Below are 56,255 nucleotides of genomic sequence, written 5' to 3' on the forward strand. Positions count from 1 at the left end.
GGCTACGACAACAACCGCAGCCGCGACCTGCTCGCCGAACTCGGCTTCGACGCGCAGATCGCCCGCAAGGGCGTACCCGCCCCGATCCAGATCGGTAAACGCTGGGTCGTGGAACGGACGAACTCCTGGATGAACAGCTTCGGCAAGATCCGCCGCTGCACCGACCGCGACGCCAGGATCGTCGATTTCTACCTGTACCTGGCCGCCGCCATCGTCACCATCCGTCAACTCATCCAACGCGCACGCACGCACTACCGCTGGGACACCCGACCGACAACCCGCCGACTCAAGTGACACCTATTGCCGGTCGCTCTAAGCCGGTGCATGTCGGCGATCTCCATCAGGTCGTGCAGCGGTCCGATCCGGCTTGTGATGTTCCAGGCCTCCTCGAACACGAGGGTCGCGGGTGAGATCCAGAAGCTGAACGGTTCGCCGTCCCCGGCAGGCTCGACCCAGCGCACGATGTAGTCGAGATCCAGCAACAGTCGGGCAGGCGGGAGCGTAGCGTCGTCGTAGACACCGACGCTGACGGCATGCACTCGGCAGTCGTGCCAGCCCATGTGGGCAAAGTCAGCATCCGTCCAAGTGGCCTTGGACAATCCGGAGCCCTCATGCGGCAGCGCGATCACCGTGTCATCTTGCACGACGCCGCCGTCCACAGCTCGGCCAAATGGTGCCGCCACACGGTTCGGCCGCCTGGGACGGCCCCCACCGACCACAGCAAGCCGTCAGCGGCAGATCCGGAAACGTGATCAAGCGGTCGGGGCGGCCTCTGTTTGTCCGGTTGGCGTTCGAGGAGAAGGCCTCGAGACTGAGGACCATGTTGGACTGGCGCTGTCCCGGCTGCGGCGTACGTTGCCGGACAAGTCTTCCTGACCGCGTCAACACGGTGTGCAGCTTCTGTGCCGCCGCCGTGACCTGGGAGCGACTGCCGGCCAGCACGCAGACGATGATCGACGACGCCATCCGTCGCGGCAACATACCGGGCCTCCTTGCGATGCGTGCAGCCGATCCGCCCATCAAGTTGCCCCACGCGGCGGACGTACTCGCGTTCCGGCACAGAGCAGGCATCCACCACGACGCCTCACGCTGACAGCTTCGGGCTCCATGAACCGACCGGAGCGCCAGCCGCCGGGGCATGCCGCAGGTTGGACGACGAGCGCCTCGCGGCAGACCCGTACGCCAAGATCGCTTCAGCGGCGACCGGAGAGCACCCCGTCAACAGCCACGATCATGTACCTCAACAATCCGAGTTGACACTGGGCTGTAGGTCGTCGACTGGCACACGGCTGTGGATCGCGAGCATCGGCAGCGGGGCGGCATCTGTCACGATGGCGGTGTGACGGACGAGGTGGCCGCCTGGCCGGACGGTGCCGGCGAGTTCTGGGAGACGGAGCCCGGCTGGGTGCTGCTGGATGGTTGCCACGGCGGCTACGTGCCCTTCAATCAGTTGACGTCCGGGGCCATGCTCATCTGCGACGAGGACGAGTACGCCCGCGTCGTCGCGGGCATGCGGGCGTCCGGCTGTCCCGTCCTCGACATGTCCGGCGACGACGATGGGCCGTGCTTCGCCGAGATCTACGTCGACCAGGTCCCGCAGGACGCCATGAAGATCCTGGTCGAACTTCGGCGTCTGTTGGGCAAATCGTGGCCGTTCTCCGACCTCCGCGCCATGCTCGCCGCCCAGCCGATCCACGTCGCCACTCAGGATGTCGCCCAGCTGCGAACTGCGTTGACCGCCGTACCGCGCCTTCGGCCGTACCTGTTCCACGACAGCCGTGATGGACTCATCCCGGTCTGGGCCGACAACTGATACACAACCGCCCTGGCCGGCCTGCAATCCGGTCTGGCTCCGGTTGAGCAGGACGACCTTCTGACGCTCGAACTCTTCGGCCGCTGGGACGCCGGCGCCGCGGAGTCGCCCGAGCGATCTCAGCTCTTCGAACCAGTCCGTGCACTGTTGCGGTGCTTGCCGCTTGTCCGATGGCTTCTTCGGCGGTGGTCCGCAGGCCCTCGAATCGGCCTGCGCGTGGGACGGAACGTCACCGCGTTTTGTCGCGGTTGGCGTCTGCATCGTGCACTCCAACATCCGCCAACGCCAGCGAGCGGCTCGCAGCAGATGTATGTACGGGCGCCGTGTCAGGCAGCATGGGTAGGTCGTTGACAACGCAACGGCCCGGCATTCGTGATGCGAATTTAGGTTACTCATGAACTGCGGGACAGTCGCACGGCCCCTCATGACCCTTTGGCTCGCGACAGAAATACCAGTAAGCAGCTGGATCGGGTCCACCGCCCTTTGGGTGAAAGCGTTTGTTGCATGGTTCGACATCGTCGGCTTCGCCTTCGTAGAATCCCAAGCCACCGCACCCAGCGCACTCGCCACCGTTACTGGCGAACCTTTCGCCCTTGCAGTCATCGCACTCGAACCAGTACTCGTCCGGGTCGTCTCCCGGTCCATTGTTGACACGCTTGGGCACTTTGGTTCTCCTCTGGATCCAGGGCCATAACCTATCGGGCAAGCAGTAATGACGCGAATGCTCAATTTCGCCATAGTGTCCGATCTCGACGCCCCGACCAGAGCGCCGCCGTGCATACATACGAAGGTGGCAGAAGAGAATAGCGGATCGATGGCTGCCAAAATTGAGCAGAGAGCGGATCTCCTGTTGGAGCTCGACGAGGGCGGCGGTCCATCGCCGCATGCTGCTTCTGGCGGGAGAACTGCCGCAGCGTTGACGGCTCGGATAGCAGTCAGCCGTTTACAAGTTCCGTACTTACAGATATTTCTCCACATGGTCGGCGTCGTAGTCCATGTCACCGTTCATCATAAGAATCGCGCTGCCAGCGTTGAACCAAGAGTTGGCTTGTGAAATAGCGCACTCCCCGCACAATTCGCCATCGAAATGGCGGTCATAATCTGTCTCATCGCCGTACTCTGTCGTCGCGAACTCTTGACGCGCATCAGAGAGGTCGAATTCCTGCTCACATGTGCCGCACTTCGCCATGCCGCGCAGGGTACCGAACACGCAGGCCAAGAACACGCCCGGGCCAGTGTTCACAGCGCTGCCGCCTGCTCCGCCGGACGCACTCACATCGGCATGTCAGGCCACCGGTGGCGGGAAGCGCCGGAAGCCCACTGTGACGAAATCCAGCTGGCCTTCGCGCACGAGACGCGGCAGATGCGCATGTCGCAGTAGACGGCAGCGACCTCCGACAAGGCGGCCGCGGTCCGGCAGAAAGCGGGTCCGGGCCGGCATCGGCGACGACGTACGGCACCGGGAGAAGTGGCGCCTGGCGTTGAACATGCTCGACGGAATGATCGAGCAGTGGGGCCCGGCGAAGCCGCCAGCGGTCTCGGACTGCGGCTACGGCGACTGCTCCAACGGGGGCCTGGTGGCGCTCGTTGTCGCCTGCGTCATGCGGTTGAGGCGGGCGCCTCCGCAGCGGCAGGGGCAGGCCCGTGTTCGCGGAGCATGGTCAGCAGCCCGGGGAAGCGTTGTTCCACCTCGTCGTACCGGAGCGTGACCAGCCGGCGGATGCCGTCGACGCGGGTGCGGATCAGGCCGGCATCGCGCAGCACCTTGATGTGGTGCGACAGGGTGGACTTGCCGATGGTGACGCCGGTGTTTCTGAGGACGTCGCTGCCGCAGGTCCAGTCCCCGGCGGCGTCGAGCGCCCGCACGAAGGTGAGCCGTACCGGGTCGGCGAGCGCGCTGAGCACCACGTCGATCGTCACGGTCTCGAGGGCGGGTTCGATCACCTCGGTCACAAGAGGAAGCGTAGCCAATGCTTGCGGAAAGTTCGACCCGCGTCGTACTGTTCGGTCTAGATCGAACCGTACGACGCAGATCGAACATTGGATGGATCATGAAGGCGATCATCTACCGTGACAACGGCGGCCCCGACGTTCTCCAACTCGTCGAGCGTGACCGGCCCGCGCCGGGTCCCGGCGAGGTCCGCGTCCGGGTCGCCGTGTCCGGCGTCAACCCGACCGACTGGCAGGCCCGCTCCGGCATCGCCCACCGCAAGCTCTTCCCTGAGATCACCCCGCACCTCGACGGCGCCGGCGTGATCGACGCCGTCGGTGAGTGCGTCGACCCAGGCCGGGTCGGGCAACGGGTGTGGCTGTTCATGGCCGCCGCCGGGCGGCCCACCGGCACCGCCGCCGAGTTCACCGTCGTGCCCGCCGACCAGGCCGTGCCACTGCCCGACGAGGCCAGCTTCGACGTCGGCGCCTCGCTCGGCGTGCCCGCGCTCACCGCACACCGCGCACTGACCGTCGCCGAGGACGGGCCGCGCCGCCTGTACCCCGGCGCACTCGACGGCAAGATCGTGCTCGCCGCCGCCGGGGCCGGCGCGGTCGGGCACGCGGTCATCCAGCTCGCCCGATGGGCCGCCGCCACCGTGATCAGCACGGTCAGCAGCCCGGAGAAGGCGAAGCTGGCCACCGCGGCCGGCGCCCATCATGTGATCAATTATCGCGAGGGCGACCCAGCCGCCGCCATCCGTGCCATCGCCCCGGAGGGCGTCGACATCGTCGCAGAGGTGGCGCTAGGCGCGAACCTCGCACTGGACCTGGCCGCGCTGCGCACACGCGGCACGATCGCGACCTACGCCAACGAGGGCGGACAAACGGTCGAGCTGAACGTGGGGCAGAACATGGTGCTGAACACACGCTTGCAGTTCCTGGTGCTCTACACGGCGGGCCCGCAAGCGCGCGCCACAGCGGTCGAGGACGTCGCCGCAGCGGTCCGCGACGGCGCCCTGCCGGTCGGCGAGGAGCGCGGCCTGCCACTGGTCCGCTTCCCGCTGCACCGCACCGCCGACGCTCACCGGGCATTGGAGACCGGCACGGTTGGCAAGGTACTGGTGGACGTCACGCCCTGAAGTTCAGCCAGCAGCCGCACCTCTGACTCGCACCGGTGCGGGTCCGCATCTCGGCACGAGTGCATACCTGGTCCGCCGACCAGGTCGGTCGTTGCCCGCACAGAGAGTGACGACTGCCGACATGCCGCCGCGCGAGACCCGCGGCATGAGCGTGCACCGGACAGCGGTCAATGCCGACGCGACGGGCCGGTACAGCAGGTGCGAAATCCGTATGATCCGCGCTGTGGAGAGCATGCCTGGGACGACGCCCTGGGACGAGTCGATGTCCGGATGGCGGTCCAACTTTGTGCCCGGGCCAGAGCAGTTGCGTCGCCAGCGGTCCAACCTGCTCGCGCTGGTGGGTCGACGGCTCCAGGCCGGCTGGGTCGGATGGGAGCTGGCAAGGGACAGGTGGCAACCGGTCATCCCGGTGGTGCTGGTGTTCGATGGCGGTGTGCAGCTGGAGCTCGCCTGGGACGCGGCTGACCGATTGTCGGTCAGCTGGAACACGATCGATCTGGGGACGGCGTTCACCTTTGTCGGCCAGCCGCACGAGTGGGCGTGTTCGGGCTGGTCGGCCTGGACAACGGGATCATGTCGGGGCTGGCGAAGTTCGAGGCGCCCGACCCGGCGTACTGGTGCGCGCGGGGCTACGCGATCTGCAACCCCGACGTCCGGGGCGTCGCGAACTCAGAGGGCGACAGCGTCCTGTGGGACCGGCAGGAGGGCCGCGACTGCTACGACCTGATCGAGTGGCTCGCCGCCCAGGAGTGGTGCACCGGCAAGGTCGCGATGAGCGGCACCTCCTACCTCGCGGCCTCGCAGTGGTTCACCGCCGCCGAGCAGCCGCCGCACCTGGTGGCGATCAACCCGTGGGAGGGCGTCAGCGACGTGTACCGCGACCTCGTGCTGCGCGGCGGCATGCCCGACACGGGGTTCGCCCGGCAGCTGCGGGACCACAGCTTCCTCGGCCTCGGCCAGAAGGAGGACATCGTCGCCGAGGCCGAGCGGTTCCCGCTGATGAACGCCCTGTGGGAGGACAAGGTCCCGGACTTCGACCGGATCACGGTGCCGGCGTACGTCGTTGCCAGCTACTCCAACACGCTGCACACCGCGGGCACGTTCCGCGCCTGGCGGCGGATGGCCTCGGCCGACAAGTGGCTGCGCGTCCACAACACCCAGGAGTGGCCCGACTACTACGACGAGGCCAACGTCGAGGACCTGCGCCGGTTCTTCGACCACTACCTCAAGGGCGAGGACAACGGCTGGGAGCGGACGCCGCGCGTCCGATACTCGCTGCTCGACCTGCACGGCGGCGACCGGGTCGCGGTCCCCGCCGACCAGTTCCCGCCGCGGGACGTCACCCCAACGAGGTTCTACCTCGACGGCCGCTCCCGCACCCTGGTGCCGGCGGCACCGGCGGCCGGGGTGCCCGCGGCCTACGACATCGGCGCCAACCCCGACGTGGTCTCGTTCGTGACCCGGTTCGACCGGGAGACCGTGCTGGTCGGCTACCCGAAGGCGCACCTGTGGGTCGAGGCGCACGGCGCCGACGACATGGACCTGTTCGTCCTCGTCCAGAAGCTCGACGCGCACGGCACGCCGCTGCAGGCGTTCACCACCCCCAACCAGGGCGCGATGCTGCAGGACCTCACCGAGCGCGGCGCCACGATCCTGCGGTACAAGGGCTCCGACGGCCGCCTGCGCGTCTCCCTGCGCCACCTCGACGAGTCCCTGTCGACCGGCGACGTGCCCGTCCACACCTTCGACCGGGTCGAGAAGCTCACCCCCGGCGACATCGTCGACGTCGAGATCGACCTGCTCCCGATCGGCCTGCTCTTCCACCCCGGCGAGCAGCTCCGCCTCGTCATCAGCGGCCGCAACCTCCTCGGCGCGATGATGCCCCGGCTGGTCGAGTACACCCCCGCCAACAGCGGCCGGCACGTCATCCACACCGGCGGCGAGCACGCCTCCTACCTCCAGGTGCCCGTCCAGGCGCGGTAGCCCGCTTGCCGGGACCGTGTCTCAGGGGTGAAGCTGGCCGCGACGGCGAACCTCGACCAATGGTGGTGGGGCACGATGCACGGCGAAGCGACCCGCACGGCCTTCCGGACCTGCCCGCTGTGCGAGGCCGTCTGCGGGCTGGAGCTCACCGTCGCCGGGGACAGGATCGTGGCGGCGCGCGGCGACCGGGAACACGTGCTCAGCGCCGGGTTCGTGTGCCCGAAGGGGGCCACGTTCGGGCAGCTGGTGCACGACCCGGACCGGCTGCGCCGGCCCCTGGTGCGCGGCGCCGACGGCCGGCATCACGAGGTGGGCTGGGACGAGGCGTTCGCGGCGGCCGCGGCGGGGCTCGCGCAGGTGCAGGCGCGGCACGGGGCGGACGCGGTCGCCGTGTACCTCGGCAACCCCAACGTCCACACGATGGCCGGGCCGCTCTACGGCGGGCCGCTCGTCAAGGCCCTCGCCAGCCGCAACGTCTACTCCGCCAGCACCGTCGACCAGATGCCGAAGCACGTCTCGTGCGGTTACCTGTACGGCAACCCCGACGCCATCCCGGTGCCCGACATCGACCGGACCGACCTGCTCGTCCTCATCGGCGCGAACCCCCTGGAGTCCAACGGCAGCCTGTGTACGGCGCCCGACTTCCCCGGGCGGCTCGCCGCCGTCCAGGCCCGGGGCGGGCGGGTCGTCGTCGTGGACCCGCGGCGGACCAGGACCGCTGCCGTCGCCGACGAGCACGTGTTCGTCCGGCCCGGCGGGGACGCGCTGCTGCTGTTCGCGCTCGTGCACACCCTGTTCGACGAGGACCTCGTCGCGCTCGGCCGCCTGGAGGGGCACGTCCGCGACGTGGAGCGGGTCGCGGGCCTCGCGAAGGACTTCCCGCCCGAGGCCGTCGCCGCCGCGTGCGGGGTGCCGGCCGGGGACATCCGCCGGCTCGCCCGCGACCTCGCCGCCGCGCCGTCCGCCGCCGTGTACGGGCGGATCGGCACCTGCGCGGTCGAGTTCGGCACCCTGACGAGCTGGCTCGTCGACGTCGTCAACGTGCTCACCGGCAACCTCGACCGGCCCGGCGGCGTCATGTTCCCGCTCGCGCCGCACGCCCGGAAGGCCACGGAGCCGGGCGGCAAGGGCTTCCGGGTCGGGCGGTGGACCAGCCGGGTCCGCGGCCTGCCGGAGGTCAAGGGCGAGCTGCCGGTCGCGACCCTCGCCGACGAGATCACCACGCCCGGCGACGGGCAGGTGCGGGCGCTCGTCACCGTCGCCGGCAACCCGGTGCTGTCCACGCCCAACAGCGGGCAGCTCGACGCGGCCCTCGGCGGGCTCGAGTTCATGGTGAGCGTCGACCCGTACCTCAACGAGACCACCCGGCACGCCGACGTGATCCTGCCGCCGACCGACCCCGCCCGGGTCGGCCACTACGACTTCGCGTTCCTGACCCTCGTCGTGCGCAACACGGCCGCGTACTCGCCGCCCGTGCTGCCGAAGGACCCCGGCGGCATGGACGAGGCCGACATCCTCGCCCGCCTCGCCGGGATCGACCACGAGCGGCTGCTCCTGCAGCTGCTGCAGCGGGCCGTCGACGACCCAGGCTCCCCCGTCCACGGCCGGGACGTCGCCGAGCTGCGGGCCCTCGTCGGCGGCGACGGACCCGCGGAGCGGCTGCTCGACGTGCGGTTGCGGCTCAGCTCGTACGGTGAAGGCTTCGGCGCCGACGAGTCAGGGCTGACGCTGCGGAAGCTCCTCGACCACCCGCACGGCGTCGACCTGGGCCCGTTGCAGCCGCGGGTGCCGGAGGTGCTGCGGACCCCGAGCGGGCAGGTCGAGCTGTGCCCCGCACCGATCGCCGAGGACGTCGACCGGCTGCGGGTGGCCCTCGACCGGCCGAGCGACGGGCTCGTCCTCGTCGGCCGGCGGCACCTGCGGTCCAACAACAGCTGGATGCACAACGTGCCGGGGCTGATGAAGGGCAGGGACCGCTGCACGCTGCAGGTCCACCCGCACGACGCGGCCGCGCTGCGCCTCGCCGACGGCGGCAGGGCGACGGTCGCGTCCCGCGTCGGCACGCTCACCGTCGCCGTCGAGATCACCGACACGGTCATGCCTGGCGTGGTCAGCCTGCCGCACGGCTGGGGGCACGGCGCGCCCGGCACGCGGGCCGCGGTCGCCGCCGCCACACCCGGCGTCAACAGCAACATCCTCACCGACGACCACGCCATCGACCCGCTGTCGGGCAACAGCGTCCTCAACGGCATCCCGGTGACCGTCTCCCCCGCCACCTGAGCGAGCCGGCGACCACGGCCGCGGCACCGGCCGGCGGCTACGACCGCGGCGCCGGGGCGGCGGCTCGGCGCAGGAGGTACTGGCGCTCGGGTTCGGTGCGCACCAGCCGCAGCGACGCCTCCCAGGCCGCGCCGGCCTCGCCGGAACGGCCGAGGCGCTGCAGCAGCTCCGCCCGCACGGCCGGGACGAGGTGGTGGCCCGGCAGCCGCTCGGCCGCCTCCTCGGTCAGCGCCAGCGCCAGCGCGGGGTCGCCGGCCTCCGCGACCGCGACGGCCCGGTTGAGCCGCACGACCGGCGAGCCGGTGCGCGCCTCCAGCCGCTCGTACAGCCCGGCGATCCGCGCCCAGTCGGTGCCGGCCGCCGTGACTGCCTTCGCGTGCTCCGCGGCGATCAGCGCCTCCAGCGCGTACCGGCCGGAACTCCCGTCGTCGCGGACGAACGCCAGCAGCTCGAAGCCGTGCCGCAGCTCGGTCGGGTGCCAGCGGGACCGGTCCTGCTCGGCCAGCCGGACCAGGTGCCCGTCGGCGTCGACGCGGGCGTCGCGGCGGGCGTGCTGCAGCACCATCAGCGCCAGCAGCGCGACCGGCTCCGGCTCGACCGGCAGCAGGAGACCCAGCTCGTAGCCGAGCCGGATCGCCTCCTGCGCCAGCCGCGGCCGCAGCAGCGCCGACCCGCCGGTGGCCCGGTAGCCCTCGCTGAACAGCAGGTACACCGCCGTCAGCAGCCCGTCGAGGCGGCCGGCGAGGTCGGCCGGCGCCGGTGCCCGCAGCGGGATCCCCGCCTGCGCGATCTTCTTCTTCGCCCGGGTCAGGCGCGCCGCCATCGTCGGCTCCGGCACCAGGCACAGCCGCGCGATCTCGGCCGTGGTCAGGCCCGCCCCGAAACGCAGCATCAGCGCGGTCCGCGCGTCGGGCGCCAGCGCCGGGTGGCAGCAGGCGAACAGCAGCCGCAGCCGCTCGTCGCCGACCTCGTCCCCGGCACAGGCTTCGGTGACAGCTCCGGTGACGGTGCCGGGCGCGTCGACGACCAGCAGCGGCAGCCGCTCCCGGTCCGCCTCCTCCCGCCGTACCCGGTCGAGGGCCCGCCGCCACGCGGTGGTCATCAGCCAGCCCGCCGGGTGCGCCGGCACGCCGTCCCGGTCCCACCGCTCGGCCGCGGCCGCGAACGCGTCCTGCAGGCTCTCCTCGGCGAGGTCGAACCGCCGCAGCCGGGTGACCAGCAGCGCGAGCAGGCGCGGCCAGTGCTCCCGGTACGCCTGCTCGACCGCACCGCTCAGCTGGGCTCCTTCGGGCCCGGCACCATCGGCCGCACCTCGACCACCCCGGACGGCAGCTCCCGGGCCAGCTCCAGCGCCTCGTCCAGGTCCGCCGCCTCGATCAGGTAGAACCCGGCCAGCTGCTCCGCCGTCTCCGCGAACGGCCCGTCGGTGACGCTGACCGCCGCGCCGTCGCGCCGCAGCGTCGTCGCCGCCCCGGTCGGCGCCAGCTCCGCCCCGCCGACCAGCGCGCCGCGCTCCACGAGCAGCTTCATGAACCGCTCATGCCTGGCATAGATCTCCCGCCGGGCTGCCTCGTCGGCCTCCTGCCACACCCGTTCGTCCCCGTAGAGCAACAGCGCGTACTGCATGACTCCTCCTTCGTCCGTTGCCACCATGACGCGGCGACGGGCCCGAATTCGACAACCGGCCCGAAAAATCACGCGGCCGGTCCGGTTGCACGTCAGCTGCACGCGCGGGGCGGCACAGTGCCGGTATGTTCGCACCCTTCCGGCGGCACCGGACGCACGCACTGCTCCTGGCCTGCGCGGTCCTGCTCGGCACCATGGCCGCCTGCGGTGATCGCGAGGGGTCGCCGGGCTCGGGCGGCGGGGACGCCGAGCTCGTCAAGGCGCTGGGCCGCCTCGCCGACACCGAGAACATCCGCACGAGCGTCCGTTTCGCCGACGAGGCGGTCACGATGCACTTCCCACGCAAGACCGGGTCGGTGAAGTGGCGCGGGCTGATCGGTCGCGGCAGCGCCCGGCTCCAGCCGGAGGTCATCAGACTGCCCGACTACGACATCCGGCTGGACAACAGCGAATACGTCGTCACCGCCGGGGGGTCGTCTCGCGACGTGTCGCTCGTCGCCGGCGGGCAGTTCCCGGTCGAGGTCACCCGCAAGCTGGTCGCGGCGGGCTGGCGGGACGACGGCGGTGGCCTCGTCGCCCCGCCGGTCCTCACCGGCGACGGCCTGCAGTTCCTGAGCATCGCCATGCCCCGCGTCCACGGCGAGGGCGGCGACCTGTTCGTCGGCGGCGACGACGCGAACTGGGACGACGTCCGGGCCGCTCCGGAGCGCTCGCTCGCGGCGAACCCGACGTTCCGCGCGCTGGCGGGCTGCCTCGGCGATGTGGTCGCCGCGTACTTCCGGACCCGAACGCGGGACGAACGGACCTACGTGATCGCCGCCGGGGTGCTCCGGGCGGGCGCCGGCTCCAGCAAACCGGCGAAGGTCGTCGTGTGCTCGTCGTGGAGCACGGCCGAGGACATGGACCGCTCCGTAACGGAGCAGCGGCAGGAGTACGCGCACGACCGGCCGGCCGAGGTGTTCCGCGACGTCACGGTCACCGCGCTCGGCGGCGGGCTGCACATGGTCCGCGCGACGGCGGGCACCGCCGAACCCGACGCGATCCTCGCCATGGTCGACGACGGCAACGCACCCGGCATGCAGTTCGGCTGACCGCCCGGCCCGTTCACACGATGGGAACGCTCCCATTGACAGGTCGACCGGTATCGATCACCCTGCCTATCGGTATCCCCCGATGGAAGGATGTCATCGATGGTTCAAGCCATGGGTCGGCTCGCCGACCGCGTGCTCGCGCGCCTCGCCCCGACAGCCGAGGCGGACGCGGGATGCACGTACGAATGGGAGACGTGCTACTGCAAGGGCGGCCTGCGGTACCGCCGCAAGTGCATGTACGGCTGCTCCGGCGTGCCGAACCACTGCTACTCCTGCACGGTCACCGGCACGTGCTGAACCACACGACGGCCGGGCGCGCCCCGGCGGGTCACCGATGCCGGTGACCGCGTTCGCCGCCGGCTCGGCCGTCGTGTTCGCGATGGCGGTCGCCGGGAAAGTTTCATCCCGGTCGTTCACCCGGCTCCGGCGCAGCGCGGCCGCGCTGTGGCCGGGGCCGGGACGCCTGCCGGCCGCCGCCGTCCCGCTCGCCGCGGCCGACCGCCCCGGCGCCACCACCCCGTCCTTGGCCTGCGCGGTCGCCGGTGGCGCCGCCGGGCTCATCCTTGCGTCGCTGGAGGACATCGTGTCGTTGCTCAGCATCCCGCCGGTACCGGCGAAGGGAGCGGGCCGGTGACCACCGCGCTGCTCGTCGCGGTGCTGCTGCTCACCGCGCTGACCCTGTTCAACCTGGTCGTCGTCCTCGGGGTCGTGCGCCGGCTGCGCGCCTACGAGAACCGCCTCGGCGACATGGCCGAGCCGCCGCCGGTGTCGACCGCGACCCTCGGCGAACCTGTCGCCGACTTCGTGGCGTCCACTGTGGACGGCCGACGGGTCGACCGGGCCTCGCTCACCGGCCAGACCCTCATCGGGTTCTTCTCGCCCGACTGCCCCGCCTGCCATGAGCGGCTCGGCGACTTCCGCGCCGCGGCGGCCCGGCACCCCGGCGACGTCCTCGCGGTCGTCGTCGACGACGGCGGCGACCCGGCACCCGTCGTCGGCGCGCTCACCGGCACCGGCGGCGTCGCGGTCATCCTGGAGGACCCGGAGGGCCCCGTCGCGGGCGCGTTCGGCGTCCGGGGCTTCCCCGCGTTCGTGCTCGTGCGGGACGGTGGCGTGGTCGAGTCCGTCGGCTACCAGGTGCCCGTGCCGGCGTGACCGCCGTGCTGTCCCGTGCCGGCGCGGCGCTGCTGCTCGCGTGGCGGGCCCGTCCGGCGCTGCTGTGCGGGTATGTCGCCGCGCGCCTGCTGTCCGGCGCGCTGCCGGCGCTCGCCGCGTGGCTGACGAAGGTCGGCATCGACCGGGTCGTCGCGGGCGGCGCGGCCGCGGCGGTGCTCCCCGTCGCCGCCGCGCTCGCCGCCGCCGGGCTGCTCGCCGCGCTCGGCCCGCCCGTGCTGCGCTACGTCCAGGCGGAGCTCGGCCGCGCCGTCGCCGTCATCGCCAAGGACCGCCTGTACGCGGCCGTCGGCCGGTTCACGCTGCTGCAGACCCTCGAGGACCCGGAGTTCCGGGACCGGCTGCGGATGGCCGAACAGGCCGGGAACGGCGGCCCGAGCCAGGTCGTCGACAGCGTCCTCGGCGTCGCCCAGGCCGTCGTGACGATCGCCGGCATGGCCGGCGCGCTCGTCGTCGTCTCGCCGTGGCTGGCCGCCGGTCTCGCCGCCGCGGCCGTCCCGGCGCTGGTCGCGGAGCTGCGGCTGAGCCGGCGCCGGGCCGCGCTCACCTTCAGCCTCAGCCCGGCCGAGCGGCGGGAGCTGTTCTACACCGACCTGCTCACCGACCTCAGCGCCGCCAAGGAGGTGCGGCTGTTCGGCGCCGGCGACCTGCTGCGCCACCGGATGCTCACCGAGCTGCGGACCGTCAACGCCGGGCACCGCCGGATGGACCGCGCCGAGCTCGGCAGCCAGGTGTCCCTCGCGGCGTTGTCGGCCCTGTTCGCCGGCGCCGCGGTCGCCTGGACCCTCGTCGCGGCCGCCGCGGGCCGCCTCAGCGCCGGCGACGTCGGCGCCGTGATCCTCGCGGTCGCCGGCGTGCAGGCCGCGCTGTCGGGCGGCGTGCAGTATCTCGCGCTGGCCCATCATGCCGGGCTGCTGTTCGACCACTACCGCTCGCTGCTGGCCACCCCACCGGACGCCGGGGCGGCGCCGGCGGTGGGCGGACCGGTCGCCGGCGAGACCGGGATCGTCCTGGACGACGTGTGGTTCCGATACGGCGACGAGCATCCGTGGGTGCTGCGCGGCGTCAGCGTCGCCATCCCGCCCGGGTGCGCGGTCGCGGTCGTCGGCGAGAACGGCGCGGGCAAGAGCACCCTGGTGAAGCTGCTGTGCCGCCTGTACGACCCGACCCGCGGCGCGATCCGCTGGGACGGCGTCGACCTGCGCGACCTGCCCGTCGAGGACCTCCGCCGGCGGGTGGCGGCCGTCTTCCAGGACTTCATGTGCTACGAGCTGACGGCAGCGGAGAACATCGCGCTCGGCGACACCGACGGACGCACGACCCTGGACACCGACGCGTCCCGGCTCGCGGATCCGGCGACGCGGGCCGGCATCCACGACACGCTGCTGGCCCTGCCCGGCCGGTACGACACCCTGCTGTCCCGCACGTTCGTCGACTACGACCGGCCGGAAGGGGTGCTGCTGTCCGGCGGGCAGTGGCAGCGGCTGGCGCTGGCCAGGGCGTTGCTGCGCGGGCAGCGGGACCTGCTGATCCTGGACGAGCCGAGCTCCGGGCTGGACGCCGCCGCCGAGCACCGCGTCCACCGGACGATCGCCGCCCACCGCGACGGCCGCACCAGCGTGCTGGTCTCCCACCGGCTCAACACGGTCCGCGACGCCGACCGCATCGTGGTCCTCGCCGACGGGCGGATCGCCGAGACGGGGACGCACGCCTCGCTGATGGCGGCCGGCGGCACGTACGCGACGCTGTTCCGGTTGCAGGCCAGCGGCTACGACCTGGACCCGGCGGCGCCGTGACGTGGCTGCTGCGACTCTTCCTCCGGCCCTGGTGGCTGGTGGTCAGGGTGCACGGCGGCAGCATGGAACCCGCGCTGCACGACGGCGACCTCGTCCTGGCCCGGCGGCGGGCCGGCCGCACACCGCGCCGCGGCGACATCGTGGTGCTGCGGCGCCCGGCCGCCGCCGCGCCACCGCCCGGCGCCGAGGTCGTCCACGGTGGACCCACGCCGGCGGCGCCGTCGCCGTGGCTGGTCAAGCGGGTCGCCGCAGTGCCGGGCGACCCCCTCCCGCCGGACGTGCCGGCGGCGGCGCCGGGCCCGGTCCCGGCCGGCATGGTCGTCTTGCTCGGCGACCGTCCCGGCCTGGATTCCAGGCTGTTCGGCCCGGCACCGCTCGCCACCGTCCACGCCACGGTCGTGCGGACCATCGCCTCCGCACGCTGACCCACGGGCCGGCCACCACAGTCCGGCCGAACGGCTGCGGCAGGTGCCGGCGGCGACCCCGTACGATGGCGGCGGCCACACGGTGCGGGAGGTGAGGGCGACGGACCAGCGGCACGCGGGTCGCGCGCTCGTCGCCGTCTCCGCGGTCTCATCGGGCGCGCTCGGCTGGAGCACCGCGCACCTGGTCACGTCGCGGCTGCTCGCGCACCGGCACGCGGCGGCGCACGGCATGGCCGACGGTGTCTCGCACGTCCACGCGGCCGAGCTGGCCGCGGTGGTCGTGGCGCTCGCCCTCACCGCGACGTCGCTGCTCGCGGTCACCGCCGCGGCGTTCGCGTCCGGCGGGCGGCTGCCGGCGCCGCGCAAACGGCGGCTGGCCCGCACCGCCGGGCTCTGGTCGACCGGAGCGTTCCTCGCGGCCGAGACCGCCGCCTGGGCCGCCTCCGACACGCACGTGGTGCCGCCGCCGGTCGTGCTGCTGCTCGGCCTGGCGGTGCACGGCGCCGCCGGCGTGCTCGCCACGCTGCTGTGGCGCGGCGCCGTGCGGCGCACCAGCCTCGCCGCCGCCGCGGCGACCCCGCGGCGGTTCGATCCGCCGGTGCGGATGCGCGCCGTCGTGCGCGCGGCCACGGGCGGCGAGTCGGTCTGGTCCGTGCTCCGGGTGGCGGGCCGAGCCCCGCCGGCGTCGGGAACGCCCGCATAGCGCTGTTTCCCAACGTCCGTCCGGGCGTCGCTCCACCGTGCCCGGGAAACCCCGAGAGGCCTCCATGCATCGACCCGCTCTGCGCCGGGGCACCGTCGTGCCCGGCGCCGCCCTGACCCTGCTGCTGCTCCTGCCGACCGCCGCGTCGGCGCACGGCGTCGACGACGCGGCCGGCAGGTCCGTCCCCGAGTTCGTCTGGCTCGGCGTCACCCACATGCTGCTCGGCTGGGACCCCCTGCTGTTCGTCGCCGGGGTCGCGCTCATCGCCGGCACCGTCCGCCGCGCCGCCGCATACGTGTCGCTGTTCGCGCTCGGCCACAGCGTCACCCTCATCACCGCCGCGATCACCGAGTGGCGGGTCAGCCCCGCCGCGGCCGGGTCGGCATGGTTCACCGCCATCCGGTCCGAGGTCGCGGAATAGGCCCGATGCCGCCCGTACGCGCCGCCGCCAGCGCCCCCACCTCGCGGGGCGCCGGCCCGTTACGTGCGGGTGAACATGCAGCGTTGTGGCGGATCTCCGACACCGCCACGGCCCGGCGGGCTGCCATCATCCGAGGCATGGGGCGGTGGTGGATGTTGTGGCCGGCACGGGCCGGGCTGGCGTTCCTGCTCCTCCTGTCGTTACTGCTCGCGCCGCTGGCCAGCGCGCAGTCGGCGCACCTCCTGCAGGGGCACCCCGACGGCCACGCGGCATCGGCCGGGCACGGCCATCACGGCGTCACCGGTGAGCACTCCCACCAGCACCACCACAACGTGCTGCACACGGCCGGGGCACCGGCGTACCCGCAGCAGCCGAAGCTGCCCACCGGCTCCGCGACCGTCATCACGGTCCCGGCCGGCGTCGTCACCGAACCCCCACCACCAACGGCGGTCCCGGACCGGGACACCGGGCAACTTCGGCAGTCGCACCTCCAGGTATGGCGGATCTAGGCCGGCACGGCGCACGCGACGTGTCCTGACCGACGCCACACACCTGGAGCTCCCACATGCCCGCAACCGCCGACCGGCGGCCGACGAACCATGCCCCCGACACGGAAACCCACACCGAAACCCACGCCGGCGACCACGCCGACAACCACACACCGGGCGCCCCGCCGCGCGGATACCGCCTCGCCCACGGCAGCCTCGCCGGGCGGTGGGACGGGCGCGACAACGGCATCGGCGCCATCCGCCTCGGCCTCGCCGTCGCGGTCGTCCTCGCCCACGCCACCTCGCTCGGCTTCGGCTGGGAGGACCTGGGCCGGAGCCTGTTCCAGAGACAGACCAACGTCGGCACCCTCGCGGTCTTCGGCTTCTTCGTCCTGTCCGGACTGCTCATCACCCGCTCCGCCGCGCACACGAGCGTCTGGCGGTTCGCCTGGCACCGCGCGCTGCGCATCCTGCCCGGCCTGTGGGTGTGCCTGCTCGTCACCGCGTTCGTCGCCGCGCCGGTCGTCGCGCTGCACCAGCGGGGCACCCTCGCCGGGTTCTGGGACGGGCCGAAGGGTCCGCTGCAGTACGTGGCCGGCAACTGGTTCACCGGCGTGCGCCAGTACGGCATCCAGGACCTCCTCGCCGACACCCCTTGGGGCCGCGAGATCGGCGGCAACAGCGTCTTCGACGGCGCGCTGTGGTCCCTCGTCTACGAGTCCACCTGCTACGCGGTCGTCGCGGTCCTCGCGGTGACGGCCGTGCTGCGCCGGGCGCGGTGGCTCGTGCCGGTTTTCGCCGCCGGGCTGTACGGCTGCATCGTCGCCGACCAGATCCGCGGCTGGACCCTGGAAGGGCCGCCGGCGCAGCACTACGGAGCGATCGTGCCGCCGCTGGTCGGCAGCGTCTCGGTGCAGTGGCTCATCTACCTCGGCGCGCTGTTCCTCACCGGGGCCACCATCGAGCTGTACCGCGACCGCGTCCCGATCCACGACGGCCTCGCCGCCGGCTGCCTCGTGATCCTGGCCGCGTCGCTCCTGCTGGGCGGGTTCTTCGTGGCCGGCTTCCCCACCCTCGCCTACCTGCTCGTGTGGGCCGCGGTCCGGGCACCGCGGCGGCTGCGCCGCGTCGGCGCCGTCAACGACTACTCCTACGGCATCTACATCTACGGCTTCGTCGTCCAACAGCTCCTGGCCACGTTCGGCGCCAACCGCTGGGGCTACCTGCCCTACACGGCGCTGAGCCTGACGATCACCGCCGCCGTCGCCTACGCCTCATGGCATCTCGTCGAGCGCCGCGCGTTGACGCTGAAGCACTGGCGGCGGCGTCAGTCGTGCTCGGGCGCGCCGGTCAGATGATGGTCGGCCGCGTGGAACACCTCGGTCACGAGCCGGCGGACGTGTCCGCCGGCCGCCCGGTAGAGCACCCGCCGGCCGTCCCGCCGGGTGTGGACCAGGCCCGCGAGCAGCAGCTTGGCCAGGTGCTGCGACACGGCCGGGCGGGCGGCGCCGACCGCCGCCGTCAGGGTGCTGACGTCCTGCTCGCCGTCGCGCAGCACCCACAGCAGCCGCAGGCGGGTCGGGTCGGCCAGCATCCGCAGCGCGGTCACCGCGGTCGCGACCTGCGCGTCGGTCGGCGAGTCGACCGTGGTTTCGTCTGGTGCGTACATGAGCACTCACGGTACCGCGGGGGCCCGGTGGTGGTGCGCCACGGCGGCGTGCGCGTCGGCGCTGTCGGGATCGGTGTGGATGGTGGCCCCGGTGAGCCGGGGCACCGCGTGCAGCAGCCGGTGCTCGGCGTCGAGGGCGATGGCGTGCGCCTCGACGACCGTCAGCGTGTCCGCCACGACGAGATCGGTCTCCGCGTGCAGCCGGTGGCCGATCCAGCGCATCCGCAGCGCGGCGACCCTCCGCACGCCGGGCGTGCCGGCGAGGGTCGCCTCGGCGGTGTCCACGAGTGCGGGGTCGACGGCGTCCATGAGTCGGCGGTACACCTCCCGCGCCGCGTCCTTGAGCACGAACAGGATCGCGACGGTGATGGCCAGGCCGACGACCGGGTCGGCCCACCGCCAGCCGACGGCCACGCCGCCGGCGCCGAGGAGCACGGCGAGGGAGGTGAAGCCGTCGGTGCGGGCGTGCAGGCCGTCCGCGACGAGCGCCGCCGAGCCGATCCTCCGGCCGATGCGGATGCGGTACCGCGCGACGAGCTCGTTGCCCGCGAAACCGGTCACGGCCGCGACCGCCACCCACGGCAGGTGCGTCACCGCGGCCGGGTTGAACAGCCGGTCGACGGCCTCGAGCCCGGCGAGGACCGCCGACGCGGCGATGGTGAGCACGATGACGATGCCGGCGATGTCCTCCCCGCGGCCGTATCCGTAGGTGTACCGCCGATCGGCGACCCGGCGCCCGACGATGAACGCCACCCCGAGCGGCACGGCGGTCAGCGCGTCGGCGATGTTGTGCAGCGTGTCGCCGAGCAGCGCCACCGACCCGGACACCAGCACGACCACGACCTGGATCGCGGCGGTCGCCCCCAGCACCAGCAGCGAGACCCACAGCGCGCGGATCCCTTCCCGCGAGGTCTCCAGCGCACCGTCGACCCTGCCCGCGGTGTCGTGCGAGTGCGGTGCCAGCAGATGCCCGACCCGGTGCCGTGCCGCCGCCCACCGGGAGCCCGGGTGGTGCCCGTGCTCGTGTCGATCGCCCATGCCTCCACTTTATGTGCTCATGTACGCACGCGACAACGTTGCAGCTGCCACCGGTGGGCAACTGCCACCCGCCGTTGACCTTGCCGCATACGATCGGGCGCCTACCGGGGGCGGGAGGGCGCGTGCCGGATCGGATCCGCGACGAGCTGCTGGCCGAGCTGGCCGGGCGGCCGCTGGACGGGCGGGCGGTCGCCGCCCAGCTGGTCGACGTGGCCGAGCGCGGCCTGGTGACGCTGCGCTGGCACGAGCAGCCGGCCGGGTTGTGGGCGGTCGACGTGTCGCACACGCGCGGCCCCGCGACCAGGATCGGCGCGGCCGACGCCGCGCTGCTCGGTGAGCTGTTCGGCCCGGAGCGGGAGGTGTCGCTGCACCGGCACGCCGCCGCCGGCGCCGCCCGGACGCTGTACCTGCGGGCCCGGCGAAGCGGCGAGACGGCGGGGCTCTGGCAGACCGTGCCGCCCGCGTGGGACCAGCTGCGCGGCACCCTGGCCACCCTGGTGGTGGCGGTGACGGGCGTCGTCGCCGGCGCGGCGCTCGCCGAGGGCGCGGCCACGGCGGCCACCGCGGCGGCCATCGGTCTGCCCACCGCGGCCGGCCTGTACCTCGTCGTCCGCCGCCTGCTGACCGGTCCGCGGCTGACCGCGCAGGGCCGGGCCGCGGCCGCCGAGGTGCTCGACCGGGCCGAGCGGTGCCGCGCGCACGGCGGAAGCCTGGCCGACCACGTGGCCTTCGGCACGGTGCGGCACCGGCCGGCCGGCGCGCACCCACCGCCGTGGGTCGACGGCCTGCCGTGGTGCGAGCCGTCCACACCGCAACAGGACACAGCGCAGCAGGACATAGCGCAGCAGGACATGACGCACCAGGACACGGCGCAGCAGGACACGGCGAACCGCCGGGCGATCGGTGCCATGGCCGACCGGATCGCGGCGGCGTTCCGCCCGGCGTCCCGCTCCCCCGACATCGCAGGCGGTGGCGGCGGCTCCTGATGCCGGCCGGCGCGGGCCGACGGCGCGGCGGCGGATCAGTCCCGGCGCAGGGTGCTCTCGATCAGGTCGTGGCCGAGGTCGAACTGGATGCCGTCGGGGTTGCTGAGGCCGGCGTCGTCGTACCAGGACCGGTCCGCCTCCGGGTGCGGGCCGACCAGCCCGACGCGCCCGGAGCCGTAGCCGGTGACGACGGCCGCGGCGCCGCCGGTGTCGTACGTGGCCAGGACCGTCGCCGGCGTGCCCGGCTTGGGGCGGAACAGCGCGCCGTCCTGGAAGAACATGTGCCGCCGCCGGCCCCGCCAGTCGACGCCGACGACGGTGTCGTCCTGGTCGTGGACCGTCGCCTCGGCGCTGTAGATGTACCCCTCGACGCCGACCCCGGCCAGCAGGCCGAAGCCGGGGTCGGCGGCGGCGAGGTAGGCGCCCAGGCAGAAGCCGAGATAATTGCCGCCGCCGTGCACGAAGTTCCTGACTTCCTCGGCGTGCCCGCGCATGCGGCGCCACGCCTGGCGGACGTCGCCGCCGCCGGGCTGCGCGTACACGCTGGCCCCGGCGAGCGAGTCCGCGGACAGCGCCACCTGCTCGCCGGGGCCGCAGAACTCGGTCCGGAACCCGCTCGGCGCGCCGCGCAGCAGGGCCGCGACCGCCTCGGAGCAGCCCGCGCAGGCGGCCGGGCCGCGGTAGATGAGGGCGAGCGGCCGGTCACCGGACAGCTTCATGTACCCGGCGCCGGCCGCCCCGCCGAGCGCGGCGAGGACACCGGCGGCGGCGCCCGCGCCGAGCAGGAACCGCCGCCGGTTCACCGGCCGCCGCCCTGTCCGGCCCCGGGTTGCGCCCGCCGCCGGACGGTGCGGCGGCGGCCGTCGCCGGGCCCACGCGGCCGTCGCGGCGCCCGCCGCGACACCGGCCCACCTGACCCCAGGCCACCCGCCCCTGACCCACCTGACGCCGAGCCATCAGGCGCCGGTCCACCGGACCCCGACCCATCGGACGCCGTCCCAGCCGGTGCCTGCGCCGCCGACGCCGTCGTCGAATCCGTCAAGGATTCCGGGGACTTCGCCGGTGCCGGTGCCAGAGCCGGTGCCGAAGCCGCCGGCACAGCCGAGACCGGCGCCGGCGAGGCCTGGACCGGGATGGTGGCGGTAGCTGTGATGGTGGTGACGGCCCGGACCGCGCCGCGGGACGTGGTCAACCGCCGGGCGCGGGTGGCCAGCGCCGCGACGGCCGCCTCCAGCGGCCCGCGGCCGACCGTTCCCCTGACCGCGAGGCCGATGAGCAACGCGCCGACGATCTGCACGAGACAGCCGTTCCCGGCGCTGTAAGTGTCGAAATCCGAGTTGATGAACAGGATGTGCGCGGAGTAGAAGGTCAGCGTCATGCTGCCGGCCGAGGCCAGCGACACCAGGATGACCGTGCACACCGGGCCCCACACCCGGTGGGTGACGTGCGCGGCGAGCAGCATCAGGCCCAGCACCGCGACGGCGCAGCCGGCGGCGCCGAACATCTCGGGCGGCGTGCCCGTATGCGCGGTGTCGACCGCCAGCCACCACCACGTGGAGGACGGGACGTTGCCGTTGCCGCCGAACTTGAGCAGGTCGGTCGTCTGCGCCACCGTCAGGTCGCTGCGCGGCTGCGCGGCCCAGATGTGGGCCAGCCCCCCGTAGCGGTGCAGCAGCAGCGTGGAGGCCGTGTGCGCCGCGACGGCGACGACCGTGCCGACGGCCAGCAGCAGGGCGGCGAACCGTCGCCGGCTCAAGTCCTGCCGCCCGATGACGATGCCGACGCACACGTACGCCAGCCAGGTCGGCGACGGGTAGAAGCCGGTGAACGTCAGCTCGGTGAGCATCCCGATCGGGTCCTGGACGAGCCTTATGAACGACGGGTTGCCGAGCTCCGGCTCCGGCAGCCGTGGCAGCAGGAAGTAGTTGCCGACCGGGCCCGCCGTCGCCAGGAGCAGCCCCACCACGGCGACGGTCCAGGTGCGCAGGAACACCAGCGGGATCGCCAGCAGGAACACCACCGCCAGGTACGGCAGGATCACCGCCTTGAGCGTCGTGTCGGCGGCGCAGACCAGGAATCCGACCACACCGATGGCGGCAGCCCGGGCGGCCATCCCGGCGGCCACGGCGGGGCGGTCGGCCGCCGGGACCCGTCGCCGGCCGGACACGAACGCGATGCCGACGCCGGCGAGCAGCGCGAAGGCCGCCGCCGCCCGCCCGCTGAACGCCCTGTCCGACCAGGTCGGGTTGCCTGCGGCGTCGGCCTCCCACAGCGCGTGCAGGGTGATCATCCCGAGCAGCGCCACACCCCGGGCGGCGTCGATGCCGATGAGCCGTTGCCGGGTGCGTGGCGCCGCGGCTCGCGCGGGCGGCGCGGACGCCGCCAGGTCACCGGGCCGCGCCGTACTGTCCCCCGCGCCGCGTTGCACAGCGGTCATGCGGTCATCACCGCGTCCACCAGGTCGAGGCCCAGGTCGACGCCGAGCCGGTCCACGGACAGACCGGCATCGGCGTACCAGTCGCCGGTCGCCTCCGGGTGGGGGCCGACGACCCCGACCCGGCCTTCCCCGAAGCCGGCGACGAGCGCGGCGACGGTGCCGTTGGGGTAGGTGGCGACGACCGTCGCACCGGCGTCCGGCCGCACCCAGAAGTACGGGCCGTCCTGGAAGAACAGCGTCCGGGCGCGGCCCCGCCACGCGACCTCGACGAGCGTGTCGTGCGGCTCGACGACGGTGGCGGCGACCGAGGCGATGTACTGGTCGGTGTCCCCCGGCAGTAGGCCGAAGCCGGGGGTCGCGCCGGCCAGGTACCCGCCGAGGCAGAAGCCGAGGTACCGCCCGCCGTCGTGCACGAACTCGCGGATCGCGGCGCGGTGCCGGCGCAGGTGGCGGTAGCCGTGCGAGAGCAGGCCGCCGCCGGGCTGCGCGTACAGGACCGCACCGGACAGGGCGCGCGCCGACACCTGCACGTCCTCGCCGGGGCCGACGTAGCGCACGTCGAAGCCCCAGCGGCTGCGGCGCAGCAGGTCGGCCACCGCCTCGGGGCAGCCGGGCAGGGACGCGGGCCCGCGGTACACCAGCGCGACCAGCGCCCCGCCGGACCCTCCCGTGGGCTGCGCGGCCGGCATGCGGCACGTCGCGGCCATGGCGCGCCCGGCGCCGGTGCTCCGGACGCGCCGGGATGCGATCACCGCGACCCCTGCCGCGGCGGGTTGTCCAGGGTCAGGGCGGTGCACCGCACGCCGCCGCCGCCCTTGGCGAGCTGGGTCGTGTCGAGCTCGACCACGTGCAGCCTCCGCTCGCGCAGCGCGGCGGCCAGGCGCGGCACCCCGCGGGTCATCGTCACGGTGCGGCCGTCGCTGATCAGGTTGAGCGCGAGGCGGGACGCCTCGTCGAGGCCGACCTCGATCAGGTCCAGCCCCAGCGCGCGCAGGCTGCCGCGGCTCGGCTCGTCGAGCGCCAGCGGGCAGTACGCCAGGGTGTGCGGGTCGATGACGGCGATGGCCAGGTCGAGGTCGTACCAGCGCGGGCCGACGGTGCGCAGCGGGATCACGTCGTAGTCGAGCTCCTTGGCCAGGACGGCGTGCATGCGCTGGTCGGTGCGCTGCCCGTGGCCGGCGAGCAGCAGGTCGCCGCAGGCGAGGGCGTCGCCCTGGCCGCTGAACGGGAACGGCGCCTCGACCACCTCGTAGCCGCGGTCGACCAGCCACTCCTCGAAGTACGACATCTCCGCCTTGCGTTCCGGCGGCGGGAAGCCCAGCACGGCCCGCTCGCCGCGGACCACCGCGGCGTTCGCGGTGAACACCATGTCCGGGCACTCGGGTGCGGCGGGGACGTACTCGACGAGGCGGCCGGCGGCCAGGTGCGCGGCGACGATCGCGTCGTGCTCGGCGTTGGCCGCGACCGGGTCGGGTTGCACGTCGGTGTGCATGTACGGGTTGATCTCGTAGTCGATGCGGAAGTGGGTGGCGTCGGAGACGAGCAGTTCGGTGTTCATGGGGCGGTGTCCTCCTTGATGTGACGGGATCTTGCGAACGGAAGGTGCGCACGCGACCGGCAGGCACGCGGACGGCGGGCGCCGGTGCGGGCCGGACGGCGGACGGTTCAGGCGGCGATCGCCGGAAGGGTGGCGGGCGCCGGAAGGGCGGCGAGCTCCGGAAGGGTGCCGGCGCCCTGTGCGGGGATGCCACGCCATCGGCTGCCGGGCGTGAGGTGTTCGCCCTTCATCAGCAGCGACAGCGAGCCGAGCGACACCTCGTCGCCGACGACGGCGTCGTACAGCACGATCGCCCGGGTGCCGATGCTGGCGCCGGCGCCGACGGTGACGACGGACATCTTCATCACCCGGTCCTCGAACAGGTGGGTCTGCAGCGACACCTCGGCGCCGACCGCGGCGTCGTCGCCGATCTCGACCAGGTCGAACTCGGTCAGGTACGTGGTGCCGATCCAGGTGCGCCGGCCGATGCGGGCGCCGAACCAGCGCAGCACCGGCGGCAGGAACGGGGTGCCGACGAGCATGCCGAGCCCGGCCGGGATCGCCGCGGCCTCGTACAACCCGGTGACGAACTCGGTGCGCCGCACGAACGTGCTCCACAGCGGCTCGACCCTGGGCCGGTAGGCGCCGATGATGCTGCGTTTCGTGGCCGCGCAGCACCCGATCACGGCGGCGCCCGCGGCCATGACGACCAGCGGGGAGACCAGCGCCGGCACCGGCAGGTCACGGCCGCGGGCCAGCGCCGACAGCACCCACAGGTACAGGTAGACGCTCATGCCCAGCAGCGAGGCCGGCACGGTCGCGCGGGCGAACTCGACGGCGAGGCGGTGCGCCACCACCTGCCGCGGCGGGCGGAACGTCTCCTGCTCGGAGAACGTGCCGCTGCTCTGCCGCCGCGGCAGGTGCATCGCGGGCGAGCCGAGCCACGAGGTGCCGTCGGGGACGTCCTCGTCCGGCGGCAGGGTCTGCACGCCGACGAGGCTGCCGGCGCCGAGGGTGGTGCCGGCCGGCACGAACGCCGCGTTGCCGACGAACGCCCGGTGCCCGACCCTGGTCGGCAGCAGCGCCATCCGCCCGTTGGCGAACGTGGCGGCGCCGACGCTGGCCATGTCGGCCACGAAGCTGTCCGGGTCGAGGGTGAGCAGGTCCGGGTCGAGGTGCGCGGCGGTGGACACCTCGGCGCCCCGCCCGACGCGGGCGCCGAGCAGCCGCAGCCACGGCACCGTGTACAGCGTGGAGTACAGCGAGTTGGTGAACAGCAGGCTGAACTCCAGCAGCTTGTCGGCGATCCACTTGCGGACGCCGAGGCCCGAGCGGGCCGGGTGGATGCCGGCCGGGGCGTGCCGCAGCACAAGGCGTTTGCCGCCCGCGATGACCGCGCAGGTGGTCAGCACGTAGAGCGGCCCGGCCGGGACGGTGGCGACGAGACCGGCGAGCAGCCCCCACTGCAGCAGCGCCCACCAGACGAGGACCACGCTGGGTACGACGGTCGCGATGGCGCTCAGCTCGAGGCCGACGGCGCCGAGGCCGGCGGCGAGCAGGTGCTTCGGGTGCCAGTTCTGGTGGCGGCCCTTGGCCGACAGCATGACCTCCACCGTCGAGCCCAGCGCGTCGACGGGCGCCGCCGGGGAGCCCGCCCACCGCGCGCCGGGCGGCACGGTCTCGCCCTGCTCGAGCACGGACTGCTCGCCGAGCCCGGCGCCGGACCGCACCGACGCCCCCGGCTCGAGCACGGCGTTGGCGCCCACGAACGCGTGCCGCGCGACCGTGATCGGCTCGACGACGACCCAGCCGTGCTCGACCCGCCACGGCCGCATCGACACGCCGTAGCCGACGGTGGCGTCGGACTCGATCTCGATCATGGTGGGGACGCCGATCGAGCTGGTCGCGATCGTGGTCCGGGCGCCGACGCGGGCGCCGAGCAGCCGCAGGTACACCGCCATCAGCGGCGAGCCGCTGAGCACGGTCATCGGACCGAGCGCCAGCAGCAGGTCGAGCATCCACAGCCGCACGTAGGTCGGGCCCCATAGTCGGTACCGGCCGGGGCGGATGCCGGCGGCGACCGGCCGGGCGAGCAGGACCGGCACGATCCAGCGCACGCCGAGGTAGCTCACCAGGATCGCCATCATCAGCTGGGCGAGGACCTCGACGGACACGCGGCCGTTGTTCCAGGTGTACACATAGGACACCGGCAGCGTGATGAGCAGCACCAGCAGGTAGATGACGAGCGCCTGGCCGGCGCCGGCGGCCGCGATGCGGCGGCTGCCGTGGCGCAGCGGCGCCGGGCGGCGCGGCGCGGCCAGCCCGGTCGCGGGCGCGGCGAGCCGGCCGGCCAGGCCGCGCACCGTCGGGTTGCTGTACAGGTCGCGCACGGCGGGGCTCGCGCCGATGCCGCGCGTGCGCAGCAGCGACACGACCCGCGCGGCGAGCAGCGAGTGCCCGCCCAGGTCGTCGAAGAAGTGCGCCTCGACCGACAGGGCCTGCGGTTCCAGCCCGAACGCCTCGGCCCACACCGCGCGGACCTGCTCCTCGAGGTCGGTGTCGGCGGCGACGACGGTGCCGCGGGCGGGGCGCCGGTGGACCGGGGCCGGCAACCGTTTCCGGTCGACCTTGCCGCTCGGCATGGCGGGCAGCGCCTCGACCACGTCGAGGTACGCCGGCACCATGTACCCGGGCAGGCGCTCCTGCAGCTGCTCGAACAGGCGGGGCACCAGCGAGTCGTCGGGCTCCGGGCAGACGATGTAGGCGGCGAGCTCCCGGGGCGCGTCGTCACCGGTGCCGACCGGGACGAGCGCCGCGACCGCCTCGCTCACGTCGGCGTCCTCCAGCAGCACATTCTCGATCTCGCCGAGGTCGACCCGGTGGCCGCGGATCTTGACCTCGGCGTCGGCGCGGCCGAGGTACTCGACCTCGCCGTCGGCGGTGAGCCGGCCGAGGTCGCCGGTGCGGTACAGGCGCGATCCGGGCGGTGCGAGGGGGTGCTCGACGAACCGGTCGGCGGTCAGCTCGGGCCGGCCGACGTAGCCGCGGGCGACGCCGGGCCCGCCGATGCAGATCTCGCCGACCTCGCCGTCGCGGACCGGCCGGCGCTGCTCGTCCAGCAGCACGACGCTGTAGGTGGGCAGCGGCCGGCCGATGGTGACGATCCGCCCGGGCAGCAGCTCGCACCAGGTCGCGGTGACGGTCGCCTCGGTCGGCCCGTAGGTGTTGAGGATGCGCCGGCCCGGCCGGCTCCACCGCTCGACGAGCTGGCCGGGGCAGGCCTCCCCGCCGACGAGGACGCTGCGGATGCGGGGCAGCTCCCGGGGGATCGTCGCCAGCAGGGTCGGCACGCAGTACAGGACGGTGATGCCGGACGAGTCGAGGAAGTCGGCGAGCTCGGCGCCGAAGCGCCGCGAGTCGGTCGGCCCGGCGATGAGGGTGGCGCCGACGGACCACGTGGGCCAGATCTCCTCGATCGAGAAGTCGAAGGCGATCGTCATGCCCTGGTAGACCCGGTCGCCGGGGCGCACGTCGTACACCCCCGGCACGACGTCGAGGAAGTTGCAGATGCTGGACTGGGCCACCTCCACGCCCTTCGGGCGGCCGCTGGAGCCCGAGGTGTAGATGATGTAAGCGACGGGGTCGCCGGCGGCGTCCGGCTCCGGTCGGAGTGCGGGTGCCTCGGCGGCGCCGTCCCCGCCGGTCTCCGCGGTCTCCTCGGGGCCGCCGGTGCTGTCGACGCGCAGCACCGGGCAGGGCAGCCCCTCGGCGCGGTCGGCGAGCTCCGCCGACGTCAGCAGCAGCGCGATCGCCGAGTCCTCGGCGATGTAGGCGACCCGGTCGGCGGGCGACTCCGGGTCGATCGGCACGAACGCCCCGCCGGCCTTGCCGACGGCGAGCAGCGCCACGTACGTCGCGACGGAGCGCTGCAGCAGGATCGCCGTCCGGGCGCCGCCGCGGATGCCGAGGCCGCGCAGCCGGTGCGCGAGCCGGTTGGCGCGCTCGTCGAGGTCCTGGTAGGTGAGGCGGATCCCGTCGCATTCCAGCGCGACGGCGGTGGGGGTGCGGTCGCACGCGGTCTCGAACACGTGGTGCAGGCGTCGCGCCGTGAGCTCGTGCTGCCGGGACGGCGGCGCGGTCGTCCTGGTGGTTGCCTGGATCAAAATTTCAGCCCTATCTCTGCTGATGCCGCCGCGGCACAGGTGCGGGCCGGCGGCGCGGCTGCCGCCAAGGCGCAGCGGGGCACCGCGGCCGGCGTGGGGCCGGCCGCGGGTCTCAGCGACAGTCATGAACGGGGGCGCGCCGGGGGCGGACCCGGGCGTGCCGTGCCACAGCGTGACCGGGTGCGGTCCAACGGAGGCAGCGGCACCTGGGTGGGCACCGCATCCCCAGATTGCCGCCCCGGTTCAGGTCGCGGGAGCGGCGTCGGTCAGTTCTCACCACGAGACCACCCACGGCGCGGCGCCCCCACCCTCAGCGGCCGCGACGGTGGGCCGAGGCGCTCTGCGCGCGTCACACTCCGCCTCACCGGGGCACGCGGCCCGGGTTCGCGGTGCGGGGAAGCCGGCGTGCCGGGGTCGATCCCGGACGCCTTCACCAGGTGCGGCGGGTCCGTGGCGGTGAGCAGCACCAGCGCGGCGCCGATCCACTTCGGACGGAGTCGGGCGGCGTGATCCGGCCCGCCGGCGCCACGACCTTCACGTGCGGGCGGGTCGGCCGGCCGGTCGCCGGAGTCGTGCTGGTCTGTGTGCGGGACGCGCATCGCCCCTCGGCGCCGCGCATCCGCCGAGCGGGCTACCGACCCGTGCTCAGGTCCGGCGCTGCGTCGGCACCGTCGCCAGGGTCGCCCAGATCACCTTGCCCGCCGCGGTCCGCGTCGCCCCCCAGGCGCGCGCCGACCGCGCGACGATCCCGAGCCCGATGCCCCGGACGTCCAGCGGCACGTCCTCGCGCTGCACCGGCCTGATCATGCGGGGCAGCGCCGGATCGCCGTCCTCGACCGCGAGATGCAGCAGGTCCCAGCGGCGGGAGGCGGTCACGGTGAACGGCGTCCGCGCGTGCTGCACGGCGTTGGTCACGAGTTCCGAGATGATCGCCCGGGCCGGGTGCAGCAGCGCGCGCAGGTCCCAGGCCAGGACCGTGTCACCGATGAACGACCGCGCCGTCGAGGGCGCCATGGCCTCCGGCTGCAGGTCGAGCCTGACCCGGCCGAACGGTGGCGTCCTGTGGCTGAGCGCGTCCTGCGCCGCGGCCATGGTGGTGTAGATCGGGATCCGTGTCATGAGCCCGGCGCTGACCAGCTTGCGCCAGGTGGCGTCCGACGCCACGAGCACCAGCGGGACCGGCGGCTGGATGGAGCCGCTGTGCCGCTCGGCCAGGAGGACCGCGCCGACGAGCGCGGGGTTGGGCTGCTCGACCGCCGTCAGGTTCAGCAGCAGCGCCCTCGGATGCTCCGCCAGGCCCTTGCGCACCGCGGTGGCGAGGTCGGTCTTGACCCGCCCGTCGCACGGCCCGGCGACGGTGACCTCGACTGTGCCCTGCTCGATGTCGCTGCGCAGACCCACCCTTGACCCGATCACCGCCGCTCCACTTCTCTATCCATCCCGCTGGATCGGAATCCGCGCCCTCGGACCCGGAGTGTGGCCATCATCCAATAAGAATTGCGCTGCGGCAGCGAAACGGCCAATCCCGTTGGATTTGACCGGTACCGCGGCCTCATCGGATCACTGCAAATCCGTTGTTTTCCGACAATATGCCTCCGGTCACTTTTGGTCACCGCGCGGGGAACGGGACCCACAGCTCGACCTCGGTGCCGATGCCCGGGCGGCTCTTGACGGTCGCGGTGCCGCCGAGGTCGTGGATCCGGCCGCGGATCGACTGCTCCACCCCCAGGCGGCCGGCCAGGGCCGCGTCCCGCAGCCGGTGCGGCTCGAAGCCGGCACCGTCGTCGCGGACCGTCACGCGCACGCCGTCGTCCTCGTCCTCCAGAAGGATCCAGGCCCGCGCGCCCGGCCCGGCGTGCTGCCGGACGTTGTCCAGCGCCGCCTGGACCGCCGCGAACAGCTCGGCCGCCGGGGCGGCCGGCAGCATGACCGGGTCGACCGGGGCGGCGACGTCGACGGTGGGCGAGGACAGCCCGGTGAGCCTGGCCCGCAGGTCGGCCTTGGTGCCCGTGCCGGGTGGCGACGGGTTGCCGCTGAGCAGGTTCCGAAGGGCCACCTCCTGCTCGCCGGCCAGCGCCGCCAGTTGGGCGCCGGCGCCGCCGAGCTCCGAGCCCTCGCGCTGGACCATGGCGAGGACCTGCAGCACGCCGTCGTGGATCGGCCGGGCCAGCCGGTCCCGTTCCGCGGCGGCCGCCTCCTGCCGGATCAGCTCGGCCTGCTTGCGCTCCGCCCAGCGCTCGGAGAGATGGTGCGCGATGCCCAGCCCGCCGATCGCCGCGGCCGACACCAGCAGCAGGATGCCGGCGGTGTCGAGGCGGAGCGTCGTGCCGATCGACCGCGGCGCCGCGCCACCCAGGTCGATCACCGGGGCGGTCTTGACGCCGGCGACGACGAGCACGCCGGCGATCGGGCCGAGGACCGCGGGGAGCGTGCCGCGCGGGGCGAGCACCGGCGCGGTCGCCCCGGCGACCGCGGTCGCGGCCCCGGTGACCAGCACGATCATCAGCAGCGCCGGCGTCGCACCGTACTGCCCGGCGAGCTTCTGCGGGTCGCCGCTCGTGCCCGAGAACGCGATGAACAGGCACGTCGCCGCGCCCACCGTGAGCGCGACCGTGGCCGCGACCCGCCACCTGGTCGCCGCGGCGGCCACGCCGATCGCCACCCCCAGCAGCGCGGCGGACCAGCGGGCGGGGCCCGCGTCCCTGGTCGCGAGCAGCGCGATCGCCAGGGGCGCGGAGACCGCGATCTGCGCCGTCGCCGCGGTCAGCGCCCCGGCCAGCGACCACACCCCGGCCAGCGTGGCCAGGACCACCGCCGCCGCGAGGGTCATCCCGCCGAGAATGGCGGTCCTGGCGTTCGGGGAGTTGGCGAGCGTCCGCCAGCTGACGCCCAGCAGGTCCGCGAGCCGCTCGGTGGAGAGCATGGCGAACGGCAGTGCCACGAGCGCCACCAGCCCGCCGGTGACGATCGGCCGCAGCCGCTTCCAGCTCCAGGCCTTCTCGTCCGGCAGTCCGACCGCCGCCGGATCGCCGCGCCGCCACCACCAGGTCGCCGGGGCGACGGCGGCGAGGCCGGCCACGACCAGCAACCCGCGCCAGATGGGCAGCGCCGGGTCCATGAACTGGTAGATGGTGCCCGGCAGGGCCTGGCCGAAGAGGCCGAACCCGATGACGAGGCCGGCCACGGCGGCGCCCAGACCCGGCGCGCCGGTGCACAGCAACCGCTGCGCGGCGCCCAGCGCCCCGATGGCGAGAAGCGGGAACGCCGCGCTGGACAGGTGGTAGAAGATCATCGTGTCCGGATAGGGGACCAGGTCCGGCCACGCGATCGGCACGCACAGCAGCCCGCCGACCGTCAGCAGGTAGGGCCACCACCGCAGCAGGCACAGTGCCAGCACGGTCGCCGCGGTGGGGATCAGCGGCGTGTACGGGTCGGGCCCGTAGTACGCGTCGGGCCCCTGCACGCCGAGCCGCGGCGAGAATCCTCCCCCGTGCGAGGACTGCACCACCGCGACCAGCAGACCGCCGCCCAGACCCGCCAGCGCGATCCACCACCGCAACGTCCGTTCATGCATGTCGATGATCATGACCGATGGGCCGCGTGCGCGACGGCCGGGTGTGCCAGGCGGGCCGGGCGGCCTTCCGGGTGGTACTCGAAATGCCACCATTCGTTGTCATACATCCGGTACAGACCGTACCGCGCGCCGTACACCTCGAGCCAGCGCGCACCCTCCGACGGCCGCACGTCGAGGGCCAGACCCGCGACGTGCCGCGACTCGTCCGGCGGCAGCGTCCACCGCCGGGCCAGCTCCTCCGAGCCGCAGCGCTCGACCTGCGCGGCGTACAGCGCGGCCTGGGCGTCCGCGTCCCGGTGGCCGGAGGTCAGTCCGAGCAGCTCGCCGTGCCGCCACAGCGCCCGCGTGCGTGCCGCCTCGAACGCCGCCCGCGTCGCAGGGGTGAGACCGGCCAGGTCCTCGGCCGGGAAGCGCAGGGTCAGCGCCCACTGGCAGGCGGTGTGCCGCGCCCGCCCCGGCGTGACCAGCGCGGCGACCGGCGTCAGCGAGACGGCCAGCAGGCGGGTGACCGCGCGGTACAGCGGGTCACGGCGCCGGACGACGCCGTGCCGTTGGGCGACCACCATCGATCGGTTCAGGGCCATGCACAGAACATTCCGCACCGGCGGCGGCCGGGCATGAGTAGAAGTACTCAGTCGAGCCCGTGCTCGAGTGCGTAGCGCACCAGCGCGCTGCGGTTGTGCAGCTGCAGCTTCCCCAGCGTGTTCTGCACATGGTTCTGCACCGTGCGGACCGACAGCCCCAGGTCCTCCGCCACCAGCTTGTACGGCAGGCCCTTGGCGACCAGCCGCAGGACCTCGGTCTCCCGCGCGGTCAGCTCGGGCCCGCCGCTCGTGGACCGGGCCAGTTTCCGGTACTCCCCGAGCACCAGGCCGGCCAGCCCGGCGGTGAACACGGCCTCGCCCTCCGCGGTGCGGCGCACCGCCTCCAGGAACTCCTGCCGTCCCGCCGACTTCACCAGGTAGCCGGTGGCGCCCGCCTTCAGCGCGTCGAGCACGTCGCGCTGCTCCCCGCTGGCGGACAGCATGAGGACGCGCACCTCGGGCAGCGCCTCGAGCAGCCCGCCGATCACCTCGACGCCGGACAGGTCGGTCAGCTGCAGGTCGAGCACGACCACGTCGGGGCGGGCCGCCCGCGCGACCCGCAGCGCCTGGGCTCCCTCGCCGATCACGGCGGTGACCAGGTAACCGGCGTCGGTCAGATCCCGTGCCACCCCGTCCCGCCACATCGGGTGGTCGTCCACCACCATCACCCGCACAGGCACACCGATCACACCGGCCACCCTAGACGGCGGGACCCTCCGGTGGTTGCTACGGCGTCGCGGAGCACCGCCGAGGCCCTCACGACCCTGCTGCCGCTTCCCACAGCAACAGCTGCCGGTGGTGGCTGAACCCGTTGCGCGCGTAGAAGTCGACCGCCCGCCGTCCTGAGTGGACGGTCACGTGCAGCAGCCCCCGCGCCTCGGCCTCGGCCAGGATCGCCGCCATCAGCGCACCGCCGACGCCCCGGTTCCGGTGCTCCTCGCGCACCATCACCGACTGCACGTCCCCGAACCGCCGCCGCGGCGCCCCACTGCCGGGGACGCGCTCCGCGACGAACAGGAAGGCGCACCCGACCACGGCCCCGCCGGCCTCGGCGACGAATGGCAGGTGCGTCTCAGCGTGCGTGGCCACCCAGCCGGCGAACTCGTCGAACTGGTCCGGCCCGATCCCCCGCAGCTCCGCGAGCGCCGCCAGGTCCGCCGTTCCCGCCATCCGCACGATCACCGGCGGAGTCTATGCGAGCACCGGCGGCACCGGCAGCAGAGCCGGCGCCGCCGTCGCACGTGCCGTCAGCAGGGGGTGAAGAACACCTGCCTGATGCCCGACGTGACGCCCCAGCTGCCGGAGGGCTGGCCGCAGCCGGTCCACGACTGCCCGATGACCTGGGTCTTCGCGGCGTCGGCGTAGTAGGCGAAGACGATGAGAAGGTCACCGCCGGGCGGGGGTGGCGGGATCGCCCCGGCGGGGGTGGCGGCGCCGGCGATCACGGCACCGGTGACCAGCAGCGCGAGCATCGTACGACGGATCATGTCCATCCCTTCGACAATGGTCTATGTCGTGACCATCATCGGCGCTCGCGGCCGGCACCACAATGCGTCAGCGCGGGGTGGCGCCGGCGGTGCCGGTCAGCCAGAGGTCGGAGTTGCCGACGTCGTAGCCGCACCAGTCCTTCAGCACGACCCGCATGGTGTTGACGCCCGGCTCGAACAGCGTGCGAATGTTCTCGGCCGCGCGGGAGTCGACGGTGGTGTTGCAGTTCAGGCTGAAGTCGCGCTGCCAGCGCCGGGTCGAGCCGGTCGGGGTGACGACCGTGATGTCGACGATGTCGTCGACCGAGAACGGGGCGGTGCCGTCCGCGCTCGCCGACAGGTACACGGCGGCGGTGCCGGCGACGCGGACGTCCCAGGTGCGGTCGTAGAAGACCTCGCCCTCGCGGGCGGCCGGGCGGTCCAGGGCGGCGGCGAGCCGGACCGCCGTGCCGCCGCGCAGGCCCGGGACGCGCAGGGAGAGCCAGGCCGGGATCGGGCCGTCGTCGAGGCGCAGGTGGACGTTGCGGTCGTCGGCGCGGCCCCGCTTGTCCACCGTCCGCACGTTCAGGCCGACCTGGACGCTGCGGCCGACGAACGTCGCGAAGAGGGGGCCGCCGCTGTCACCGCCGACCAGGAGGCCGTACGGCGTGCCGGGGCGGGTCTGCAGGCCGTAGCCGGCGAGCAGCTCGGGCGTGCGGGCCGGGGCGACGTGCTGCATGTCGGTCTCGCCCCAGCCGGCGATCTCCAGCGGCAGCGACGGCCAGTCGACGGGGCCGGTCGGCGGCGAACGCGACCACGGCCGCCAGGATTCTGCGCAACATGGGTCCGACCCAACCGGCTCGGCCGCCCGCCGGACACCGGCGTTCTGCCTGGTCTCGCGGTCGTTCGGGCCCGCGGGACGGACCGGTCGCGGCCGACGTCGCACCGACCGGGGGACAGCGCGGCCTGCGCGGCGCCTACCGTTCGGCGGTCAGCCGGGTCTCGAAGCCGATCCGGTCGCCGCGGTACAGCGAACGGACCCGCTCGATGGGCGTGCCGGTCGGGTCACGGCTGACCCGCTGCATGAGCAGCATCGGCAGTGCTGGGTTGGTCTGCAGCAGCAGCGCCTCGCGCGGGCTGGCCAGGGCGGTCTCGATCCGCTCGGTCGCCTCGGCCCAGACGACGCCGAGCTCGTCCTGCATGCAGCGGTACAGCGAGCCGCTGGGGTCGAGCACGTCGAGCAGCGTCGGGTAGCGCTCGACCGGCAGGCAGGTGCTCTCCAGGCCGAGCGGTTCGCCGTCGGCGAGCAGCACCCGCTCCAGATGAATGACCGGTGCGGCCGGCGCGATCTCCAGGGTGGCGGCCAGCTCGTCGTCGGCCGGGATCTCGCCGATCGTGACGACGATGCGCGACGGTGTGCGGCCCATGGCCCGCAGCGCCTCGGTGTAGCTGGCCAGCGACAGCGGATGGATGAGCTTGGGCCCGGCGACGAACGTCCCGCGCCCCTGCCGCGCGCTGAGCCGGCCCTCGATGACCAGCTCCGAGATCGCCTGGCGGACCGTGGACCGGGCGACGCCGAACCGGACGGCGAGGTCACGCTCCGGCGGGAGCAGCGCCCCGACGCCGAGCTCGGCGATCTCGTCGAGGATCCGCGCCTTGACGGCGTAGTACTTCGGGACCCGGCCGTGCGCGGGGATGCCTGAGTGGTGCAGGGAGACCGACACGGGGCAACCTTACGGCGCGCCCGCTTCATAACGGAACCATAACAGGTGCGAACCTTTGTGGCTCGTTCGCTGCGAACTACGGCTCGTTGGCGGCCCGTTCACCTGTGCTCCCTACGTTGACGCCGCTGATGAGGAATCCGAACGAACGACTGAACCCGCAGGTCAAGAAGGGTTGAACATGAAGGTCTCCACCCGGGTCGCCCTCGGCGTCGCCGCCGTGGCGGTGCTGCTGGCCGGCACCACCGCGTGCTCCTCCGACGACGACACCACCTCCACCGCCGCCGGCGCGTCGGCCGCGGCCGGCAAGTTCGCCAAGGACTCCGGCACGCTCGTGTTCGGCGTCGTGCCGGACACCGCCTCCACGCAGCAGAACTACAAGCCGCTCGAGGACTACATCGCCAAGATCTCCGGGCTCAAGGTCGAGTACCGGGAGTCGTCGGACTACGCCGCCCTCATCGAGGCCGCGGTCTCCGGCAAGGTCGACATCGCGAGCTTCTCCGGCTTCACGTACGTGACGGCGAAGAACAACGGCGCCAAGATCACGCCGTTCGCCTCCATCATCACCAAGAAGGGCCAGGAGCCCGGCTACTACTCCGAGGCGATCGCCCCCGAGGGCTCCTCCATCAGCAAGATCGAGGACTTCAAGGGCAAGAAGGTCTGCTTCGTCAGCCAGACCTCGACCTCCGGCTACCTGTACCCCAGCTACAACCTGCTCAAGGCCGGCATCGACCCGACCAAGGACGTGACGCCGGTCTTCGCCGGCAAGCACGACGCGTCGGCGCTCAAGGTCTCCCAGGGCTCCGAGTGCGAGGCCGGCTTCGCCGAGGACGTCGCCGTCGAGGCCCAGAAGGGCCTGAAGGTCATCAACAAGACGTTCGTCATCGGCGCGCCGATGACCCTCGCCGACGGGCTGCCGGCCGACCTCAAGACCAAGCTGGTCTCGGGCCTGCAGAACGTCACGATCGACCAGATCCAGGCCGCCGGTGTCGCCGGCGCGGACAGCGACGCCTTCAAGAAGACCTTCTACGCCCTCGCGCCGGTCGACGACGCGAAGTACGACATCATCCGCGATCTGTGCAAGCAGACCAAGGCCGCGGCCTGCGGCAACTGAGGCAGGGACGATGACTGTCAGCGACGCGCCCGCTGTCGAGGTGCACGGGCTCAGCAAGACCTACGGGCAGGTCACCGCGCTGCGGGACGTGTCGCTGACGGTCACCCGCGGGGAGATCGTCGTCCTGCTCGGGCTCTCGGGCTCGGGCAAGACGACCCTCCTGCGCCACATGAACGGCCTCGAGACGCCGAGCGCGGGCGACCTGCGCGTCCTCGGCGAGGACCTCACCCGCCTGCGCGGCCGCGACCTGCGCCGGCTGCGCGGCCGCATCGGCATGGTCTTCCAGCAGTTCCACCTGGTCGGCCGGCTCACGGTGCTGGAGAACGTCCTCACCGGCGCCCTCGCCGGGCTGCGCGGCCCGCGGATCGGCGTCGCGTCCTACCCGCGGGAGCAGCGCCGGCGGGCACTGACCCAGCTCGACCGGGTCGGCCTGCTCGACAAGGCCTACCAGCGGGCCGACACGCTCTCCGGCGGCCAGCAGCAGCGCGTCGCCATCGCCCGGGCGCTGATGCAGCGGCCTGAGATCCTGCTCGCCGACGAGCCGGTCGCGTCGCTGGACCCCGAGTCCAGCGACCAGGTGATGGCCCTGCTGCGCGACATCGCCGCCGAGGACAAGCTGACCGTGATCTGCAGCCTGCACCAGGTGGAGCTCGCGCTCGCCTGGGGGCAGCGCGTCGTCGGCATGCGCAGCGGCAGCGTCGTGCTCGACACGCCCGCCGCCGGTCTCACCCGCGAGACGGCGATGCGCATCTACGGCCGGATGACGGCGTCGCTGGCGGAGGTCCAGTGAGCGCCACCGATCTGCCCGAGATGCCGGTGCTGGACCTGGACCGGGTCGTGAAGCGCCCCGCACCGGCCCCGTCCACGATCGTCGCGGCCGGCCTGCTCGTCGCGCTGCTGGGGTTCGCGGTCTGGTCGCTGAACGAGATCGGCTTCACGGCCGAGACGTTCACCGAGAGCGCCGACAAGGTCGGGCCGTTCCTCGACCGGATGCTGCCGCTGCGCTTCCCGCCGGTCCAGGAGCTGCTGCGCTCGATCGGCGTCACCCTCGGCGTCGTGCTGTGCGGGACCGCGATCTCCGCGCTGCTGTCGGTGCCGGTCGCGTACATCTCGGCCCGCAACACCAGCCCGCTGCCGTGGCTGGTCCCGATCGGCCGGGCGATCGGCGTCGTGGCCCGCGCCGTGCCGGACGTCGTGCTGGCCATGCTGTTCGTGCTGCTCTTCACGCTGGGCTCGCTGCCCGGCATCCTCGCGATCGCGCTGCACTCGATCGGCATGATCTCGAAGCTCTTCGCCGACGCCATCGAGCAGATCGACGAGGGCCCGCGCCAGGCGATCCGGGCGACCGGCGCCTCCCGGGCCCAGGAGTTCTGGTCCGGCATCTTCCCGCAGGTGCTGCCCTCCTGGATCGCCACGACGCTGCACCGCAGCGACATCAACCTGCGAGGGTCGGTCCTGCTCGGCTACGCCGGCATCATCGGCCTCGGCTACGACCTGCGCCTGTCCCTGGAGTCGCTGAACTACCACAAGGCGATGGCGTTCGCCCTCGTCATCTTCGGCCTGTGCGTGCTGTTCGAGATCGTCTCGACCGTGATCCGGGCCCAGCTGCTCGGCGCGGCGCCGACCGGCCGCAGCCTCGGCTCCCGGCTGGCCCGCCGGCTGCCGACGCCGGACCTCCCCGTCACCGCCGCCGTCCCCGCGACCCATGACCGGGACGCGGCGGTGGCGGCCGCGATGCGCCGCCCGTGGAACGCGGACCGCGTCAGGTCCACGGCGGCCGTCGCCGGCGCGGTGGCCGTCATCGTGGCGGCCGTCATCGGGTCCGAGGCGAAGTGGCTGGACCTGTTCCGCTTCTGGGGGCAGATCCCGTTCCTCCTCGACCGGACCTGGCCACCCTCGATCGAGCCGCGCACCTGGGCGGACGTCTTCGACGCGCTGCTGGTGACGCTGGAGATCGCGGCGGCGGCCACGCTGCTGAGCGTCGTGCTGTCGCTGCTCGTCGGCCCCCTCGCGGCCCGCAACGCCGCCCCGAACGGCCCGACGCGGGCGGCCGCCCGGCTGCTGCTGCTGGTGGTCCGCTCGGTCCCGGAGCTCATCCTGGCCATCGTGCTGATCATCGTCACCGGGCTCGGCCCGCAGGCCGGCACCCTCGCCCTCGGCTTCGTCGGCGTCGGCCTGCTCGGCAAGCTCATCGCGGACTCCCTCGAAGAGGCGGCGCCGGGCCCGCAGGTCGCCGTCCGCTCCGTCGGCGCGACCCGCACCCAGGTGTTCTTCTCCTCCACCGCGCGGCTGAGCGTCCCCGCGTTCGTCGGCCACACGCTCTACCTGCTCGACTCCAACATCCGCTCGGCGACCGTGCTCGGCATCGTCGCGGCCGGCGGCATCGGCTACTACCTCGTCGACGCCACCCGGGTGTCCCGCTACGACCAGGTCACCGCGTTCGTCATCGTCCTCGTGGCCGTCGTGCTGGTGGTCGAGGCCGTCTCCGCCGTCATCCGCCGGGCGCTGCGGTGAGCGCCGCCCCCGCCTTCGACCTCGCCGTCGTCGGCGCCGGGATCGTCGGGCTCGGCCACGCCGCCGCGGCGCACGCGCGCGGGCTGCGGGTCGTCGTCGTCGAACGGTCCACCGCGATCCACGGCGCCAGCGTGCGCAACTTCGGGCACGTCTGCATCACCGCGCAGAGCGGGCAGGCGCGCGAATACGCCGAGCGGGCCCGCGAGCTCTGGCTGCGCTACGCGCAACGGGCCGGCTTCTGGGCCCGCGAGTCCGGCACCGTGATCGTCGCCCGGGCCGCCGACGAGCTGGCCGTCCTCGAGCAGTGGCGCGAGGACGAACCGGCCATGACCCTGTTGCGCCCGGACGAGGTCAGCGACCGGGCGCCGGTGACGGGTGCGGTCGGCGGGGCCTGGCTGCCCCGGGACCTGCAGGTCGACCCGCGGCAGGCCGCCCCGGCGCTGGCCCGGCACCTGGCCGGGGCCGGCGTCGAGTTCCGCTGGCGCACCTCGGCCCTCGGCGTCGACGGCGGCGTGCTGCACACGTCCCGCGGCCCGATCCGCGCCGGCGCGGTCGTCGTCGCCGTCGGGCACGACGTCGACCAGCTGTTCCCGCACGTCGCGGAGGCCGCCGGCGTCGTACGCTGCGGCCTGGACATGCTCCTGGTCGACGCCGGGGCCCTGCCGTCGCCGCTGAGCGCCCCGATCCTCACCGGATGGTCGCTGCTGCGGTACTCGGCCACCAACGCGACCCCGGCGGCCGCGGCCCTGCGCGAGCGGCTCTCGGCCGAGCACCCCGACCTGTACGCGCTGGACCTCAACCAGATGTACACGCAGCGCCCCGACGGCACCCTCATCGTCGGCGACACCCACTACCGGGACGCCGCGGTCGCGCCGTTCCAGGCCGAGTCGTCCTTCGCCGCGCTCGCCGGCGTCACCCGCGACCTGTTCGGCCTGCCCGGCCTGCCGGTCCGCGAACGGTGGCAGGGCGTCTACGCGTCGGCGCCGGAGGAGTTCCTCGTCGCCGCGCCCGCGGACGGGCTGCGGGTCGTGTCGGTCACCACCGGCATCGGCATGACCACCGGCCTCGGCCTGGGCGACGCGACCGTCACCGACCTGTTCGGAACCACCTCATAGATGGGAAACGAGAACATGCGATTCGAGACCGTGGTGCTGGACCTCGCCGGGACGACCGTCGTGGACGACGGCCTGGTCGAGCTGGGCTTCGAGCGGGCCTTCGACCGGGTGCTGCCCGGCGACCCGGGCCGCGCGGCCGCCGTCGAGCACGTGCGGGCGACGATGGGGCAGTCCAAGATCGAGGTCTTCCGCGCCCTCGCCGACGAGGCCACGGCGCAGCGCCTCAACCAGGCCTTCGAGCAGGCCTACGGCGAGCTGGTCGAAGAGGGCCGGTGCGCGCCCATCCCCGGCGCCGAGAAGGCCGTCCGCGAGCTGCGCGAGCGCGGCCTGGCCGTGGTCTTCACCACCGGGTTCGGCCGCGCCACGGCGGACGCCGTCGTCGGCGCCCTCGGCTGGCGGGACCTGGCCGACGCCGTGCTCACCCCCGCGGACGCGGGCCGTGGCCGCCCGGCCCCGGACCTCAACCTGACCGCGCTGCTGCGGACCGGCGCCGGGTCCGTCGACGCCCTCGTCGTGGTCGGCGACACCGAGTCGGACGCCGCGTCCGGCGTCGCCGCCGGGGCCGGCCTGGTCGTCGGCGTCCTCACCGGCGGCCGCGCCGAGCCGGCGCTGCGGGCCGCGGGCGCGCAGCACGTGCTCGGCAGCGTCGTCGAGCTCCCCGCCCTCATCGACGCCGTCACCGACGGCCGGCGCTGACGTGGGCGGCGACGTGGGCGGCGGCACCGTGCGGTTCGCTCGCTGGGACGGCGCCGGATCGCCCTTCCGCGTCGTCAGCACCGCGCTGCCGGCGCGGCTGGACGCCGGCGAGGTGCTGGTCGAGGTCGAGCTGGCCACGATCTGCGGCAGCGACCTGCACACCGTCGCCGGCCACCGCCCCGCCCCGACGCCGACCGTCCTCGGTCACGAGCAGGTCGGCCGGGTCGTCGCCGCGGCCCCCGGCGCCCCGGTCCGCCCGGGCGACCGGGTGGTCTGGTCGGTGACCGTCTCCTGCGGCGCGTGCCCCCGCTGCACGCGCGGCCTGGAGCACAAGTGCGTGCGGCTGCGCAAGTTCGGCCACGAGCCCGTCGACGGCGGCTGGACCCTCAGCGGCGGCTTCGCCACCCACGCGGTCCTGCCGGCCGGGACCACGATCGTGCCGGTCCCCGAGGACCTGCCCGACGTCGTGGCCGCACCGGCGTCCTGCGCGACCGCGACGGTCGCCGCGATGCTGGACGCCGCACCGCCGCTGCCGGGCCGCGTGCTCGTCACCGGCGCCGGCCTGCTGGGCGTCACGGCCGCCGCGATGTGCGCCACGGCGGGCGCCGAGGTCACGGTCAGCGACCCGGATCCGGCCCGGCGCCGGCTCGCCACCCGCTTCGGGGCCGACCGCGTGGCCGCCCCCGGCGAGCCGCTGACCGGCTTCGACGTCGCCCTGGAGCTGTCCGGCTCGGCCACCGCGGTCGAGGGCTGCCTGGCCGCCCTGGACGTCGGCGGCCACGCGGTCCTCGCCGGCTCGGTCTCCCCCGGCCCGCCGGTCACGATCGCGCCGGAGCGCTTCGTGCGCAACCTGCTGACCGTGACCGGCGTGCACAACTACCGCCCCGGCCACCTGCGCCGGGCCGTCGCGTTCCTCACCGGGCACGCCGGCCGCTTCCCGTTCGCCGAGCTGGTCGGCGAACGCTTCGCCCTGACCGACCTCGACCGCGCCTTCGCGGCGGCCGGCCGGTCACCGGCGCTGCGCCAGGCCGTCGACCCGCGTCGCTGACCACGCCGCCACCGGACCGGACCGGCCCTCGCCGGACGCCCGCCAGACCCGCCACCGGACCGGCCTGGCCCTTGCAAGGAGGCCGCCGGACCGGTCGCAGCGCGATCGCGCCGCGACGCGGCCGGTCCGATGGGTGCCGCGTCAGGCGGCGCGGTCGACCGGGAACACCAGGTGGGTGACCCGGTCGCCCTGGATGCAGACGGTCGGGTCGCCGAGCAGGGCGTCCCCTGCGGCGAGGTCGCCGAAGAACGGCCGGCCCTTGCCCATCACGACGGGCACCAGGTCGACCGCGACCTCGTCGAGCAGGCCGAGCTCCAGGCACTGCCCGGCGATCGTGCCGGCGGTGACCGCCACGATCCGGTCGCCGGCGATCTCCTGGGCCTTCGCGACCGCCGCCGCGACGCCGTCGGTGACGAAGTGGAACGGGGCACCCGGATGCGCCGCCACCCATTCGGCGGGCACCTGATGGGTGACCACCACGACCGGCATGCCCATCGTGTGCTGCCCGCCCCACCCGTCGGTGAAGTCGAAGAGCGTCCGCCCGCAGACCAGCGCACCGATCTGCGAGACCCACTGCGTCCAGTAGTCGGCGCTCGGCCGGCTCACGTGGAACGTGAAGTGCCCGGCCACGGTGGGCAGCTCCACGTCCCCGTTCTGGAACCAGTCGAAGAGACGCCCGATCGTGTTGTCGTCCTTCGCGATGTACCCGTCCAGCGACATCGACGCCGATGCCACGACCTTGCCCATGCATCCTCCTTCGTCCCGGACGCCACCCGAGGAGCCAGCATGCACCATGGCCGGCCCGCACCGGCGGCGATCAGCAGGACGATCAGCAGGACAGGGTGCCGCTGCGCAGGGCGTGGCCGCCGTCGTTGCTGTCGTCGGCCCACAGGACCTGCTTCGTGCCGCCCGAGCACGCGGGGCTGAAGGCGAGGCCCTCGTTGTTGTAGTTCGACATGCCGGAGGGGCGGTTGTAGGTGGCGGTCGGGGTGAAGGTGCCCTGCGCGTTGATGGTCAGGGTGGTGGAGCGGCCGGAGCAGGTGTCGTCGCAGGCGGCCCACAGGCGGCCGGTCGACGGCTCGTACTCGAGGTCCATGACGGCGGCGAGGCCGCTCGGGAACGCGGCGACCCGGGTGTAGCCGGTGCCCGCGAGGTTCAGCGCATACGCGTAGACGGTGCCGGTGGCCTCGGCGCCGACGAGGTACAGGCCGGTGCCGTGGCCGGCGTACGACGACGGCGTGTAGGCGCCGCCGGTGCGCTCGTCGCGGAAGCCCGCCGCCACGAGGGCGGTGTCCGGCACCCACGCGATGGCCTCCAGGCCGCTGTTCGCGGCGGTGCCCGGCAGGTCGGCGGTGAGGTTCCACTCGGCGGAGGCGTTCACCGTGCTGCCGGAGGGGTTGTACCGCAGGATCTTCTGCAGGCTGGTGCCGCTCTTGGCGTTGTCCCGCTCGGTCACCACCATGATCCCGTCGGGGGTGACGACGACACCCTCGGCGTCCGGGTCGCCGCTGCCGTTGGCGTAGCGCAGCGTGTACGTGGCCGCCTTCTGCCACGTCGTGCCGTTCGGCGTCAGCCGGTGCAGCGTGCCGGCGCCGTTGCGGACCGCCCAGACGACGGACGCGGACTCGTACGACAGGCCGCTGAGGTTCTCCCCGAAGGCGTTGCTCGCGTCGGCGTCGGCGACCGCCGACCCGCCGGGCCAGGCGGCCGGGGGCGGCGGCGGGCACGCGTTCGCGGTGCCCTTCGTGGCGGCGCTCGTGGTGACGAAGCTGCCCGTGCCGTTCGGGCAGCGGCCGTACGTGCTGCTCGCGTGGCTCGACCAGGTGTAGGAGTCGGCGAGGGTGCCGCCGGGCTCGTACAGGCGGACGCTGTCGGCGCTGCCGAGGCCGAACGCGCTCTCGACGTCGACGGCGAGGTACGCGCCGGGCGCCAGGCTCACGCCGCCGCCGATGACGTACTGGTGGGCGTCGTCGTTGTCCTTGACGACCCATCCGGCGAGGCTGACCGCGGTGGTGCCGGTGTTGGTCAGCTCGACCCAGTCGCCCGGGCTGCCGCCGCTGGACTCGACCTCGTTGATCCGCACGCCGGTCGCCGCCGCGTGCGCCGCGGGGGCGGGCAGCAGCGGGACGGTCAGCGCGGCGACGATGACAGCTGTGAGGGACTGGCGAACACGCACGAAGGACGCTCCAGACATGGACGGGTGTCGAAGTTCGCAGCCTTCCTGACGGCGACGTCGGCCCGTTGAACGCGCCGCGAACAGCGCCCGTCGCGCCGGCAGCTTCTCCCGCCCTCGGCTCCGGTCAGCGGGAGCGGATCAGCCGGCCGGGAGCTCCACCGTCAGGTGCGTGCCGCTGCCGGCGGGGCTGTCCAGGTGCAGCAGGCCACCGAGCGCCGCGACCCGGGCGGCGACCATGACGATCCCGCCGCCGATGACCGGCTGCGCGCCGCCGACGCCGTCGTCCGCCACCGCCACCTGCACCGTCCGGCCGTGCCGCTGGACCGTGACGACCGCCCGCCGGGCGTGCGCGTGCCCGGCGACGTTGGCGAGGGCCTCGCAGATCACCGCGTACGCCGTCGAGGCCACCGCGTTCGCCGCCGGCCCGACGTCCACGGTCACGACGACGGGGAACGGCATGGCCGCGGCGAGCCCGCGCACCGGCCCCCCGAGGTCGGGCCCGGCCATGCCGTCGGCGAGCACCAGGTCGCACAGGCCCCGCAGCGCGTGCCGCAGCTCGGTCCCGGCCCGCGCCCGCGCCTCGGGGCCGGTCGCCACGCGGGCGGCCGCGGCCAGGTCCCGCACCCGCTGGTGAGCCGCGTCGTCCCGCCCGCCGCCGGCGCCGTGCAGAGGCCGGCTGGTGCCGTCCGGGGCGCGGCCGGTGCCGTCGGGGTCGGCGCCTCCGCCGGAGCCGGCGCCGGAGGTCTCGTCGCGTCCGGCGGGCGCGGACCGCTCGCGCCGCCGGCGCGGACCGGTCGTGCTGAGCCACGGGCCGAACATTCCCTCGCCACCTCACCCTTCCCCCGGGCGGACAACACCCGTACAGACAAAGGGCGGATCGCCGGGCCGGCGCGTTACCGGCGCGGGCGGCCCGGGAACCCGGACCGCCCGCGGTGCCGCTCAGCTCAGGCGGCGGGCAGCGTCGTCGTCCACAGCACCGCGCCGTCGAGGTCGCGGAGGCGGACGGTCAGCGCCCTGGTGTGCGGGTCGATGTCGACCTGCCCGAAGTGCTGGAATCCCTCCATCGGCGAGGCGTTCGCGCGCGGTGGGGCGTGCACGAACGCGGCCTGCGGCCCGAACGTCGCGTCGAGGGCGTTCGGCCCGAACGCACCCGCGTTCGCCGGCCCGGACACGAACTCCCAGAACGGCGTGAAGTCCTGGATCGCGGCCCGCGCGGGGTCGTAGTGGTGGGCGGCGGTGTAGTGCACGTCCGCGGTGAGGAAGACGATGCCCCGTACACCGTGACGGTGCGCGGCCTGCAGCACCGACGCGAACTCGAGCTCCCGCCCCAGCGGCGCGCCCGGGTCGCCCTGCGCGACGCCCTCCTGCGCCGCGGCGCCGTCGGGGACGACCAGGCCCAGCGGCAGGTCGATCGCGATGACCTTCCACGTCGCCCGCGAGCTGAGCAGCTCCCGGGTCAGCCAGGCCCGCTGCTGCGCGCCGAGCAGGCCCCGGGACCGGTCGGCGTAGGTGTTGCCGTCGTTGGCGTCCTTGAAGGTGCGCATGTCGAGCTTGAACAGGTCCAGCAGCGGGCCGTAGGACACCTTGCGGTACACGGGCCCGGGGCTGATCGGCTGCCACTCGTAGAACGCCTGCCTGGCGCGGGCGGCGAGCACGTCGACGCGCTTCTCCGTGTACCGCGCGTCGTCGAGGATCTGGCCGGGGAACCAGTTGTTGCGGACCTCGTGGTCGTCCCACTGGTTGAGCTGCGGCACCTCCGCGGTGAAGGCACGCAGGTTGGCGTCGAGCAGGTTGTACGCGTACTGGCCGCGGTACTCCTGCAGCGTCTCGGCGACCTTGCTCTTCGCCTCGGTCGTCACGTTGCGCCACACCCGCCCGTCGGGCAGCGCGACGGTCTCCGGCACCGGCCCGTCGGCGTAGACGGTGTCGCCGCTGCACAGGAAGAAGTCGGGGCGCACGTCGCGCATCGCGCGGAAGATGCGCATGCCGCCCACGTCGGGGTTGATGCCGTAGCCCTGGCCGGCGATGTCACCGGTCCACACGAACCGCACGCCCTCGTGCCGGGCCGGGATGCGCAGCGAGCCACCGACCGGCTCGCTCACCCGGCCGTGCCCGGCGTCGGCGCGGACCCGGTAGTACGTGCGGCGCCCCGGCACCAGGCCGTGGATCCGCAGGCTGCCGGTGAAGTCGCTGCCGGCGGCGAGCACGGGGCCGCGCAGCGTCCGCGCGTGCCGGAAGTCGGGGCGGTCGCTGAGCTCCACGAGCATCCGCCCGGCCCGGTCGGCCCGGGTCCAGATGTTCGCCGCCGAGCCGAACGCGTCGCCGCTCTGCACACCGTGGGTCAGCACCGGCCGGCCGTCGGGCACGAACGCGACGGACGGCGTGGCCGGCAGCGCGGACGCCGTGACGGCACCGGCCGCGACGGCCGCCGAGGTGCCCAGCACCCGCCGGCGGTTCCAGGTTCCAGAAGTCATGCCCTTGGTCTACGCGAGCGGGCCGATCGACCGATGCCATCGACGTGAACGGCTCCGGACCACTTCCCGGCCGCAGCGTTACCGGCGTCGCGGGGGCGCCCGCCGTCGGACGGCGCTCGTCAGCGACCCGTGAGGAGCGCCGCGAGGTCGGCGGGGTGGGTCATCGGGGCGTCGTGGTCGCTGTCGATGAGGTGGTACGGGGTGCCGGCCGCGTCGAGGCGGGCGCGGGTGACGGCGGCCGGGTAGCCGGGTGGGGTCGCGGTGCAGAAGATGTGCGTGCGCGGCACCGACGCCGAAGCCGCCGTGTGCGCGGGCATGGGGTCCAGGGAGGGGGCGAGCGGGGTCGGGCAGAGGCGGGCGTTCATCCAGGCGGCCGTGTCCTCGTCGAGGCCGGCGCCGGCCTGGAGGGGCTTCGGTTGCAGCCACAGGTCGCGGGGCAGGTCGGGAACGGGCCCGAGGAGGGCGGCGGCGCGCTCGCCCGGCAGGGGCTCGGGCGCGTCGACGAAGACGAGCCTGGCCAGGCGGCCGGCGCACCTGGGCGCCGCGGCGGCGATCGCGATGCCGCCCTGGCTGTGGCCGGCGAGGACGACGTCGTGCAGGTCCTCCTCGGTCAGGAGGTTGGCGACGTCGAGGGCCCAGGTGTCCAGGGAGGGCGGCTCGGCGGTGAGGTGGCGGCGGTCGCCCATGCCGGTCAGCGACGGCGTGTGCGCCTCGTGACCGGCGGCCGTCAGCAGGCGGCGGACCCGCGACCACGACCACGCGCCCCGGAAGGCGCCATGGACCAGGACGAACACGGTCACGGCCGGTCCTCCAGCACGACCTCGCCGGTCATGCGGGGATAGGTGTCGTACGGGCGGAGATGCTCGTACATGGCTTCGGTGTGCTCGACGTAGCCGGGTGTGCGGGTCGCCTCGGCGTAGGACTCCGCCGTGTCGAAGAGGCGGATGTGGGTGAAGTGCGTCGGGTCGTCGGCGTCGCGCACCAGCCAGCGGCCCCGGAAGCCGGGATGGGCGGCGAAGTAGTCGGCGAACCGCGCGGACAGCGCGACGTACGCGTCGGCGTGGCCCTCCGCGTCCCGGGTCCAGGCCTGGCTGACGACGACGTGCATGGGACTCCCCTCGTTCCGCTGTGAGAACCGATGTTTCCATCTGGACGCGGTCTGCGGAAGCCCCCGGGCTACCCGATGACGTCGGACGGCGGGCGGCGGTTCGTGAAGCACGTCGACGGTGCGTAGCCGAAGCGGAGCACGAGCTGCGGGTCGTGGGACCGGTGCAGGGCGAGCCGCACCTGCTCGCGCACGCCCGGCACCTCGATCGGCTGGGAGAACAGCGCGGCGGTCAGGCCGAGGTCGGCGGCGAGCAGCAGCAGCCGCTGCAGCACGATGCCGGCGCGCAGCTCGTCGGCGGGCCGGTCGCCGTGGACGCCGAACACGGCGACGACCGGGCCGCGGCCGGGGTCGCGGGTGTCCTCGTGGCCGGGGCCGCCGAAGTCCCGTCGGGTCATCAGCTCCCCCGGGTGTGGCGTGGCGCCGGCCGCCTGCGGCCCGACACCCTCCACGTCCTGGTCGGCGCCGGTGCTCCAGGCGCGCAGTTCGGCCAGGTACCGGGGGTCCGCGCGCAGCTCCGTGTCGGCCTCATGGGTGAGCGCCGCCAGGGCGTGCAGGTCCGGTCCGTCCTCGACCAGGTCCAGCCAGCCGCCGTCCGACTCGACCTGCCGCACGAGCTGGGTGGTGACGTCGGCGGCGACGGCGGTGTCGGCGAACGGCGACCGGTTGGTGTGCCGGCGCCAGATCTGCCAGTGCAGGCGGCGCTCCAGCGGCGTCGGCGGCCGCGGTACGGCCGGCGTCAGGTGCAACACGCCCGCATGGGTCGCGACGTCCGCGGGCGCCTCGGCGACCGCGAGTGACAGGGCGAGGTTGGCCGCCGCGGCGCCGCACGACACGCGCGCGGCCCGGCCGTCCGGGTCCGTGGCCGGCAGCGCCCTCGCCGGGTCGACGCGCACCTCGATGCCGCCCTCCGTGCGGCGGAAGCGCCACGGCTGGCTGTTGTGGATCGACGGCGCCCGCACGGCGTCGCCGACCGCGGAGACGAACGTGTCCTGGTCCCACATGGATGCCCCCCGGCGGGTGCGCACGGTATCTGCCGGGTACGACGCTTCCCCGGGACGCCGGGCGACCGCCAGAGGCGAAGGTCCCGTCCACCCTCTCTCCGGGGTCAGGCGGGGGGTCAGGCGGGCTTGGGCTGGCCGTGCAGGATCGTCAGGAGCATCGGCTCGGTGTTCAGCGTGACCTGCAGCGTGTGCAACGGCGTCGTGCCGGGCCACACGATCTTCGCCCGGCCGACCACCACCTGCGGCAGCGACAGGTGACTGGGCTTCGGCAGCAGGCTCTTCACGTTGCCGGCGAGGATGTTGACCAGCTCGCCGAGCGCGTCGGCGCAGTCGTCGGCGTTGGCGCTCGCGGGGTCGACGTCGAGCATCGCGCCGGCGACCACCCCCGCGACCGGCAGCCCACAGCGCAGCACGGCGAGGCCGTTCCACGCGCCGGCGAGGCCGATGCTGGCCGTCACGTCCGCGGTGTCCGCCGGCGGCTCCGGGGCGGGCGTCACCTCCGGCGCGCAGTTCAGGTACGCCGTCCACACCTGCCAGACGATGCCCCGCACGTCGTCCTCGGACAGCGACGGCTCCGGGTCCACGAGACCACCCCCGGTGGTCCCATCGGCAGGCCCGCGCCCGGCTTGAGGTCCCGCGAACACGGGACTTCCGGCCCGTTCGCACCGGCGCCGCGGCGGCAACACTGAAGTCGTCAAGGACACCGACTGGAGGCCCGAAATGAGCGCCGCATCCGTCCACCACACCCCCGTCAGCCACCTCGAGCGGGTCGAAGCCCCCGGCAGCATGCTCACCAAGACCGCCGCGAAGGCGCTCGCGGTGCTGCGGATCGGCACCGGGTTCGTGTTCCTCTGGGCGTTCCTCGACAAGACGTTCGGCCTCGGCTACGCGACCCCGTCGGCGAAGGCCTGGATCAACGGCGGCTCGCCCACGAAGGGCTTCCTGAGCTCCGTCGACGTCGGCCCGCTGCAGTCGGCGTTCCACGCCATGGCCGGCACCTGGTGGGCGAACTGGCTGTTCATGCTCGGCATGCTCGGCGTCGGCCTGGCCCTCATCGCCGGGATCGGCCTGCGGATCGCCGCCGCGTCGGGCGCGCTCATCATGGCGATGATGTGGCTGGCGGAGTTCCCGATCGCGCAGCACACCGCGGCCGGCGCCGCGAGCGGCTCGACCAACCCGTTCGCCGACTACCACCTGGTCTACGCGGTGGTGCTGGTCGTCCTCGCCGCCGCGTACGCCGGCCACACCTGGGGCCTCGGCCGCCTCTGGGCCAAGCTCCCCTTCGTCCAGCGCAACCGCTGGCTCATCTGACCACCCCTTCGACGAACGGCCCGGGACCTCGCGTCCCGGGCCGTTCGTATGCGCCGGTCATGCCGCCCGGGCTGCACCCACTCAGGCCCGGCGGATCGGCATGTGCGTCGTCGCCGGTGGCCCGCCGAGGAACGCCGCGACCAGGCCGGTGCACAGCTGCGGCCGCTCGATCAGCAGCGTGTGCGAGGCGCGTGGCACCACGGCGAGCTCGGCGTCGGGCAGCCCGCGGTAGAGCTCCAGCGTGTGCTCCAGGGAGACGGCGTCGTCGTCGCCGACGAGCACCAGCGTGCGGCAGCCGACCGCCCCCAGGTCGGCCGCGGTCAAGGCCAGGTCTCCCGCCTCCGCCGACTCGGCGATCCGCTCGACGACGGAGGCCAGCTGCCCCGGTCCGTCCGGCGATACCTCGGCGTGCTGGTCGTAGATGACCTGCGGGATGTCCGCCGGCGAGGCGGGCGGCAGCACCCAGCCGTCCTGGTGGAAGGCGCCGCTGATCAGCACCAGCCGGGACACCAGGTCCGGGCGGGCCAGCGCCGTCAGCAGCGCCACCACCGCGCCCGCGCTCTGCCCGACCAGGGCGGCCGGTCCACCCACCACGGTCTCCAGGAACGCGACCATGTCCGCGGCCATCACCTGCGGGCTGAGCGGGCCACCCGGGTCCGGGGTGTGCCCGTGGCCGCGCCGGTCCGGAAGGTAGAGCCGGAACGATTCCGCCAGCGCGTCCAGGTTGCCGGCGAAGCAGCGCGAGTGGACGATCGCGCCGTGCAGCAGCACCACCGGCTCGCCCGTGCCACGCTCGTCGTACCACATACGCATGCCGTCGCCGTCCACGTATCGCCGCACCGGGACCTCCCCGCCGTCCGCCCGCGACCGATCATGCCGCACGGTGGCGCTGCCGACTCAGCTGGGGCGGGCGCCCAGCTGCTCGACCTTCTCCGTCGGGCCGGAGACGATCAGGGTGTCGCCGCGCTGGATGACGGTGTCGGGCAGGGCGGTCTCCGCCTCCTCGCCGGCGCGCTTGACGGCGACGACGGTGATGCCGTGCCGGGTGCGCAGGGCGAGCTGGGTCAGGGTCCGGCCGATCATGTCGTCGGGCGGGCAGACCTTGGCGATGGCGTAGCCGTCGTCGAACTCGATGAAGTCCAGCAGCTTGCCGGTGACGAGGTGCGCGACGCGGACGCCCATGTCGGCCTCGGGGAAGACGACGTGCCGGGCGCCGACGCGCTCCAGGATGCGGCCGTGCTTGGCGGAGATGGCCTTGGCCCAGATCTCCTCGATGCCGAGCTCGGTGAGGGCCAGGACGGTCAGGACGCTCGCCTCGATGTCGGTGCCGATCCCGACGACGGCGCGGTTGAACTCGGGGACGCCGATCTGGCGCAGGGCCTCCTCGTCGGTGGAGTCGGCCTGCACGACGTGGGTGAGGACGTTGGCCAGCTTCTGCACGATCTCGGCGTTCTCGTCGATGCCGAGGACCTCGTGGCCGAGCTCGGTGAGCGACTCGGCGACCTGCCCGCCGAAGCGGCCGAGGCCGATGACCACCACGCCGCCCGACGCGTCGCTCTTGCCCATGGAGCCTCCCCGGAAACGTCACCCGATGATCGGCCGCTCCTCGGGCAGGCGGTAGCGCAGCTTCCGGTGCCGCAGCGCGATCGCGGAGGCCACCGTGATCGTACCGACCCTGCCGATGAACATCAGCGCGACGAGCGTCAGCTGGCCGGCCGGCGGCAGGGACGCGGTGATGCCGGTGGACAGCCCGGCGGTGGAGAACGCGGCGGTCGCCTCGAACAGCACCCGGTCGAACGGCAGCGCGGTGATCAGCAGCAGGACCAGCGTCCCCAGCGCGACGATGCCGACGCCCAGCAGCGCGACCGTGACCGCCTGCCGGACCGTCTGCGCCGGGACCCGGCGGGCGCCGACGTTGACGTCGTCCTCGCCCCGCACCTCGGCCCAGATGACGAACGCGAGCAGGAAGAACGTGGTGACCTTGATACCGCCGGACGTGCCGGCGCTGCCGCCGCCGATGAACATGAGGACGTTGGTGAGGGCGAGAGTCTCCGGGCGGGCCGCCGCGTAGTCGATGCTGTTGAACCCGGCGGTGCGGGGGCTGACACCGGAGAACGTGCCGCCGACGAGGGTCTGCCACCAGTTGAGCGGGCCGAGGGTCGCGGGGTTGGACCATTCGAAGGCGGTGACCGCGCCGGCGCCGACGAGCAGCAGGATCGCCGAGCCCCAGACGGTGAGGCGGGTGTGGATCGACCAGTACCGCGGCTTGCGCCACTCCCGGTAGAGCTCCAGCATCACGGGGAACCCGAGACCGCCGAGGACGACGGCGACGGCGACGGTGCCGCAGATCCACGGGTCGCCGACGAAGCCCATGAAGCTGTCGGAGTACAGCGTGGTCCCGGCGTTGTTGAAGGCGCTGACCGCGTGGAAGACGCCGTGCCAGAGCGCGGTGCCGAACGAGTCGTCGTAGGTGGTGCGGAAGCGGACGGTCAGCACGGCGGCGACCACCAGCTCGAAGCCGACCATCATGGCCAGGACCCGCAGCAGCAGCGCCCGCACCTCGCCGAGGTTGAGCGAGCGGGTCTCGGCCTGGGCGACGAGCCGGGTGCGCAGCGCGAGCCGGCGCGAGACCATCAGCCCGAGGACGGTCGCGAAGGTCATGATGCCGAAGCCGCCGACCTGGATGAGGCCGAGGATGATGCCCTGGCCGGCCGGTGACCAGTAGGTCGCCGGGTCGACGGTGCTCATGCCGGTGATGAACACCGACGACGCGGCGGTGAACAGCGCCACCAGGAACGGCGCGGGCTCCCCGGCGGCGCGGGCCGCGGGGAGCATGAGCAGGCCGGTGCCGACGGCGAGCGCGGCCAGGAACGCCGTCGGCAGCAGGCGGGTCGGGTGCCGCAGGGCACGGAGCATGGGGAAGATCCTATGGCCGCGGCGGCGGTCACACGCTGCTCGCCGCCAGCTCCCGGGCGTCGGTGGCCTGCGCCGGCACGTCGTGGGAGACCTCCGGCAGCCAGCCGAGCCAGCGGGGCAGCCACCAGTTGCGCTCGCCGAGCAGGGCCATCGTGGCCGGCAGGAGCACCGCCCGGACGATCGTCGCGTCGAGCAGGACCGCCGCCGCGAGCCCGACGCCGAGCTCCTTGGTGGAGACCAGGGGCAGCGTGGCGAACAGCGCGAACACCGCCACCATGACCGCGGCGGCGCTGGTGATGACGCCGGCGGTGGCGGTGATGCCCTCGGTGACCGCCTGCCGGGTCGGCAGCCCCCGGTCGTGGCCCTCGCGGATGCGGCTGACGACGAAGACGTGGTAGTCCATCGACAGGCCGAACAGGATGACGAAGAGGAACAGCGGCATCCAGTTCGTGATGCCGTCGGCGGCCCGGAAGTCCAGCAGCGACTCGAAGTGGCCGTACTGGAAGACGAACACCAGCATCCCGTAGGCCGCGGCGACCGACAGCAGGTTGAGCACCACGCCGGTGACGGCGACGACGACCGACCGGAACGACACGAGCAGCAGCAGGAACGCCAGCCCCAGCACGAACCCGAAGACCAGCGGCATGGAGCCGGCGAGCTGGTCGTTGAAGTCCTTCGAGCCGGCGGTGCCGCCCGTGACGCCGACCCACGCGCCCGGCTGCTTCGCGAGCGTCGCGGGGATGACCGTCCCGCGCAGGGCCGCCAGGGCCTCCTCGGAGGCGCGGTCGCTGCCGGTACCGGAGAGGCCGACGCTGATGACGGCCACATCGCCGGCGGGGTTGACGGTCACCGTGACCGGCTCGTGCAGCTTGCCCGTGGCGAGCGCCTGCCGCTTGAACTCCGCCACCGCCGCGTCCCACCCGGCTCCGGTGACGGCGGGCGCCTTGACGACGACCTCGGCGGGCCCGGTGCCGCCGGGGAACGCCGCCTGGATCGCCAGGAACGCCTGGGTGATCGGCGCGCTCGGGGACAGGTCCTCGACGCCCTCACCCTTGGTGCGCAGGTCCAGCGCGGGCGCGGCGAGCACGCCGAGCGCGGCGACGGCGACGACGGTGGAGACCAGCGGGCGCTTCAGCACCAGCCGCAGCACCGCACCCCAGACGCGGCCTCCGCCGCCGCGCCGGCGGTACAGGCCGGGGATCTTCCCGAGGTCGACCCGGTCGCCGAGCGCGGACAGCAGCGCCGGCAGGACGGTCAGCGAGCCGAGGACGGCCGTGGCGACGACGAGGATGGTGCCGACGGCGAAGCTGACGAACGTCGTGTCGCGGGTCAGGAACATGCCGGCCATGGCGACGATGACGGTCAGCCCTGAGACCCAGATCGACCGGCCGGACGTCTGCGCGGCGATGACCAGGGCCCGGTGCGGGTCGACGCCGTTGCGCCGCTCGTCGCGCTCCCGGCGGATGTAGAACAGGCAGTAGTCGACGCCGACGGCGAGCCCGACCAGCAGCATGACGTGCATCGTGGTGTCGACGGCCGGCGCGAGGTGGCTGGCGAACGCGAGGAGCCCGACCGCCCCGACGACCGCGGTGACGGCCAGCCCGACGGGCAGCAGCGCCGCGACGATCGCGCCGAACGCGACGAGCAGGATGCCGAGGGTGACCGGGATCGACAGCATCGACAGCCGGTTCAGGCCCTCGTCGAGCTCGTCGCCGATGAGCTTGTCGCCGCTGGCGTCGCCGGCCTCGGCGATGTACAGCTGTGGGTGCGCGCGCTGCACGCCGGCGACGGCGTCGAGGACCGGCTGGATGCGGTCCTTGGCGGTCTCCGGGTCGCCGCGCACGGTGAACGTGAGCAGCACCGACCTGCCGTCCTCGGAGGTGACCGGCGCCGCGACGGGCTCGGTGGCGCCGGTGCCGTTCACGGCGGCGGTGACCTCCGCGACGGCGGCCTCGAGGTCCGGGTCGTCCACTGTGGACTTACTGGTGACGATCACCATCTCGCCGGCGCCCTGCTCGGGGAAGCCGGCCTGGGCGACGATCCGGTCGGCGCGGCCCGACTCGCCGTTGCCGAAGTCGCCGCTGCCCGCCTCGACCATCCCGGCCTGCCCGCTGAGCGCGGTGACCCCGACGACGAAGACGAGCCATCCGATGATGGCGAGCGCGCGATGGCGGGCGCTCCACACCGCGACCCGCGCCGCGATGCCCTTCACGTTGTCCCTGGATTCCATGCTTGGAACGCTATTGAGGCGCCCGCCCCGGATCGATCCGGCGGACCGGCGGACCCGGGGTGGGGCGGGCGGGCGGCGGCCCGGTAGGGACAGCCCTACCGTCCGCGCAGCTGGCGGGCGGCCCGAGCGAGCCAGGCGTCGACCGCGGCCCGGTCGAAGCCGCGGAACGCGACCGGCAGGCGCGCGTCGCCGATCGCCCGCAGCGCGTCGGCCCTCCGGGCGGCGTCGCCGCTCGCGATCGCACCGGCGACGAGGGTGAACAGCGCGTCGGTCTCCGCGGGGCGGTACCCGCGCAGCACGACCGGCAGCTCGACGGCCGCCGCCCAGACCGGGGCGGGGCCGGCGCCGGGATCCGGCTCGGCGGTGCGGGAGGCCGCCAGCCAGGCGTCGACCTGGACCGGCGAGTAGCCGCGGAGCACCACCGGCAGCCGGCCGGCCGCGCGCACCGCGGCGGCGATCCGGTCCCGGTCGCCCGCGGCCGCCTCGACCGCCCGCACCAGGGCGTCG

At 73.7% G+C, this 56,255-nt stretch carries 56 protein-coding genes and 1 pseudogene (1 of these 57 running past the window's edge); 24 read left to right on the plus strand and 33 right to left on the minus strand.

The genetic code is table 11. From position 1 onward, the window contains the following. A pseudogene (locus ABZ321_RS36185) lies at positions 1–294 on the plus strand (IS5/IS1182 family transposase); the annotation flags it as partial. Here ABZ321_RS36185 and ABZ321_RS36190 read toward each other — a convergent pair. Continuing rightward, positions 252–629 carry a hypothetical protein gene (locus ABZ321_RS36190; RefSeq protein WP_354899860.1) on the minus strand — a complete coding sequence of 126 codons (378 nt, stop codon included), beginning with the start codon at positions 627–629 and terminating at the stop codon, positions 252–254. The pseudogene ABZ321_RS36185 and the gene ABZ321_RS36190 sit on opposite strands and share 43 nt — an antisense overlap. Before the next feature lie 662 nt (positions 630–1,291). On the opposite strand from ABZ321_RS36190, the gene ABZ321_RS36195 reads away from it, so the two are divergent. Continuing rightward, the gene (locus tag ABZ321_RS36195) at positions 1,292–1,813 is read left to right on the plus strand and encodes a hypothetical protein (protein WP_354899863.1); all 522 of its coding nucleotides are present in this window, start codon (positions 1,292–1,294) and stop codon (positions 1,811–1,813) included. A gap of 958 nt (positions 1,814–2,771) precedes the next feature. Here ABZ321_RS36195 and ABZ321_RS36200 read toward each other — a convergent pair. Further along, on the minus strand, positions 2,772–3,089 hold the full coding sequence (locus ABZ321_RS36200) for a hypothetical protein (protein ID WP_354900163.1): 318 nt from the start codon (positions 3,087–3,089) through the stop codon (positions 2,772–2,774). Between ABZ321_RS36200 and ABZ321_RS36205 the strand changes: the two genes are divergently transcribed. Then, positions 3,001–3,522, plus strand: a complete 522-nt coding sequence (locus tag ABZ321_RS36205; protein WP_354899866.1) for a transposase — start codon at positions 3,001–3,003, stop codon at positions 3,520–3,522. The genes ABZ321_RS36200 and ABZ321_RS36205 overlap by 89 nt on opposite strands. Here the strand turns inward: ABZ321_RS36205 and ABZ321_RS36210 are convergent. Further along, positions 3,413–3,766: a helix-turn-helix domain-containing protein gene (locus tag ABZ321_RS36210; RefSeq protein WP_344514667.1), complete on the minus strand. Its 354-nt coding sequence runs from the start codon at positions 3,764–3,766 to the stop codon at positions 3,413–3,415. The genes ABZ321_RS36205 and ABZ321_RS36210 overlap by 110 nt on opposite strands. A 98-nt stretch (positions 3,767–3,864) precedes the next feature. Here ABZ321_RS36210 and ABZ321_RS36215 point away from each other — a divergent pair, with 98 nt between their 5' ends. From ABZ321_RS36215 to ABZ321_RS36225, 3 genes are all read left to right on the plus strand, one after another. Continuing rightward, positions 3,865–4,884 carry an NADPH:quinone reductase gene (locus ABZ321_RS36215; protein ID WP_344514665.1) on the plus strand — a complete coding sequence of 340 codons (1,020 nt, stop codon included), beginning with the start codon at positions 3,865–3,867 and terminating at the stop codon, positions 4,882–4,884. Positions 4,885–5,424: 540 nt separating this feature from the next. Beyond that, on the plus strand, positions 5,425–6,867 hold the full coding sequence (locus ABZ321_RS36220; protein ID WP_354899869.1) for a CocE/NonD family hydrolase: 1,443 nt from the start codon (positions 5,425–5,427) through the stop codon (positions 6,865–6,867). A gap of 27 nt (positions 6,868–6,894) precedes the next feature. Further along, the gene (locus ABZ321_RS36225) at positions 6,895–9,147 is read left to right on the plus strand and encodes a molybdopterin oxidoreductase family protein (RefSeq protein ID WP_354899872.1); all 2,253 of its coding nucleotides are present in this window, start codon (positions 6,895–6,897) and stop codon (positions 9,145–9,147) included. A 37-nt stretch (positions 9,148–9,184) separates the two neighbouring features. On the opposite strand, the gene ABZ321_RS36230 is transcribed toward ABZ321_RS36225, so the two are convergent. Together ABZ321_RS36230 and ABZ321_RS36235 are read right to left on the minus strand one after the other, a co-directional pair. Beyond that, a complete protein-coding gene (locus ABZ321_RS36230) occupies positions 9,185–10,423 on the minus strand; it encodes a sigma-70 family RNA polymerase sigma factor (RefSeq protein WP_354900155.1) in 1,239 nt (412 codons plus the stop codon). After that, complete coding sequence (locus ABZ321_RS36235) at positions 10,420–10,773, minus strand: YciI family protein (protein ID WP_354899875.1); 354 nt, start codon at positions 10,771–10,773, stop codon at positions 10,420–10,422. The genes ABZ321_RS36230 and ABZ321_RS36235 overlap by 4 nt, the downstream gene beginning before the upstream one ends. Positions 10,774–10,898: 125 nt before the next feature. On the opposite strand from ABZ321_RS36235, the gene ABZ321_RS36240 reads away from it, so the two are divergent. The 10 genes from ABZ321_RS36240 (at position 10,899) to ABZ321_RS36285 (ending at position 18,228) form a co-directional block, all read left to right on the plus strand. Further along, complete coding sequence (locus ABZ321_RS36240) at positions 10,899–11,864, plus strand: hypothetical protein (RefSeq protein WP_354899878.1); 966 nt, start codon at positions 10,899–10,901, stop codon at positions 11,862–11,864. Between the two features lie 99 nt (positions 11,865–11,963). Next, positions 11,964–12,161: a hypothetical protein gene (locus ABZ321_RS36245; RefSeq protein WP_344514655.1), complete on the plus strand. Its 198-nt coding sequence runs from the start codon at positions 11,964–11,966 to the stop codon at positions 12,159–12,161. A gap of 37 nt (positions 12,162–12,198) precedes the next feature. Next, positions 12,199–12,498: a hypothetical protein gene (locus ABZ321_RS36250; RefSeq protein WP_354899881.1), complete on the plus strand. Its 300-nt coding sequence runs from the start codon at positions 12,199–12,201 to the stop codon at positions 12,496–12,498. Next, positions 12,495–13,019, plus strand: a complete 525-nt coding sequence (locus ABZ321_RS36255) for a TlpA disulfide reductase family protein (RefSeq protein WP_344514652.1) — start codon at positions 12,495–12,497, stop codon at positions 13,017–13,019. Before ABZ321_RS36250 ends, ABZ321_RS36255 begins: the two co-directional genes overlap by 4 nt. After that, positions 13,016–14,833, plus strand: coding sequence for an ABC transporter ATP-binding protein (locus ABZ321_RS36260; RefSeq protein ID WP_354899884.1), 1,818 nt, complete (start codon positions 13,016–13,018; stop codon positions 14,831–14,833). The genes ABZ321_RS36255 and ABZ321_RS36260 overlap by 4 nt, the downstream gene beginning before the upstream one ends. Further along, positions 14,830–15,258, plus strand: a complete 429-nt coding sequence (locus tag ABZ321_RS36265; RefSeq protein ID WP_354899887.1) for a S26 family signal peptidase — start codon at positions 14,830–14,832, stop codon at positions 15,256–15,258. The genes ABZ321_RS36260 and ABZ321_RS36265 overlap by 4 nt, the downstream gene beginning before the upstream one ends. A gap of 91 nt (positions 15,259–15,349) precedes the next feature. Continuing rightward, a complete protein-coding gene (locus ABZ321_RS36270) occupies positions 15,350–15,961 on the plus strand; it encodes a hypothetical protein (protein WP_344514648.1) in 612 nt (203 codons plus the stop codon). 64 nt (positions 15,962–16,025) lie between these two features. Then, positions 16,026–16,382, plus strand: coding sequence for a HupE/UreJ family protein (locus ABZ321_RS36275; protein WP_354899890.1), 357 nt, complete (start codon positions 16,026–16,028; stop codon positions 16,380–16,382). Positions 16,383–16,519: 137 nt separating this feature from the next. Further along, positions 16,520–16,891: a hypothetical protein gene (locus tag ABZ321_RS36280; RefSeq protein ID WP_354899893.1), complete on the plus strand. Its 372-nt coding sequence runs from the start codon at positions 16,520–16,522 to the stop codon at positions 16,889–16,891. Between the two features lie 56 nt (positions 16,892–16,947). Beyond that, the gene (locus ABZ321_RS36285; protein ID WP_354899896.1) at positions 16,948–18,228 is read left to right on the plus strand and encodes an acyltransferase; all 1,281 of its coding nucleotides are present in this window, start codon (positions 16,948–16,950) and stop codon (positions 18,226–18,228) included. Here the strand turns inward: ABZ321_RS36285 and ABZ321_RS36290 are convergent. After that, positions 18,198–18,539 carry a metalloregulator ArsR/SmtB family transcription factor gene (locus ABZ321_RS36290; RefSeq protein WP_344514640.1) on the minus strand — a complete coding sequence of 114 codons (342 nt, stop codon included), beginning with the start codon at positions 18,537–18,539 and terminating at the stop codon, positions 18,198–18,200. The genes ABZ321_RS36285 and ABZ321_RS36290 overlap by 31 nt on opposite strands. A gap of 6 nt (positions 18,540–18,545) precedes the next feature. Further along, the gene (locus ABZ321_RS36295; RefSeq protein WP_344514638.1) at positions 18,546–19,577 is read right to left on the minus strand and encodes a cation diffusion facilitator family transporter; all 1,032 of its coding nucleotides are present in this window, start codon (positions 19,575–19,577) and stop codon (positions 18,546–18,548) included. 122 nt (positions 19,578–19,699) lie between these two features. Between ABZ321_RS36295 and ABZ321_RS36300 the strand changes: the two genes are divergently transcribed. Beyond that, positions 19,700–20,563 (plus strand): hypothetical protein, encoded by an 864-nt coding sequence (locus tag ABZ321_RS36300; RefSeq protein WP_354899900.1) that lies wholly within the window; start codon positions 19,700–19,702, stop codon positions 20,561–20,563. A 35-nt stretch (positions 20,564–20,598) separates the two neighbouring features. On the opposite strand, the gene ABZ321_RS36305 is transcribed toward ABZ321_RS36300, so the two are convergent. From ABZ321_RS36305 to ABZ321_RS36365, 13 genes are all read right to left on the minus strand, one after another. Continuing rightward, the gene (locus ABZ321_RS36305; RefSeq protein WP_354899903.1) at positions 20,599–21,366 is read right to left on the minus strand and encodes a BPL-N domain-containing protein; all 768 of its coding nucleotides are present in this window, start codon (positions 21,364–21,366) and stop codon (positions 20,599–20,601) included. Next, positions 21,363–23,000, minus strand: coding sequence for a heparan-alpha-glucosaminide N-acetyltransferase domain-containing protein (locus tag ABZ321_RS36310; protein WP_354899906.1), 1,638 nt, complete (start codon positions 22,998–23,000; stop codon positions 21,363–21,365). Before ABZ321_RS36310 ends, ABZ321_RS36305 begins: the two co-directional genes overlap by 4 nt. After that, positions 22,997–23,752: a BPL-N domain-containing protein gene (locus ABZ321_RS36315; protein ID WP_354899909.1), complete on the minus strand. Its 756-nt coding sequence runs from the start codon at positions 23,750–23,752 to the stop codon at positions 22,997–22,999. The genes ABZ321_RS36310 and ABZ321_RS36315 overlap by 4 nt, the downstream gene beginning before the upstream one ends. Next, the gene (locus ABZ321_RS36320; RefSeq protein ID WP_344514628.1) at positions 23,749–24,558 is read right to left on the minus strand and encodes an arginine deiminase-related protein; all 810 of its coding nucleotides are present in this window, start codon (positions 24,556–24,558) and stop codon (positions 23,749–23,751) included. Before ABZ321_RS36320 ends, ABZ321_RS36315 begins: the two co-directional genes overlap by 4 nt. A 107-nt stretch (positions 24,559–24,665) precedes the next feature. Beyond that, positions 24,666–28,826, minus strand: a complete 4,161-nt coding sequence (locus ABZ321_RS36325) for a Pls/PosA family non-ribosomal peptide synthetase (protein ID WP_354899912.1) — start codon at positions 28,824–28,826, stop codon at positions 24,666–24,668. Positions 28,827–29,345: 519 nt separating this feature from the next. Then, on the minus strand, positions 29,346–30,116 hold the full coding sequence (locus ABZ321_RS36330) for an ATP-binding protein (protein WP_344514624.1): 771 nt from the start codon (positions 30,114–30,116) through the stop codon (positions 29,346–29,348). A gap of 193 nt (positions 30,117–30,309) precedes the next feature. Beyond that, positions 30,310–32,274: an ATP-binding protein gene (locus ABZ321_RS36335; RefSeq protein ID WP_354899915.1), complete on the minus strand. Its 1,965-nt coding sequence runs from the start codon at positions 32,272–32,274 to the stop codon at positions 30,310–30,312. Positions 32,275–32,282: 8 nt separating this feature from the next. Continuing rightward, entirely contained in the window at positions 32,283–32,858 is a 576-nt protein-coding gene (locus ABZ321_RS36340; protein ID WP_354899917.1) for a D-alanyl-D-alanine carboxypeptidase family protein, read from the minus strand. Positions 32,859–32,905: 47 nt separating this feature from the next. Further along, entirely contained in the window at positions 32,906–33,523 is a 618-nt protein-coding gene (locus ABZ321_RS36345; protein WP_344514683.1) for a response regulator transcription factor, read from the minus strand. A 91-nt stretch (positions 33,524–33,614) separates the two neighbouring features. Next, positions 33,615–34,040, minus strand: a complete 426-nt coding sequence (locus ABZ321_RS36350) for a GNAT family N-acetyltransferase (RefSeq protein WP_354899920.1) — start codon at positions 34,038–34,040, stop codon at positions 33,615–33,617. Between the two features lie 65 nt (positions 34,041–34,105). Continuing rightward, positions 34,106–34,345 (minus strand): DUF6289 family protein, encoded by a 240-nt coding sequence (locus tag ABZ321_RS36355; protein WP_344514618.1) that lies wholly within the window; start codon positions 34,343–34,345, stop codon positions 34,106–34,108. Between the two features lie 67 nt (positions 34,346–34,412). Further along, positions 34,413–35,063 carry a hypothetical protein gene (locus tag ABZ321_RS36360; protein ID WP_354899923.1) on the minus strand — a complete coding sequence of 217 codons (651 nt, stop codon included), beginning with the start codon at positions 35,061–35,063 and terminating at the stop codon, positions 34,413–34,415. A 238-nt stretch (positions 35,064–35,301) separates the two neighbouring features. Further along, positions 35,302–36,021: a GntR family transcriptional regulator gene (locus ABZ321_RS36365; protein WP_354900157.1), complete on the minus strand. Its 720-nt coding sequence runs from the start codon at positions 36,019–36,021 to the stop codon at positions 35,302–35,304. A 205-nt stretch (positions 36,022–36,226) separates the two neighbouring features. On the opposite strand from ABZ321_RS36365, the gene phnD reads away from it, so the two are divergent. Genes phnD through ABZ321_RS36395 form a run of 6 tightly spaced genes read left to right on the plus strand, consistent with a single transcriptional unit; the run spans position 36,227 to position 42,532 of the window. Continuing rightward, a complete protein-coding gene (gene phnD, locus ABZ321_RS36370; RefSeq protein WP_344514614.1) occupies positions 36,227–37,159 on the plus strand; it encodes a phosphate/phosphite/phosphonate ABC transporter substrate-binding protein in 933 nt (310 codons plus the stop codon). A 10-nt stretch (positions 37,160–37,169) separates the two neighbouring features. Continuing rightward, positions 37,170–37,949, plus strand: a complete 780-nt coding sequence (gene phnC, locus ABZ321_RS36375; RefSeq protein ID WP_354899926.1) for a phosphonate ABC transporter ATP-binding protein — start codon at positions 37,170–37,172, stop codon at positions 37,947–37,949. Continuing rightward, positions 37,946–39,673: a phosphonate ABC transporter, permease protein PhnE gene (gene phnE, locus ABZ321_RS36380; RefSeq protein ID WP_354899929.1), complete on the plus strand. Its 1,728-nt coding sequence runs from the start codon at positions 37,946–37,948 to the stop codon at positions 39,671–39,673. The genes phnC and phnE overlap by 4 nt, the downstream gene beginning before the upstream one ends. Next, positions 39,670–40,788 carry a TIGR03364 family FAD-dependent oxidoreductase gene (locus ABZ321_RS36385; protein WP_354899932.1) on the plus strand — a complete coding sequence of 373 codons (1,119 nt, stop codon included), beginning with the start codon at positions 39,670–39,672 and terminating at the stop codon, positions 40,786–40,788. The genes phnE and ABZ321_RS36385 overlap by 4 nt, the downstream gene beginning before the upstream one ends. Before the next feature lie 15 nt (positions 40,789–40,803). Further along, entirely contained in the window at positions 40,804–41,484 is a 681-nt protein-coding gene (locus ABZ321_RS36390; protein ID WP_354899935.1) for an HAD-IA family hydrolase, read from the plus strand. A 1-nt stretch (position 41,485) separates the two neighbouring features. Beyond that, entirely contained in the window at positions 41,486–42,532 is a 1,047-nt protein-coding gene (locus ABZ321_RS36395; protein WP_354899938.1) for a zinc-binding dehydrogenase, read from the plus strand. Between the two features lie 141 nt (positions 42,533–42,673). Here ABZ321_RS36395 and ABZ321_RS36400 read toward each other — a convergent pair whose 3' ends face one another. The 8 genes from ABZ321_RS36400 to ABZ321_RS36435 form a co-directional block, all read right to left on the minus strand. Further along, positions 42,674–43,279 (minus strand): dihydrofolate reductase family protein, encoded by a 606-nt coding sequence (locus ABZ321_RS36400; RefSeq protein WP_354899941.1) that lies wholly within the window; start codon positions 43,277–43,279, stop codon positions 42,674–42,676. 82 nt (positions 43,280–43,361) lie between these two features. Next, positions 43,362–44,708 (minus strand): lamin tail domain-containing protein, encoded by a 1,347-nt coding sequence (locus ABZ321_RS36405; RefSeq protein ID WP_354899944.1) that lies wholly within the window; start codon positions 44,706–44,708, stop codon positions 43,362–43,364. A gap of 138 nt (positions 44,709–44,846) precedes the next feature. Next, complete coding sequence (locus tag ABZ321_RS36410; protein WP_354899947.1) at positions 44,847–45,527, minus strand: hypothetical protein; 681 nt, start codon at positions 45,525–45,527, stop codon at positions 44,847–44,849. Positions 45,528–45,652: 125 nt separating this feature from the next. After that, positions 45,653–47,182, minus strand: coding sequence for an alkaline phosphatase D family protein (locus ABZ321_RS36415; protein WP_344514597.1), 1,530 nt, complete (start codon positions 47,180–47,182; stop codon positions 45,653–45,655). A 119-nt stretch (positions 47,183–47,301) separates the two neighbouring features. Continuing rightward, positions 47,302–47,982, minus strand: coding sequence for an alpha/beta hydrolase family protein (locus ABZ321_RS36420; RefSeq protein ID WP_354899950.1), 681 nt, complete (start codon positions 47,980–47,982; stop codon positions 47,302–47,304). After that, a complete protein-coding gene (locus ABZ321_RS36425) occupies positions 47,979–48,290 on the minus strand; it encodes an antibiotic biosynthesis monooxygenase (protein WP_354899953.1) in 312 nt (103 codons plus the stop codon). Before ABZ321_RS36425 ends, ABZ321_RS36420 begins: the two co-directional genes overlap by 4 nt. Positions 48,291–48,358: 68 nt before the next feature. Continuing rightward, a complete protein-coding gene (locus ABZ321_RS36430) occupies positions 48,359–49,291 on the minus strand; it encodes a nitroreductase (protein WP_354899956.1) in 933 nt (310 codons plus the stop codon). Between the two features lie 116 nt (positions 49,292–49,407). Further along, positions 49,408–49,875: a chemotaxis protein CheX gene (locus ABZ321_RS36435; protein WP_354899959.1), complete on the minus strand. Its 468-nt coding sequence runs from the start codon at positions 49,873–49,875 to the stop codon at positions 49,408–49,410. A 136-nt stretch (positions 49,876–50,011) separates the two neighbouring features. On the opposite strand from ABZ321_RS36435, the gene ABZ321_RS36440 reads away from it, so the two are divergent. Further along, on the plus strand, positions 50,012–50,602 hold the full coding sequence (locus ABZ321_RS36440) for a hypothetical protein (RefSeq protein ID WP_344514588.1): 591 nt from the start codon (positions 50,012–50,014) through the stop codon (positions 50,600–50,602). Between the two features lie 81 nt (positions 50,603–50,683). Here ABZ321_RS36440 and ABZ321_RS36445 read toward each other — a convergent pair whose 3' ends face one another. The 5 genes from ABZ321_RS36445 to ABZ321_RS36465 form a co-directional block, all read right to left on the minus strand. Next, entirely contained in the window at positions 50,684–51,442 is a 759-nt protein-coding gene (locus ABZ321_RS36445) for an alpha/beta hydrolase (protein ID WP_354899962.1), read from the minus strand. A 57-nt stretch (positions 51,443–51,499) separates the two neighbouring features. Next, a complete protein-coding gene (locus ABZ321_RS36450) occupies positions 51,500–52,168 on the minus strand; it encodes a TrkA family potassium uptake protein (protein ID WP_344514584.1) in 669 nt (222 codons plus the stop codon). Positions 52,169–52,186: 18 nt separating this feature from the next. Further along, a complete protein-coding gene (locus ABZ321_RS36455; protein WP_354899965.1) occupies positions 52,187–53,518 on the minus strand; it encodes a potassium transporter TrkG in 1,332 nt (443 codons plus the stop codon). Between the two features lie 28 nt (positions 53,519–53,546). After that, positions 53,547–55,748 (minus strand): MMPL family transporter, encoded by a 2,202-nt coding sequence (locus tag ABZ321_RS36460; RefSeq protein WP_344514580.1) that lies wholly within the window; start codon positions 55,746–55,748, stop codon positions 53,547–53,549. Between the two features lie 95 nt (positions 55,749–55,843). Beyond that, positions 55,844–56,255 carry the 3' portion of a hypothetical protein gene (locus ABZ321_RS36465; protein WP_354899969.1) on the minus strand. It continues 47 nt past the right edge of the window, so 412 of the gene's 459 nt are visible here — the last part of the coding sequence; its start codon lies beyond the right edge, outside the window; the stop codon is at positions 55,844–55,846.

Origin of the sequence: Dactylosporangium sp. NPDC006015 (assembly GCF_040614215.1) — a bacterium.
Taxonomy (GTDB): domain Bacteria; phylum Actinomycetota; class Actinomycetes; order Mycobacteriales; family Micromonosporaceae; genus Dactylosporangium; species Dactylosporangium maewongense.

Bases quoted from the DNA above. Each gene is read 5' to 3' on its own strand.
- ABZ321_RS36240 (WP_354899878.1), top strand. From the start codon at position 10,899: ATGTTCGCACCCTTCCGGCGGCACCGGACGCACGCACTGCTCCTGGCC.
- ABZ321_RS36425 (WP_354899953.1), bottom strand. From the start codon at position 48,290: ATGCACGTCGTCGTCAGCCAGGCCTGGACCCGGGACGCGGAGGGCCAC.
- ABZ321_RS36335 (WP_354899915.1), bottom strand. From the start codon at position 32,274: ATGCATGAACGGACGTTGCGGTGGTGGATCGCGCTGGCGGGTCTGGGC.
- ABZ321_RS36345 (WP_344514683.1), bottom strand. From the start codon at position 33,523: ATGGTGGTGGACGACCACCCGATGTGGCGGGACGGGGTGGCACGGGAT.
- ABZ321_RS36440 (WP_344514588.1), top strand. From the start codon at position 50,012: ATGAGCGCCGCATCCGTCCACCACACCCCCGTCAGCCACCTCGAGCGG.
- ABZ321_RS36325 (WP_354899912.1), bottom strand. From the start codon at position 28,826: ATGACTGTCGCTGAGACCCGCGGCCGGCCCCACGCCGGCCGCGGTGCC.
- ABZ321_RS36310 (WP_354899906.1), bottom strand. From the start codon at position 23,000: ATGACCGCTGTGCAACGCGGCGCGGGGGACAGTACGGCGCGGCCCGGT.
- ABZ321_RS36400 (WP_354899941.1), bottom strand. From the start codon at position 43,279: ATGGGCAAGGTCGTGGCATCGGCGTCGATGTCGCTGGACGGGTACATC.
- ABZ321_RS36410 (WP_354899947.1), bottom strand. From the start codon at position 45,527: ATGTTCGGCCCGTGGCTCAGCACGACCGGTCCGCGCCGGCGGCGCGAG.
- ABZ321_RS36205 (WP_354899866.1), top strand. From the start codon at position 3,001: ATGCCGCGCAGGGTACCGAACACGCAGGCCAAGAACACGCCCGGGCCA.
- ABZ321_RS36275 (WP_354899890.1), top strand. From the start codon at position 16,026: ATGCATCGACCCGCTCTGCGCCGGGGCACCGTCGTGCCCGGCGCCGCC.
- ABZ321_RS36355 (WP_344514618.1), bottom strand. From the start codon at position 34,345: ATGATCCGTCGTACGATGCTCGCGCTGCTGGTCACCGGTGCCGTGATC.
- phnC (WP_354899926.1), top strand. From the start codon at position 37,170: ATGACTGTCAGCGACGCGCCCGCTGTCGAGGTGCACGGGCTCAGCAAG.
- ABZ321_RS36450 (WP_344514584.1), bottom strand. From the start codon at position 52,168: ATGGGCAAGAGCGACGCGTCGGGCGGCGTGGTGGTCATCGGCCTCGGC.
- phnD (WP_344514614.1), top strand. From the start codon at position 36,227: ATGAAGGTCTCCACCCGGGTCGCCCTCGGCGTCGCCGCCGTGGCGGTG.
- ABZ321_RS36285 (WP_354899896.1), top strand. From the start codon at position 16,948: ATGCCCGCAACCGCCGACCGGCGGCCGACGAACCATGCCCCCGACACG.
- ABZ321_RS36430 (WP_354899956.1), bottom strand. From the start codon at position 49,291: ATGTGGGACCAGGACACGTTCGTCTCCGCGGTCGGCGACGCCGTGCGG.
- ABZ321_RS36320 (WP_344514628.1), bottom strand. From the start codon at position 24,558: ATGAACACCGAACTGCTCGTCTCCGACGCCACCCACTTCCGCATCGAC.
- ABZ321_RS36215 (WP_344514665.1), top strand. From the start codon at position 3,865: ATGAAGGCGATCATCTACCGTGACAACGGCGGCCCCGACGTTCTCCAA.
- ABZ321_RS36360 (WP_354899923.1), bottom strand. From the start codon at position 35,063: ATGCAGCACGTCGCCCCGGCCCGCACGCCCGAGCTGCTCGCCGGCTAC.
- ABZ321_RS36280 (WP_354899893.1), top strand. From the start codon at position 16,520: ATGGGGCGGTGGTGGATGTTGTGGCCGGCACGGGCCGGGCTGGCGTTC.
- ABZ321_RS36455 (WP_354899965.1), bottom strand. From the start codon at position 53,518: ATGCTCCGTGCCCTGCGGCACCCGACCCGCCTGCTGCCGACGGCGTTC.
- ABZ321_RS36250 (WP_354899881.1), top strand. From the start codon at position 12,199: ATGCCGGTGACCGCGTTCGCCGCCGGCTCGGCCGTCGTGTTCGCGATG.
- ABZ321_RS36245 (WP_344514655.1), top strand. From the start codon at position 11,964: ATGGTTCAAGCCATGGGTCGGCTCGCCGACCGCGTGCTCGCGCGCCTC.
- ABZ321_RS36235 (WP_354899875.1), bottom strand. From the start codon at position 10,773: ATGCAGTACGCGCTGTTGCTCTACGGGGACGAACGGGTGTGGCAGGAG.
- ABZ321_RS36340 (WP_354899917.1), bottom strand. From the start codon at position 32,858: ATGGCCCTGAACCGATCGATGGTGGTCGCCCAACGGCACGGCGTCGTC.
- ABZ321_RS36460 (WP_344514580.1), bottom strand. From the start codon at position 55,748: ATGGAATCCAGGGACAACGTGAAGGGCATCGCGGCGCGGGTCGCGGTG.
- ABZ321_RS36390 (WP_354899935.1), top strand. From the start codon at position 40,804: ATGCGATTCGAGACCGTGGTGCTGGACCTCGCCGGGACGACCGTCGTG.
- ABZ321_RS36295 (WP_344514638.1), bottom strand. From the start codon at position 19,577: ATGGGCGATCGACACGAGCACGGGCACCACCCGGGCTCCCGGTGGGCG.
- ABZ321_RS36290 (WP_344514640.1), bottom strand. From the start codon at position 18,539: ATGTACGCACCAGACGAAACCACGGTCGACTCGCCGACCGACGCGCAG.
- ABZ321_RS36415 (WP_344514597.1), bottom strand. From the start codon at position 47,182: ATGACTTCTGGAACCTGGAACCGCCGGCGGGTGCTGGGCACCTCGGCG.